This window comes from Bradyrhizobium betae (assembly GCF_050632175.1).
GTDB classification, from domain to species: Bacteria; Pseudomonadota; Alphaproteobacteria; order Rhizobiales; family Xanthobacteraceae; genus Bradyrhizobium; species Bradyrhizobium betae_B.
This window is the reverse complement of the sequence record NZ_CP192576.1, coordinates 1175016-1231204: the sequence shown is the minus strand read 5'-3', so window position 1 is coordinate 1231204 and position 56189 is coordinate 1175016. Positions and strand designations below refer to the sequence as shown.

The following is a 56189-nucleotide window of genomic DNA, read 5'->3' as shown; positions in this document are numbered from 1 at the left end:
CGGTCGCGCCCGCCGGCGGCTGTGGGAACGAGGCCAGGAACCAGATCAGCACCATCATCGAGAAGATCGTGGTGCCGGCGCGGTAGAGAAACATCTTGGCCCGCGTGGTGACGCCGATCGCGATCGATTTAAGCCGCGGCATCTTGTAGTCCGGCAGCTCCAGCATGAACGGCGCCGGCGCATAGTCGCGCAGCATGAAGAACTTGATCAGGAACGAGACGGCAAGCGCGCTGGCGATGCCGGTGGCGTAGAGGCCGAACATCACGAGGCCCTGCAAGTTGATGAAGCCCCAGACGTCCCTCGCCGGAATGAAGGCGGAGATGATCAGCGTGTAGACCGGAATGCGCGCCGAGCAGGTCATCAGCGGCGCGATCAGGATCGTGGTCAGCCGGTCGCGCTTGTTGTCGATCACGCGCGTCGCCATGATGCCGGGAATGGCGCAGGCAAAGCTCGACAACAGCGGAATGAAGGCGCGGCCGTGCAGGCCGGCGCCGCCCATGATGCGGTCCATCAGGAACGCGGCGCGCGCCATGTAGCCGAAATCTTCCAGCAGCAGGATGAACAGGAAGATGATGATGATCTGAGGCAGGAACACGATGACGCTGCCGACGCCCGAGATCACGCCGTTCTGCAGGAAGCTCTGCAGCAGGCCGGCGGGCAGGGTGGCGTGCACCAACTCGCCGAGCGCGTCGAAGCCGGAGTTGAGCAGCTCCATCAGCGGCTGCGCCCAGGCGAACACCGCCTGGAACATCACGAACAGGATCAGCGCGAGCACGATGAGCCCGCCGACGGGGTGCAGCACCACGGCGTCGATCCGCGCGGTCCAGGTGTCGGGCCGGCTTGGCAGGCTGACGCAATCGGCGATGATGCGGTCGGCCTCGCGCTGGGTGGCGCGCAATTCGGCGACGCTGAGCGCACGCCAGCTGTTCTCCTGCGGCTCGGCGGCGAGCTTTGCCGCGATCTCGTCGGTCAGCGCCAGCAGGTCGGCCGTGCCGCCCTTGCGCACCGCGATCGAGGTCACCACGGGCACGCCGAGCTCCCTGGCGAGCCGCTCGACGTCGACAGTGACGCCGCGGCGGGCGGCGATGTCGAACATGTTGAGAACCAGGATCATCGGCCGGCCGGTGCGCTTGAGCTCCAGCAGCAGGCGGATGGTCAGGCGCAGATTGGTGGAGTCGGCCACGCACAAAACGAGGTCGGGCACCGTCTCGCCGGTGGCCTTGCCGAGCACGAAATCGCGGGTGATCTCCTCGTCCGGGCTGCGGCCGCGCGGCGAATAGGTGCCGGGCAGGTCGACCACGGAGACCTGGCGTCCGAGCGGCGTGACGAAGAAGCCTTCCTTGCGCTCGACGGTGACGCCCGGATAGTTCGCGACCTTCTGCCGGCTGCCGGTCAGGGCATTGAACAGCGAAGTCTTGCCGCTGTTTGGCGTGCCGACCAGGGCAAGATGCAGGAGGGGCAGTTCCATGGAATCGAATATCCGGTCGCGTCAGGCGACGATGATGGCCATGGCTTCACGACGGCGGACCGCGATCGTGATGTTGTCGACCCGCACGGCAATCGGGTCGCGCCCGACCAGCCCCTCGTGCAGGACCTCGACCCGGGCCCCCTCGACGAAGCCGAGCTCGATCAGGCGGCTCTCCAGCTCGATCTCGGAGAGAGCCGAACCCGCATCCCCGGCGGAGAGGTGCTGAATGACGCCGGTGTAGCCGCGCTGGGCCAGGCCCAGCGGCATTTGCGAACGCGTATCATTGCTGTCGGTCATGCCCTGTATTTTCAACGCAGGGCATGGAGGTCAAGCTCGCTTCGCGCGCCCAAGCCGCACCTTAGAGTGATTTTAAAGTGCAGACGGCGGGGCGCTCCGGGAAAACGCCCCGGCGGCTACTGGGCCGGGACCTTTTCCTGCTGGATGGCGGCCATGGCGCGGCTCTTGAAGTAGTCGAGGACGAACAGGCGGATCGCCGAGGACAGATTGCCCTGCTGGCGGGCACCGTCGATTTCGCCGACGAGCTCGGACAGCGTCATGTTGCGCAGGCCCGAGATCTCCTTCATGCCGTTCCAGAATGCCTCTTCCAAGCTGACGCTGGTCTTGTGGCCGGCGACGACGATCGATCGCTTCACGACGGGCGACTTCATGATTGATCCTCGTGATCGATCCGGTGCTGGTCCAGGTGCCCCTTCGCCTTGTCCGCGCGCGTCTCCTCCGACGACCGCTCCGCCTTGGTGCGGCCGAACTTCGCCCGATTGGCGTCCGCCTGCTTCGCCGAGGTTTCCCGTTCGGCGCGCTTCCTGAAACGATTCAGGTTGATGACGTTCCCCATGCCGCGTCTCCATCATCCGCTCCTCTTCAGGCTGGACGAAACTTCCAGAAACAAGGCGCCGCGTTGCGCCCCACGAGACTTGATCGCCATTCGCTTGTCCTCGTCAATCGGCCTCTCGGGCCATCAAACGATGAATTGCGCCCCGTCGAGGGCGGATGGACCTGCCTAGCACGCCGTCCCGCCGCGACATTGACGGTAATCAAATCCTACTCCCCGGACCTCATATTTGTGTGCCCTTGGGCTCCGTATCATTACGGAGGGGTATCGGAATTCGGAATCACCCGGGCCGCGTCATTTTCTCCGGCTGCACCAGGCGGTCGAACTCGTCCGCAGAGACGAAGCCGAGACGGAGCGCCTCCTCCTTCAGCGTGGTGCCGTTGGCATGCGCGGTCTTGGCCACCTTGGCGGCGTTGTCGTAACCGATCTTCGGGGCGAGCGCCGTCACCAGCATCAGCGAGCGCTGCATCAGCTCCTTGATGCGCTTCTCGTCGGCGCGGATGCCGCTGACGCAATGCTCGGTGAAGGAGCGCGCGGCATCGGCCATCAGGCGGATTGAGTGCAGCATGTTGTAGGCGAGGACGGGCTTGTAGACGTTGAGCTCGAAATGGCCCTGGCTGCCGGCGACCGTGATGGCGGTGTGGTTGCCGAACACCTGGCAGCACACCATGGTCATCGCCTCGCATTGCGTCGGATTGACCTTGCCCGGCATGATCGAGGAGCCCGGCTCGTTCTCCGGCAGGATCAGCTCGCCGAGGCCCGAGCGCGGGCCAGATCCGAGCAGACGGATGTCGTTGGCGATCTTGAACAGGCCGGTCGCGACCGAGTTGATGGCGCCGTGCGCGAGCACATAGGCGTCGTTCGAGGCCAGCGCCTCGAATTTGTTGGCGGCGCTGATGAACGGGAGTTTGGTGATTCCCGCAACGTGCTTCGCGAACAGCTTTGCAAAGCGTGGTTTTGAATTGAGTCCGGTGCCGACGGCGGTGCCGCCCTGCGCCAGCGGATAGAGCTCCTTCACCGCGACCTTGAGCCGGGCGATGCCGCTTTCGACCTGCGCGGCATAGCCGGAGAACTCCTGGCCGAGCGTCAGGGGCGTCGCGTCCTGGGTGTGGGTGCGGCCGATCTTGACGATCTTGGCGAACTCCTTCTCCTTCTTGCGCAGCGCGCGGAGCAGCCCGCCGAGGGCGGGGACGAGATCGGCGTTGATGCGGCTTGCGGCCGCGATATGCATGGCGGTCGGAAACGAGTCGTTCGACGACTGGCTCATGTTGACGTGATCGTTGGGATGCACCGGCTTCTTGGCGCCGAGCTCGCCGCCGAGCAGCTCGTTGGCGCGGTTGGCGATCACCTCGTTGAGGTTCATGTTGCTCTGCGTGCCCGAGCCGGTCTGCCACACCACGAGCGGAAAATGGTCGTCCAGCTTGCCCTCGATCACCTCGCGGGCGGCGCGGATGATGGCGTTGGCGCGGCGCTGGTCGAGCAGGCCGAGCTCGAGGTTCGACTGTGCGGCGGCGAGCTTGACGATGCCGAGCGCGTGCACGAGCGAGATCGGCATGCGGTCGATGCCGATGCGGAAATTCTGGCGCGAGCGCTCGGTCTGCGCCCCCCAATAGCGATCGGTGGGGACCTCGATCGGACCGAAGCTGTCGGTCTCGATGCGGGTGGCGGGGCGGGCGGTGTTCGAGTTGGTCGGCTTGGAGCGGGCAGCTTTGGCCATGAGCACATCCATTCTGCCGAACGAAACGCCACGGCCTGTTCATGTGCTCTTCTATATAGGCAGTTTGGCCGGGCGCGACGGCTTCGCGCCCAACCTAGATCATTTCTTGCGGAAACGATCGAGCCGCACGACTTCGGCGCCGCCCTGGCTCGGGGCCGCCGGCTCTTCCGTGCCGTCAGCGGCCTCGGTCGCAGGCGCGGGCACCGCCACGGCCGAGGGAGCGGCCGGCAATGTCTCGGGCGCCACTTCGGCGACGTCGGAGGTCTCGAACTGAAGGCCGAATTTCACGGACGGGTCGAGAAAGCTCTTGATGGCGCTGAACGGCACGATCAGCCGTTCCGGAATTCCGCCGAAGGACAAGCCGACCTCGAAGCGGTCCTCGAGCACGGTCAGATCCCAGAACTGGTGCTGAAGAATGATCGTCATCTCTTCGGGGTATTGCGCGAGCAGCCGTGGCGAGATCTTCACGCCGTCGGCCTTCGATACGAAGGTGATGAAGAAATGATGCTCGCCCGGAAGTCCATGGGCCGCGGCATCGGTCAGTACCTTCCGCAGCACGCCGCGCAGCGCGTCGCGGGCCAGCACATCGTATCGGATATGATCGGTCGCCATGGTGGTCCTGTTGCATTCCAGGAGCTGGGCCCTGCCGGCCCGACTCGCCAAGCCGCAATAGTACCGCGCCTGACGGGTCAGCAGGAGTCCCCGCCGGGAAGGAAATAAGAGGTAAGTGGAGGCTTCTGTTGCCAGGTGCCTCCGAACCCCGCCTAACGGAGCTTAACCCGTTAGGACTTCAGAATGGTCTTTCAAACTGCGTTACGCAGCCTGAGCAACCGGAGCAAAGTTGTCGTTGGCAACTATTGCATAGCCCGATAACGGCGGAACAATACCGGGAAAAAGTTCGCCCTTTACGCCCTCGTCGATCCTATTTCGCCCCCGCCAAAACCCGCCTTCCGGCAGGCTGAAGCCCGAAGATCGGTGGGCTTTGGTGGAGGCGCCGGGTACCGCCCCGGGTCCGAATGGTTTATTGCGACGACCGTTTATTTCCATAGCCGGCGAACCGGCACCCCCAATATAGGGGGCAAAGGTTTCAAATGACAGGTGTTTCGAGCGACCACCGCGAGTTCCCTTTGGATAGGTTCCGGATCGCCTTGGCCGCACGGTGACGCACGTTCTAAGCTGCTGAGATGTCCTCGGATTCCTCACCGGTCGCCCAAGAGCCGGACCACCCAGCCGCTCATGCCCCACCGCCCGGCCTCGTCGCGCTGTTCCTGGCCTTTGCCCGGATGTCGCTGGCAGGTTTCGGCGGGGTCCTGGTGTTTGCCCGGCACGCCATTGTCGATCGGCATCGCTGGATGACGGCGGACGAGTTCAACGAGACCTTTGCGCTCTGCCACTTCCTGCCCGGGCCCAACATCGTCAATCTGTCGATGGTGTTCGGGTCGCGGCTGCGCGGGATTGCCGGCGGGGTTGCCGCCTTCACCGGGCTGTTGCTGCCGCCGACGCTGATCATGACCGTGCTCGCCATCGCCTATGCCCGGTTCGGCGACGTGGACGTCTTGCGCCGCATCCTCGCGGGCATCTCCTGCGCGGCGGTCGGCCTCCTCATCGCGGTGGTCTTCCGCATGATGACGCCGCTGTTCAAGCGCATGGATGTCGTCGCGCTCATCCTGATGATCGGCGTATTCGCTGCCATCGGCGTGCTCCGCCTGCCGCTCCAGGCGGTGCTGCTGGTCGCGGTCCCCGTCAGCATCTGCGTGACCTTCCTGATGCGACGGAAGGTAGCAGCATGAACAACCAGAATCCGATCTGGGTGCTGATCTCCACCTTTGGTTTGATGTCGCTGTTCGCGGTCGGCGGCGCCGCGGCGGCCGTCCCCGAGATGCATCGCATCGCGGTCGATGTGCACCACTGGATGACCGAGAAGCAGTTCGCCGACGCCTACGCGATCGCGCAACTCTCGCCAGGTCCAAACGTGCTTATCGTGACGTTAATCGGTTATGCCGTCGCCGGCATCCCCGGAGCGCTGGCGGCAACGCTGGCGATGTGCCTGCCGACGGCGCTGCTTGCCTATTATGTCAGCCGTCTCCTGAACCGGCCGAGCCAGTCGCGCTGGCCCGGGCTGATTCAGGCTGCACTGGTTCCGCTCTCGATCGGATTGATGGCGGCGAGTGCCCTGATCCTGGCCCAGTCGACCGATCGCACAGTTGCTGCACTGCTTCTGACCGCGGCGGTTGCAGTGATCGCCTCCATCTCTCGCATCAATCCGCTCTGGCTTTTGCTGGCCGGGGGCCTGTTGGGTTTTGCTGGCATTGTGTGATGAAAATCGCTAGGCAGTGGAGCGGGCGAGGGGACCAACTTCCAAGCCGATTAGAACAACAGTGCTCGTGACTTAAGAGTCGCGGAGGAGACATGCATGGCCGATACCATGGGCCACTCGGCGACAGCCACCCGAAACACATCGGTGGCGATCAGCTTTTGTCTGCTGGCCGTAGCGCCGCAGATTTTCGAGTTCATCTGGTCGATCGGGACGATTTTCGGGTGGGGCACGGGACGCGGCCCCGCCACCGTCCTGATCAGCCACGCCACCGCGCTGGTCGCAGGCGCCCCCGGGGCGCTGATCGGATCGATCGGCGGTGAAACCAAGAAGGCCTCATCCGATGTGCTGCTGGCGCTCATCTATTCCTATCCGATGTTTGCGGTTGCGATCGCCTCCCTGTTCATGACCATCCGGTCGGCTCAGGACTATGTCGGCGGGATCGTTCTGATGGCGCTTGCCCTGTTCGCGCTGTGGGCCTCCAGCGATCTGCAGGGGATGCGCGGCTTCTCCTTCGGCGCGGGTACGGCGCCCCGGATGTTCGGCGGGCTGCTCGTGGCGCTTGGCGCCGGCATCGCGTTGACGGGACTGCTGACCGACGGACCGGCGATGGCGCATTATTCCTGGCGTGGGCCGCTGTTCGTGATGGCGGCAATCCTCTTCTTCGCGCTGGCGATCCGGCCGCTCGGCGTCGTGGTCTCGGCCTTCGTCAGCTTCATGATCGCGGCGACGGGATCGCACGAGACACGCTGGCTGGAAGCCGTGATCGTCGGTGCCTGCCTGACGCTCGGCTGCGCGCTGCTGTTCCCTTACGTGCTCGGGCTGCCGATGCCGATGTTCCCGCGTTTCCTGGTCCAGTGAGGGCGTAATGGATCTCTTTGCCAACCTCGCTCACGGCTTCGCCGTCGCATTCTCCCCGATCAACCTCCTGATGTGCCTGATCGGTGCCCTCGTCGGCACGCTGGTCGGCGTTCTCCCGGGCATCGGCACCATTGCCACGGTCGCGATGCTGCTGCCGATCACGTTTGGTCTGCCGCCGGTCGGCGCGCTGATCATGCTCGCCGGCATCTATTATGGCGCCCAGTATGGCGGCTCGACCACGTCGATCCTGGTCAACATACCAGGCGAGGCGACCTCGGTCGTCACCGCCATCGACGGCCACCAGATGGCCAAGCAGGGCCGTGCTGGTCCCGCACTGGCGATCGCGGCAATCGGCTCGTTCTTCGCTGGCTGCGTCGCGACCGTGCTCATTGCCGTTCTCGGCGCGCCGCTCACCAAGCTGGCGCTTGCGTTCGGTCCGGCCGAGTATTTCTCGCTGATGGTGCTTGGCCTGATCTTTGCGGTCGTGCTGGCCAAGGGCTCGGTGCTGAAGGCGATCGCGATGATCGTGTTCGGCCTGCTCTTGTCGATGGTCGGCTCGGACATCGAGACCGGTGCTTCGCGAATGGCCTTCAACATTCCGGAGCTTGCCGACGGTCTCGGCTTCGCGACGGTGGCGATGGGCGTGTTCGGCTTTGCCGAGATCATCCGCAATCTCGACGCCGGCGCCGAGATGAATCGCGATCTCGTGCAACAGAAGATCACCGGCCTGATGCCGACCAGGAAGGACCTGAAGGACTCGGCGCCCGCGATCCTGCGCGGCACTGCGCTCGGTTCTATCCTCGGCATTCTGCCGGGCGGCGGCGCGGTGATCGCGTCGTTTGCGGCCTACACGCTCGAGAAGAAGCTCGCCAAGGACCCGTCGCGGTTCGGTCGCGGCGCGATCGAGGGCGTGGCGGGGCCGGAAAGCGCCAACAACGCGGCGGCGCAGACGTCCTTCATTCCGCTGCTGACGCTCGGTATCCCGCCGAACGCGGTGATGGCGCTGATGGTCGGCGCGATGACCATTCACGGCATCGTGCCGGGCCCGCAGGTGATGCAGAAGCAGCCCGACCTCGTCTGGGGCATGATCGCCTCGATGTGGATCGGCAACCTGATGCTGATCATCATCAACCTGCCGCTGGTCGGAATCTGGGTGCGACTGTTGCGCGTACCTTACCGGCTAATGTTCCCCTCGATCGTGATCTTCTGTGCGATCGGCATCTACTCGGTGAACAACGCGCCGGTGGACGTCATTCTCGCAGGCGTGTTCGGTCTGGTCGGCTACTGGCTGATCAAGCACGATTTCGAGCCGGCTCCGCTGCTGCTCGGCATGGTCCTGGGGCCGCTGATGGAAGAGAATCTGCGCCGCGCGCTGCTGATCTCGCGCGGCGACTGGAGCGTGTTCCTGACGCGTCCGCTGTCGGCGGTGCTGCTGGGGATCGCGGCCTTCCTTCTGGTGCTCACGGTGCTGCCCGCGTTGCGTTCCAAGCGCGACGAGGTGTTTACCGAATCCGAGAACTGAGCGCGCCGCGCCTGCGTCGGCGCGCCGCATTCGGAAGTCAGAATCGACTTGTGTGATGTCTTCGTGACATGAAAATGCCGGCCTTTTTGGCCGGCATTTTTTCGTGTCCGGGGGGATCGAGATGACTTCCATTCACACGCTTGCTGCGGGCGCATATGCAGCAGTGCTGGCGTTGCTGTGTTCCTTTGTCTCACCCGCAGAGGCGCAGACCTATCCGACGCGCAGCATCACCATGATCGTGCCGTTTGCGGCCGGCGGTCCGACCGACGTGATCTCGCGCATCGTCACCTCGCATATGGCGCAGACGCTCGGACAGAGCATCATCATCGAGAACGTCGTCGGCGCCGGCGGCACCACCGCGACCACACGTGCCGCCCGTGCAGCCAATGACGGCTATACGCTCATCACCGGGCATATGGGTACACATGCGGCATCGGTGCCGCTCTATCCGAAGCTCGCCTATCATCCCGAAAAGGACTTCGAGCCGATCGCGCTGCTCGCGGGCACGCCGATCCTGATCCTCGCGCGCAAGGACTTTCCGCCGAAGGATCTCAAGGAGTTCGTATCCTACGTGAAGGCCAACGCCGAAAAGGTCAACGCGGCGCATGCCGGAATCGGCTCGGTCTCGCACGCGTCCTGCGAGTTGCTGCATTCCATCCTCGACATCAAGCCGGTCGGCGTGCCCTTCAACGGCACGGGACCCGCGATGAATGCCCTGGTGGCCGGACAGGTCGATTACATGTGCGACCAGATCGTCAACGCCGTGCCACAGATCAACGCCGGCACCATCAAGGGCTATGCGATCGCAACGCCGGAGCGCAATCCGTCGCTGCCGAACGTGCCGACCACGGCCGAAGCCGGCCTGCCGGCATTCCAGGCCCAGGCCTGGAATGCGATGTTCGCGCCGAAGGGAACGTCGCCCGCGGTCATTGCCAGCCTGAACGCCGCAGCCATCAAGGCGCTCGACGACGAGACCGTGAAGAAGCGCCTGATCGAGCTCGGCAGCGTCATCCCGGCGCCCAGGGACCGGACGCCGGAGGCGCTGGCGACCCTCGTCAAGAACGAGATCGCGAAGTGGACCCCGGTGCTCAAGCCGGCGACTTAGCCAGCACTTTCAAACTGGTAGGCGAGGGGCGGGACGCGAGTTCCGCCTCTTGTCGTTTGCCCCGGGAGGGCTCACTTTTTCGGGTATAATCTGTGCCGACAGCGAATCGCCGCTGTCGCAGTGCGGGAGGCGCCGTTAAGTTCGCCGCCTCCCCAAAGGCTCTATGGCACATGCACCAGTATCAGGACCTGCTCGAGCGGATTCTTTCAGACGGCGCCGAGAAGACCGACCGGACCGGCACCGGCACCCTGTCGGTGTTCGGCCATCAGATGCGCTTCAATCTGTCCACCGGCTTCCCGATGCTGACCACCAAGCGGCTGCCGCTGAAGGCGATCGTGCATGAGCTTTTGTGGTTCCTGAAGGGCGACACCAACATCAAATATCTGCGCGACAACGGCGTCACCATCTGGGACGAGTGGGCGGACGCCAACGGCGATCTTGGCCCGGTCTATGGCCATCAATGGCGCTCCTGGCCCGCGCCGGATGGCCGCAGCATCGATCAGATCACGACCGTGATCGACATGATCAAGCGCAATCCAGACTCGCGCCGGCTGATCGTCTCGGCCTGGAATCCGGCCGAGGTCGACAAGATGGCGCTGCCGCCGTGCCACTGCCTGTTCCAGTTCTACGTCGCCAACGGCAAGCTGTCGTGCCAGCTCTACCAGCGCTCCGCCGACGTCTTCCTCGGCGTGCCCTTCAACATCGCCTCGTATGCGCTGCTCACCATGATGGTGGCGCAGGTGACGGGCCTGAAGCCCGGCGATTTCGTCCATTCGTTCGGCGACACCCATCTCTATTCAAATCATCTGGAGCAGGCGAAGCTCCAGCTCACCCGCGCGCCGCGTGCGCTGCCGGTGATGCGGATCAACCCCGACGTGAAGGACATCTTCTCCTTCCGCTTTGAGGATTTCGAGCTCGTCGGCTACGATCCGCATCCGCACATCAAGGCGGAAGTCGCGGTCTGACGCAGATGTCGCTCAATATCCGCCGCGCGCGTCCCGGTGAAGCCGGGCTCGTTCTCGCCTTCATCCGCGAGCTTGCCGAATACGAAAAGCTCTCGCACGAGGTCGATGCGACCGAGGCGATGATCGGTGATGCGCTGTTCGGCGAGAGACCGCAGCTCCATTGTGCCATCGCCGAGTGGAACGGCGAGCCGGTCGGCTTTGCTGTCTGGTTCGTCAATTTCTCCACCTTCAGCGGTCGCCACGGCATCTATCTCGAAGATCTCTACGTGCGGCCGTCCCACCGGGGCAGGGGGCTCGGCAAGGCACTGCTGGTCTATCTTGCCAAGGAATGCGTCGACAACGGCTGGTCGCGCCTGCAATGGGCGGTGCTCGACTGGAACGCGCCGTCGATCGCGTTCTACAAATCGCTCGGCGCCGTCATGATGGACGACTGGACGCTGTGCCGGGTCACCGGTCCTGCGTTGACGCGACTGGCCGGGAGCGCGCCCTGATGGAGATCGTCTTCGTGGTGGCAATCGCGGAGAACGGCATCATCGGCGCCGGCAACGCCATGCCATGGCGACTGAAATCAGACCTGGCGCGCTTCAAGGCGCTGACGATCGGCAAGCCCCTGATCATGGGGCGCAAGACGTTCGAATCCCTGCCCCGTCCGCTCCCGGGCCGCACCAACATCGTCATCACGCGCGATGCGGCTTATCGCGCCGCCGGTGCCATCGTCACGACCTCGGCCGCCGACGCAGGCGCGGTCGCGCGTGGCGATGCCCTGCGGCGTTCGGTCGCCGAGATCGCGGTGATCGGCGGTGCCGAGATCTTCCGGCAATGGCTCGATCGCGCGGACCGCCTCGAAATTACCGAAGTGCATGCGCGGCCCGACGGCGACACGCATTTCGACATCGACAGGGCCGATTGGGATGAGGTCGCGCGCATCCGTCATCCCGCCGGCCCCAACGACAGCGCCGACTACTCCTATGTGACATATCGTCGAAGGCGCGGCCATTAACCGCTTTTGCCAATGTTAACATTGACTTTTCCGGCCCCGAGCTTAGCTCGGAGGACGGCGAGGGCTGCGTTGTAAGGGACCTGCCGGTCCCCTATAAAGCCGGACCGGACAATGCGGGCCGGGGTTAGTTCTAGTCCGGTCTGCCGAGGAGAACGTCGAATGCCGTGGAAGAATCAGGGCGGTGGCCCATGGGGCTCGGGTCCGAAGGGACCATGGGGCACTGGCCCGCAACCGGTCGGGCCGAGGCCGCCGGATCTGGAAGACCTTCTGCGGCGCAGTCAGGATCGCCTCCAGCAGATCATGCCGGGCGGCTATTTCTCCGGCATCGGCATCACGCTGATCATCCTTCTCATCGTGGCATTCTGGCTGCTGTCGGGCTTCTTCCGGGTGCAGTCCGAAGAGCTCGGCGTGGTGTTGCGCTTCGGCAAGCATGTCCGCACGGTGCAGCCCGGCTTGAATTATCATCTGCCCTATCCAATCGAGACCGTGCTGCTGCCGAAGGCGCTGCGCGTCTCCACCATCTCGATCGGCATGACGCTGATCGACGATCCGGCGCGGCGCGGCCGTTCCATCCGTGACGTGCCGGAAGAGAGCCTGATGCTGACCGGCGACGAGAACATCGTCGATGTCGACTTCACCGTGCTCTGGCGTATCAAGCCGGACGGCGTCGGCGACTTCCTCTTCAACATCCAGAATCCCGAAGGCACCGTGAAGGCTGTTGCCGAGAGCGCGATGCGCGAAGTGATCGGCCGTTCGCAGATCCAGCCGATCCTGACCGGCGCACGCAATGTCACCGAACAGGGCGTGCAGGAGTTGATCCAGAAGACCCTGGACAGCTACGGCGCCGGCATCGTCATCAGCCAGGTGCAGATGCAGAAGGTCGATCCTCCGGCGCAGGTGATCGACGCGTTCCGCGACGTCCAGGCGGCGCGCGCCAACCTCGAGCAGTTGCAGAACGAGGCGCAGACCTACGCCAACCAGGTGGTGCCGCAGGCACGCGGACGTGCGGCGCAGATCCTGCAGGCCGCCGAAGGCTACAGGGAGCAGACTGTCGCCGAGGCCAAGGGCCAGAGCTCGCGCTTCCTGAAGGTTTACGAGGAATACAAGAAGGCGCCCGACGTGACGCGTGAACAGAATCTATCTGGAGACGATGGAGCGCGTGCTCGGCGGCGCGGACAAGCTCGTCTATGACGGCGGCCCCTCGGGCCAGGGCGTCGTGCCCTATCTGCCGCTGGGCGAACTGACGACGAAGCGGCCGCCTACCACCGGTCAGCAACCGAGCGGAGGCACCCGATGAGGTCCCCGGTCACAGGTATGGTCACGCTGCTCGGGCTCCTGCTCGTCGTGATCGTCGGCTACATGTCGCTGTTCACGGTGCAGCAGACCGAGCAGACCATCGTGCTGCAGTTCGGCAGGCCCGTCGACGTCGTCACCGACCCCGGCCTGCATTTCAAGGCGCCGTGGAATTCGGTGATCAACATCGACAAGCGGATCCTCGATCTGGAAAATCCGTCGCAGGAGGCGATCGCATCCGACCAGAAGCGGCTCGTGGTCGATGCTTTCGCGCGCTACCGCATCAAGGACGCGTTGCGTTTCTACCAGAGCATCGGTTCGATCCAGGCCGCCAACGTCCAGCTCACGACGCTCCTGAACGCGGCGCTCCGCCGCGTGCTCGGCGAGGTCACCTTCATCAACGTGGTGCGCGACGACCGCGAGAAGCTGATGCAGCGCATCCGCGACCAGCTCGACCGCGAGGCCGGCGGCTACGGCATTCAGGTCGTCGACGTCCGGATCCGGCGCGCCGATCTGCCGGAGCAGAACAGCCAGGCGGTCTACCAGCGCATGAAGACGGAACGCGAGCGCGAGGCCGCCGAGTTCCGCGCGGAAGGCGGCCAGAAGGCCCAGGAGATCCGCTCCAAGGCCGACCGCGAGGCGACCGTGATCGAGGCTGAAGCAAGATCCCAGGCCGAGCAGACTCGCGGTGTCGGCGACGCCGAGCGCAACCGCCTGTTTGCGGAAGCCTACGGCAAGGACGCCGACTTCTTTGCCTTCTACCGGTCGATGACGGCCTATGAGACTGGGTTGAAGTCGAGCGATACCCGCTTCCTGCTCCGTCCGGACTCGGATTTCTTCCGGTTCTTTGGTAACCCCTCCGGCAGGATGCCCACCGCGACGCCGGCCAAGCCATAAGCGCGACAAGGGGCGGCAGGTCTGCCGCCCCTTCGTCCAGACAAGAACGACACAACGGGAGGTTCCCATCCGATGAGGTCCATTGCGTTCGCCGACTTCCTCATCGGCCTAGGCATCCTGTTCGTGCTCGAAGGCTTGATGTTTGCGGCAAGTCCTAACTGGATGCGCAAGGCCATGAAGAGCGCCATCGCCACGCCGGACAATATCCTGCGGGCGGTCGGGATCGGCTCGGCTGTGGCCGGCCTGGTCCTGATCTGGGTGATGCGGCGCCCGATTTAGCCGTCGCGCCAACGCCAAAGTGAAGGCGAGAGGCCGGTTTTCGCCGTATTGTCCGGGTCTTGAGGCCCGTTAAGCTCCGTGCTTGCGCCGTCCCCCGGTTCGAGCGCAGTCTTGAAGTCGAAGGCTTCAACTTGAAGGCTTCAACTCGAAGGCTTGGAGCCGAATCCTTTTCTCTGGAGATGCCAATGACCGCTGCCACCATTGCCCCGACCCGGTTGCGCTTAGGGCTGGCCGCGCTCGCCGTCAGTGCATTCAGCGTGTTCGGCACGCCGGCTCAGGCGCGCGGACCGGAGGGCATCGCCGACGTCGCCGAGAAGGTGATCGACGCGGTCGTCAATATTTCGACCTCGCAGACCGTCGAGGCCAAGGGCAGTGGCAGTAACGCCATGCCGCAACTGCCGCCCGGCTCGCCCTTCGAGGAATTCTTCGACGACTTCTTCAAGAACCGTAGGGGTCCCGGCGGGGGCGGCAAGGGTGGCGACAGTGGCCCACCGAAAAAGACCAACTCGCTCGGAAGCGGCTTTATCATCGACACGTCAGGCGTCGTGGTGACCAATAACCACGTCATTGCGGATGCCGACGAGATCAACGTCATCCTCAACGACGGCACCAAGATCAAGGCCGAGCTGGTCGGCGTCGACAAGAAGACCGACCTTGCCGTGCTGAAGTTCAAGCCGACCAAGCCGCTGGTTGCGGTGAAGTTCGGCGACTCCGACAAGCTGCGTCTCGGCGACTGGGTGGTCGCGATCGGCAATCCGTTCAGCCTCGGCGGTACGGTGACCGCCGGCATCGTCTCGGCCAAGAACCGCGACATCTCCTCCGGCCCGTATGACAGCTACATCCAGACCGACGCCTCCATCAACCGCGGCAATTCCGGTGGCCCGCTGTTCAACCTCGATGGCGATGTGATCGGTGTCAACACGCTGATCATCTCGCCCTCCGGCGGCTCGATCGGCATCGGCTTCGCCGTGCCGTCGAAGACGGTCGCGGGTGTCGTCGACCAGCTCCGTCAGTTCGGCGAGCTGCGCCGCGGCTGGCTCGGCGTGCGCATCCAGAGCGTCACCGACGAGATCGCCGAGAGCCTCAACATCAAGCCGGCGCGCGGCGCGTTGGTTGCCGGCGTGGACGACAAGGGCCCGGCCAAGCCCGCCGGCATCGAGCCGGGCGACGTCGTCGTCAAGTTCGACGGCAAGGACGTCAAGGACCCGAAGGACCTGTCCCGCGTCGTCGCCGACACCGCGGTCGGCAAGGAGGTCGACGTCATCGTCATCCGAAAGGGCAAGGAGGAGACCAAGAAGGTCACGCTCGGCCGCTTGCAGGATCCCGACAAGGTGCAGGCCGCGGTGAAGACCGACGAACCCGCGCCGGAAAAGCCGGTGACGCAGAAGGCGCTAGGCCTTGATCTTGCCGCGCTGAACAAGGACCTGCGCACGCGCTACAAGATCAAGGACAGCGTCAAGGGCGTGGTCGTCACGGGTGTCGACACCAGTTCCGACGCCGCCGAGAAGCGGCTTTCCGCCGGTGACGTCATCGTCGAGGTGGCGCAGGAGGCGGTCTCAAGCGGGGCCGACATCCAGAAGCGGGTCGACCAGCTCAAGAAGGACGGCAAGAAGTCGGTGCTGCTGCTCGTCTCCAACGCCGATGGCGAGCTGCGCTTCGTGGCGCTGAGCGTGCAATAACTTCATCCGTCTTTCCGGGTCTGGTGCTTCGCACCCCGGGAACGACGAAATGAGTCAGGCCTCCACGAACTCGTCGCGCCGATACCCCTGTGCATACAGCAGTGCGGTGAGATCGCCATGATCGATCCGCGCCGCTGCAGCAGCCGCCACCGCCGGCTTGGCGTGATACGCCACGCCGAGCCCCGCGGCCTGGATCATGGCGAGATCATTGGCACCGTCGCCGACGACGACCGAGTCGATGTCGTCGAGATCGAACGATTCCATCAAATCCACCAGCGTCGCCAGCTTGGCCGCGCGGCCCAGGATCGGCTCCTTCACTTCGCCGGTGAACTTGCCGTCGCGCACGACGAGTTCGTTGGCGCGGTTCTCCTGAAACCCGATCCTGGCGGCGACCGCGGTCGTGAACAGCGTGAAGCCGCCGGAGACGAGGCAGGTATAGGCGCCGTGGGCGCGCATGGTCGCGACCAGTTCGCGGCCGCCCGGCGTCAGCGTGATGCGTTCGGCCAGCACCTTGTCGACGACGCTGGCGGGAAGGTCCTTTAGCAGCGCGACGCGTTCGCGCAACGCCGGCTCGAACTCGATTTCGCCGCGCATCGCGCGTTCGGTGATGGCGGCGACATGCGCCTTCAGCCCGGCAAAATCGGCGAGCTCGTCGATGCATTCCTGGCCGATCATGGTGGAATCCATGTCGGCGAGAAAGCTTCTTGCGCCTGAAGCCGACTGGTTGCACGACGATGTCGATCGGCAGATCGCCGCGAAGCTCGCGGAGGCGCTGTTCGATGGCGTGACGCTCGCCTTCGAGGTTACTGTCGGCCCCGAAGGGAATGTCGACCGCGACCCCGTCGAACAGCCAGTGTGCAGGCAGCGCCTTCGGCAGCACGGCGCGGGCGCCGTCGACGACGGTCGAGATCGAGCGCGGGACTATTCGGGTTGCAGATCAGCGTGGCGACGAGGGACATTTGAGGTTTTCGTGAGCGAGGGGCAAGTCGGCAGAAGGCCTATTGGCAAGGCCGTGCTTATCGCAGGCCCGACCGCCAGCGGCAAGTCGGCGCTGGCGCTCGAGCTTGCCCTCAGCGTGGGTGGCGCCGTCATCAATGCCGATTCCATGCAGGTCTATCGCGACCTCCGCGTCATCACGGCGCGTCCCACGCGGGCCGACGAAGCGCTCGTGCCCCATCATCTCTATGGCCATGTCGATGCGGCCGTGAACTTCTCGGCCGGCGCCTGGGTGAGCGACGCGGCGAAAGCGCTCGAAGCGGCGCAAGCTGAAGGCCGGCTGCCGATCTTCATCGGCGGCACCGGGCTCTATTTCAAGGCGCTGACGGCGGGGCTTTCCGTGGTGCCGCCAATCCCTGCGGAAGTACGCGAGGACGTTCGGGCGCGGCTGGAGCGGAACGGCGTCGAGGCGCTGCATGCGGAACTCGCTGCTCGCGACCCAAGGGCGGCCGAGCGATTGAATCTGCGCGACCGCACGCGCATCGCACGTGCGCTCGAGGTGATCGAAGCGACCGGCCGCTCGCTGCTCGATTGGCACCATCAGGGCCAGCCGCCGCTGTTGCCCAAGGACAGTTTTCGCGCCGTGTTTCTCGCCCCCGAGCGCGACGAGCTCTATGCCCGCATCGATGCCCGCTTTGACGCCATGCTGGGTGCGGGCGCGCTGAATGAGGTCGATCGGCTTGCCGCCCGGCATCTCGATCCTCTGTTGCCGGCCATGAAGGCTCATGGCGTGCCGGCCCTGATCCGGCATCTGCGCGGGGAGCTCAGCCTAGAGGACGCCGCCACAATCGGCCGGGCCGACACCCGCCACTATGCCAAGCGGCAATTCACCTGGTTCCGGCACCAATTGCCCGAGTTCGAATGGGTGAAGCCGGAGGAGGCGAGGGGGTGGCTAACGGCGGAGGTGAGCGCTACCCGGGATCCGGGTTGACGTCCTTTTGTGCCCAGGTTCCCGCATTTACCTCTCGCCGAACTCCGGGAACAGCGCTAGACTGCCAAAATCGCGCGGGAACGGCCGCTTTGCCTTGACATCAAGGCTTTGGTCGTTATGTTTCGCGCAACCTTTGGGATGCTGAGCGCCTGCCATGCGTAATATTATTACCAAACTTCTTATCGCCGTCGTACCCAGGCACACCGCCGGGGGTGGCTAGCTGCCATCCACATGACAGGCGGTGTGCAGGGTCCCTCTTCGGGGCCTTTTTATTTCCCGAACCAGACACGAACACGAATGAAGCCGCTGACCACAGCGCATCCGGAGCAAGACAATGAGCGACAAGAGCCACGATCCGAACCAGATGACCGGCGCCGCGATGATCGTCCGCGCGCTCATCGATCATGGCGTGACCGACATTTTCGGCTATCCCGGCGGCGCTGTGCTTCCGATCTACGACGAGATCTTCCAGCAGAGCGAGGTCCAGCACATCCTGGTCCGCCACGAGCAGGGTGCGGGCCACGCCGCCGAGGGCTATGCGCGTTCGACCGGCAAGCCGGGCGTTGCACTGGTGACCTCCGGCCCCGGCGCCACCAACATGGTGACGCCGCTCACCGATGCGCTGATGGACTCGATCCCGCTGGTCTGCATCTCCGGCCAGGTGCCGACGCATTTGATCGGCAACGACGCTTTCCAGGAATGCGACACCGTCGGCATCACGCGCCCCTGCACCAAGCACAATTGGCTAGTGCGCGACGTCAACGATCTCGCCAAGGTGCTGCACGAGGCCTTCTACGTTGCGACCACGGGCCGCCCTGGCCCGGTGCTGGTCGACGTGCCGAAGGACGTGCAGTTCGCGACCGGGACCTATCATCCGCCGCGCAAGTCCGACGTGCACCGCTCCTACGCGCCGCGCGTGAAGGGCGATGCGACGCAGATCCGCAAGGCAGTGGCGCTGCTCGCCAATGCAAAACGTCCCGTGATCTACAGCGGCGGCGGCGTGATCAATTCCGGCCCCGAAGCGACCAAGCTGCTGCGCGAGCTGGTCGAGGTCACCGGCTTCCCGATCACCTCGACGCTGATGGGCCTGGGCGCGTATCCCGCGTCGGGCAAGAACTGGCTCGGCATGCTCGGCATGCACGGCACCTACGAAGCCAACATGACAATGCATGATTGCGACGTCATGCTGTGCGTCGGCGCGCGCTTCGACGACCGCATCACCGGACGCGTCGATGCGTTCTCGCCGAACTCCAAGAAGATCCACATCGATATCGATCCGTCCTCGATCAACAAGAACATCCGTGTCGACGTGCCGATCATCGGCGATTGCGGCAATATCCTCGGCGACATCCTCCAGGTGTTCAAGGCTGAGGCGAAGAAGCCCGAGATCAAGGCGTGGTGGCAGCAGATCGCGCAGTGGCGCGCCCGCAACTCGCTCTATTACAAGAAGAGCAACGACGTCATCCTGCCGCAGCACGCGATCCAGAGCCTGTTCGAGGCGACGCGGGGCAAGGATACCTACATCACGACCGAGGTCGGTCAGCACCAGATGTGGGCGGCGCAGTTCTTCGGCTTCGAGGAGCCGCATCGCTGGATGACGTCTGGCGGTCTCGGCACCATGGGCTACGGCCTGCCGGCCGCGGTCGGCGTGCAGGTGGCCCATCCGGACAGCCTCGTCATCGACATCGCGGGCGATGCCTCGGTGCAGATGACGATCCAGGAGATGTCGACGGCGGTCCAGTACGAGCTGCCGATCAAGATCTTCATCCTGAACAACCAGTACATGGGCATGGTGCGGCAGTGGCAGCAATTGCTCCACGGCAACCGCCTGTCGCATTCCTACTCGGAGGCGCTGCCGGATTTCGTCAAGCTCGCGGAGGCCTATGGCGGCGTCGGCTTCCAGGTGCACAGGCCCTCGGATCTCGACGGCGCGATCCAGGAAATGATCTCGGTCAAGCGTCCGGTGCTGTTCGACTGCCGTGTCGCCGCGCTCGAAAATTGCTTCCCGATGATCCCCTCCGGCAAGGCCCACAACGAGATGCTGTTGCCGGAGCAGGCCAACGACGAGGCCACCGCCAAGGCGTTCGCCGGCGGCAAGGCGCTGGTGTGAGGCCATGTTCGACCTGAACGAGCTCGAGCGCGCACATGCGATCGTGGGGAAGGCGGTGCCTGCGACGCCGGCGCGCGGCTGGCCGCTACTCGCCGAACGCCTCGGCACCGAGGTCGTCGTCAAGCACGAGAACCACACGCCGATCGGCGCCTTCAAGGTGCGCGGCGGGCTGGTCTATCTCGATCGGCTGAAGCGCGAGAGGCCGGACGTCCCGGGCATCATCTCGGCGACCCGCGGCAATCACGGCCAGAGCCTGGCCTTTGCCGCGAGCCGCCACGGCGTGCCTGCGGTGATCTACGTGCCGCGCGGCAATTCGGTCGAGAAGAACCGCGCGATGAAGGCCTTCGGCGCCGAGCTCGTCGAGCATGGCGAGGACTTCCAGGCTGCGCGCGAAGAAGCCGGACGCCACGCGCAGTTCGCGGGGCTGCACATGGTGCCGTCGTTCCACCCCGACCTTGTTCTGGGGGTGGCGACCTACGCGCTCGAGCTGTTTCGCGCTGCGCCGGACCTCGACGTTCTCTACGTGCCGATCGGGCAGGGCTCCGGCATCTGCGGCTGCATCATGGCGCGCGATCTGCTCGGCTTGAAGACCGAGATCGTCGGCGTGCAGTCGACCGAAGCGCCGTCCTACGCACTGTCGTTCGCGGCAGGCCACGTCGTGACGACCGAGTCCAGCAACACGCTCGCAGACGGCATGGCGACGCGCATTCCAGATGCCGAAGCGTTCGCGCTGATCCGCAACGGTGCTTCCCGCATCGTTGAGGTCACCGACGACGAGGTCGCCGCGGCGATCCGCGCCTACTGGACCGATACGCATAACCTCGCCGAAGGCGCAGGTGCAGCCGGGCTCGCCGCGGCGCTTCAGGAAAAGGCAAAACTGTCGGGCAAACGTGTCGGTCTCGTGCTGTCCGGTGGCAATATCGATTTCGATCTGTTCAAGCAATGGGTGGTCGCACGATGACGCGACCGCTCACCAAATACACCGCTGTCATCGTCCGGCTTGACCGGACGATCCAGTACGCCGCGGCCGTCGTGGGAATCTCGGCGCTGGTGATTACTGGATGCCCCGCCTTCGCGGGGCATGACAAGAAAGAATAGAGGTGACGACAATGAACCAGCCCGCATCCGCCTACTTCATCGAAGAGCGCCACGATCCCAACGAGACGCACACGCTTTCGGTGCTCGTGCAGAACGAGCCGGGCGTGCTTGCGCGCGTCATCGGCCTGTTCTCGGGACGTGGCTACAACATCGAGAGCCTCACGGTCTCCGAGACCGAGAGCCAGAAACATCTGTCGCGTATCACAATCGTCACCACGGGCACGCCGATGGTGATCGAGCAGATCAAGCATCAGCTCGATCGCATGATCCCGGTCTACCGCGTCGTCGACATGACGCTGACCAAGCGGTCGATCGAGCGCGAGCTGGCGATGGTGAAGGTGCGCGGGCAGGGCGAGCACCGCGTCGAGGCGCTCAGGCTGGGGGACGCGTTCCGCGCCCGCGTGATCGACGCCACCACCGAAAGCTTTGTGTTCGAGATCACAGGCAATACCGACAAGATCAACCAGTTTATCGACCTGATGCGTCCGCTCGGCCTTGTCGAAGTCTCGCGCACCGGCGTGGCCGCGATCGGTCGCGGGCCTGAAGGGATGTGAACCATGCTGGCGCGCGACTGGTACTATAATGAGCGGAACCGGATGGGCATCGGGCCCACGGTGGCGTCGATTTACGACTCCACGACGATGCCGATCTGCGTGCGCGCGCCGCGCTGAAAATGTTGGGCGTCCAGCGGGGCTGGCGGATTGCCGATATAGGCTGCGGCAACGGCGTGCTGGCGACCGAAGCATCGCTCATGGGTGCGCAGGTCGACGCCATCGACATCTCGCCGGCGATGCTGGCGCTGGCGGAAATCTACGCGCGGGACCGCAAGGCCAAGGTCGCGACCCAGTCGGCTGGCCTGCTCAGCTTCGCCTACCAGCCGGAATCCTACGATCTGATCGTCAGCGAATTCACGCTGCATCACCTGCCGGATTTCTGGAAGGCTGTGGCGATGTCGCGGATCTATCGCGCGCTGAAGCCGGGTGCGATCTTCTATCTGCGTGACATCGTCTACGCCTCGATGCCGGATGCCGTCGAGCGCGACGTCGAGCAATGGGCCGATTGCCAGATCAAGAATCACGATTTCTCGCGCGAGAGTGTGGTGACGCATATGCGCGACGAATATTCCACCTTCGGCTGGGTCATGGAGCGGATGCTGACAGACGTCGGCTTCATGCTGGTCTCGGCCGACTACCACGCGCCGATGCACGGCACTTATCTGCTGCGCAAACCCAATCCTTCGACGTAATGGCCAGCGAGCAGGGCTAGAGCGGAACAACAAGCAGGGCTGCACGACAGAGCAGAACCGGAAACAACAATGAAGCCGGCCGACATCCTCATCGCCCTCATGGTGGCGATCATCTGGGGGCTTGCCTTCGTGGCGAGCCGGATCGCGCTCGACGAGTTTTCGCCGGAGCTGATGACGGCGATGCGCTTCGCCATTGCGGCGGTACCGTGCCTGTTCATTCGCAAGCCCAAGATTGCCTGGTCGCTTCTGATCGCAATCAGCTTCACGCTGTTCCTCGGTCAGTTCCTGAGTCAGGCCTATGGCATCGCCCATGGCGTGCCGGTGGGGCTGACCTCCGTCGTCGTGCAGAGCCAGGCGCTGTTCACCATCGGCTTTGCGGTGATCGCATTCGGCGAGCGGCCGACGCCGGTGCAGACGCTCGGCGTCGTCATCGCCGCGGCGGGTCTGCTGATGATCTGCGGCACCGTCGGATATGATTTCAGCATCGGCGCTTTCGCCGTGCTGATGATTGCTCCCGTGAGCTTTGCCGTCGGCAACGTTCTGCTGCGCGGCGCCCGCGGCGTGCCGATGTTCGATCTGTTTGCCTGGCTTTGCCTTGCCACCGCAGTGCCGCTGTTCGCGCTGGCGCTACTCGTCAACGGGCCGGCTCCGACATGGCAGTCGCTGATCCACATGTCGCCGACAGGCCTCGTCTGCCTGCTGGTGATTGGCGCCCTCTCCACCAGCATCGCCTATTGGCTTTGGGGCCGCCTGCTGCGGGACTATCCCGCGGCCCAGGTTGTGCCGTTCGCGTTGCTGGTGCCGTTCGTCGGCTCGGCCGCGTCCAGCATCGTGTTCGGGGAAAGATTCGGGCCGTTGCGGCTCGCCGGCATGCTGACCGTGGTCGGGGGCATCGCGGTGATGGTGCTGGCGCGGCGCCCGCAGCCGCTGCCAAAGCCTGCTGGTGGGCACGACCTCGACCGTGGTCCAGGCCTTCTTCGGCACCGCACTGCGGCCGGTCCTGACCTCCGAGGGGCTGGTGTGAACCTTCAATATCCTGATGGCGATCCTGCTGCGGGCATCGCTATACCCCGTCTTCATGGATGCATGATGCCGCAGTTTTCCATGCAGAAACGGGTTTCCCAGGGGGCTGAAAATGCTCTAGACAGCCCCCGAAATCCGCAAATTTCACCGTCCGAGACCTGACCAACGGCCGATTCTGGCCATCTGAACGAGGAAACGACCATGCGTGTTTATTACGATCGCGACGCCGACCTGAACCTGATCAAGGGCAAGAAGGTCGTCATCGTCGGCTATGGCAGCCAGGGCCACGCCCATGCGCTCAACCTGAAGGACTCCGGCGTCAAGGATGTGGCCATCGCGCTGCGCAAGGACTCGGGCTCGGTCAAGAAGGCGGAAGCCGCCGGCTTCAAGGTGATGGACGTCGCCGAAGCCGCCAAATGGGGCGACCTCGTCATGATGCTGACGCCGGACGAGCTCCAGGGCGACATCTACCGCGAGCACCTGCACGACAACATGAAGAAGGGCGCCGCCCTGGTGTTCGCGCACGGCCTCAACGTCCACTTCAACCTGCTCGATCCCCGCGCCGACCTCGACGTGCTCATGATCGCGCCGAAGGGCCCCGGCCACACCGTGCGCTCGGAGTATCAGCGCGGCGGCGGAGTGCCCTGCCTGATCGCGATCGCCAAGGATGTTTCGGGCAACGCCCATGACCTCGGCCTGTCCTACGCTTCGGCGGTCGGCGGCGGCCGCGCCGGCATCATCGAGACCACTTTCAAGGAAGAGTGCGAGACCGATCTGTTCGGTGAGCAGGTGGTTCTCTGCGGCGGCCTGGTCGAGCTGATCAAGGGCGGCTACGAGACCCTGGTCGAAGCCGGCTACGCGCCGGAGATGGCCTATTTCGAGTGCCTGCACGAGGTGAAGCTGATCGTCGACCTGATCTATGAAGGCGGCATCGCCAACATGAACTACTCGATCTCCAACACCGCCGAGTATGGCGAATACGTCACCGGCCCGCGCATTGTCACCGCCGAGACCAAGGCCGAGATGAAGCGCGTTCTCGCCGACATCCAGGGCGGCAAGTTCGCCCGCGACTGGATGCTGGAGAACAAGGTCAACCAGACCTCGTTCAAGGCGACCCGCGCCAAGCTCGCCGCGCATCCGATCGAGGAAGTCGGCGCCAAGCTGCGCGACATGATGCCCTGGATCAAGAAGGGCGCGCTGGTCGACAAGAGCAAGAACTGAGCTTTGCGTTCCCCGACGCGCAGCGCATCACGCAAGTGGTGCGCTGCATCGCCGGGACACGAGAGCATCAACACAAGCTTGGCTCGCCAAACCAAATCTTAAGCCTTCGCGACTATATCTGAGCGGGATCGCAAACAGCGGTCTCGCTCTTTTCAGTTGGCGCGAAGCATTGCTGCTTCATTCAAGTTCTTCGCGAGTTGAAGTGCTCTTCGAGCAGCAAGAACTGACACTTAAACCACATTCTTGACCTCGCGTCGTTTCTCGGAGTTTCCCGTAAGCTTCCCGACTCCGAAACGTCAGTGTCTTCAGAGTCGAAGCCTAGGCTCTTCATCCGCGTTCTCAGCATGAGAACGGTCTGGTCGCGCGCGGTTCGCGTGCCGCTTTATCCTGAGAACGAACATCTGCTTGCAGTCTCTCTCGGCAGACCGGCCATGTAAAAATGTCGTCGGTGCGCAGCCTGAGAACCGGGTGGCATTGCACGACATGGCGTCCCCCTACATGATCACTCGGGGAAACTTGAGGGGGAAACGACCATGCGATCTGTCGTCGTCACCGGCGCGTCCACTGGCATTGGCTGGGCCATTGCGAAATTCCTGATCGGGCGCGGCTATCGCGTCTTCGGCAGTGTCCGCAAGCAGGCCGATGCCGACCGGCTCAAGGGTGAGTTCGGTACGAACTTCACGCCGCTTCTGTTCGACGTTACCGATGAGGCTGCTGTGCTGGCGGCGGCGCGCGAGGTCCGCGCTGCGCTGGGCGGCGAGACGCTGGCGGGTCTCGTCAACAATGCCGGCATCGCGGTCGCCGGTCCCGTGCTCGAATTGTCGGCCGACGACTTCCGCCGCCAGATGGACATCAACGTCATCGGCCCGGTGATTGCGACGCAGGCTTTTGGGCCGCTGCTCGGCGCCGACCCGTCACTGAAGGGGCCGAAAGGCCGGATCGTCATGATCAGCTCGGTGGCGGGCAAAAACGGTAATCCGCTGTCGGCGCCTTACTCCACCTCCAAGCACGCCATCGAGGGGCTGTCGGAGAGCCTGCGCCGCGAACTGATGCTGTTCGGCATCGACGTCATCATCGTCGCTCCCGGGGCGGTGAGGACGCCGATCTGGAGCAAGGCCGAGCAGATCGATCTCTCCGTCTACCGGAACTCGCCCTATCTGCCGGCGCTCAACAAGGTCATGGCGTTCATGATGGATCTCGGTGCGAACGGCCTGCCGGCCGAGCGCATCGCCGAAATCGTGTTCGAGGCGCTGACCAGCCCAAAGCCCAAGGTCCGCTACCAGATTACGCCCGACCGCATGCGCCATCTGATTGGTGCCGTGCTGCCGAAGCGGACGCTCGACCGCATCATCGCGAAGCGGCTGGGGTTGCTGCCGCAGGGCTGATCGACGTTCAGCGCGCCACGGCCGCCCGTCCGCGCGGATGGGCCGCCCTCGCGACCGGCCCCAGCGCCACCACAGGGGGAATCCAGGTTGCCGGTTCGCCCAGGGCCGCTTGGCCGGCGGCGCGCGGCCGTTCGTCGTCCACTAACATTAAGCGAAGGTCGGACCGCGACACGCGTTGCTTGTCGGTGACCGTTCAATTACAGTTTTGTGACACGGTGCAGGCTTCCGGCTGCGCCGAACGCCGCAGGCCGGCCCGACGGCTGGGTATTCATCGCGCCGGACCAGCTGTTGCGTGTCGTCGATGGCGTCCGCGCCCAATCCAGGTCCCTCTGCTGCCACCGCCGCGCTGGCGAGCGTCGCCGCGCTCGGAATCTGGCGGCTGCTTGCGGTTGCCGCACCGCATCTGGCGGCGCTCGGCCTGATGTACCAGACCGAGACGGATTTCGGCTCGCGGCTGTCGTTCGCGCTTGCCTGGGGCATCCTCAATTTCCTCTGGATCACGCTGCTGCGGCGGCCCGCATTGTCGGGCGCGCTGTCGCTGACGATGGTCGTGGTGCTGGTGCTGCTGTCGCGGCTCAAGCACGACGTCGTGCAGATGACGGTCAACTTCATCGATCTGATGATGATCGACCGCGACACCGTCGCGTTCCTGTTCACGATCTTCCCGAATCTGCGCTGGTCGGTGATCCTGGCCGGCCTCGTCACGTTGCCGCTGATGTATGCGCTGTGGTGGCTCGATCCGTTCCGCATCCGCAGGCTGCCGGCGCTCGCCTGCAAGCTCGCCTGTCTTGCCGCACTGGTCGGCTATTCGCTTTACCACCCCGACGAGGCCTGGCGCGGCTATTACGACGACGGTTATCTCTCGAAATTCTTCCGCTCCGGTGTCAGCGCGGTCTCCGACTTTGCGCAATACGGCTTCATGGAATCGGCCGCCGCGTCCAACGAACGCCTCAACATGCCGCTGGTCGATTCCTGCCATCCCGCCGGCCGGCGACCGAACATCATCATGATCCATGATGAATCCAGCTTCGACATCCGCGCCGCCCAGGGCATCAAGGTGCCGGCGGGATATGGCGGCCATTTCAAATCCTGGGACGGCAAGCAGCGCGCGTTCCTGGCCGAGAGCAATGGCGGTCCGAGCTGGTTCACCGAGTACAACGTGCTCGCCGGGCTGTCGTCGCGCTCGTTCGGCCGCTTCGCTTACTTCGTGACGCGCATCGCGACTGGCCGCGTCGAGCGCGGCCTGCCGCTGGCGCTGCGCCGCTGCGGCTACGACACCCTGTCGCTCTATCCCGCCTATGGCGGCTTCATGGCCGCGCGCAGCTTTCAGATGACGACCGGCGTCGAACGTTTTCTCGACTCCAAGGATCTTGGCGCGAAGGATGTCGAGCCTGACAGCTTCTTCTACGACAAGGCCCTCAAGCTGATGGGGCAGCAGCCGCCGAACAAGCCGCTGTTCACCTTCGTCTATCTCGGGGCCAATCATTTCCCCTGGGAGACGCGCTTCCGCCCGGACCTGCTGCCGAACTGGCGCGCGCCGGGCAACGTGCCGTCGATCGACGAATATCTGCGCCGGCAGGCGATGAGCGCAGAGCAGTACAGGGCCTTCCTGGCCGGTCTGAAGAAGAATTTTCCGGGAGAACCCTTTCTGATCGTGCGCTATGGCGATCATCAGCCCGAGTTCGCGCCGGCTATCCTCGAGCCCGGGCTCGACGAGGGCGCTCTCGGCAAGAAGCTCGATGCTTACGATCCGCGCCTCTATGCGACCTACTATGCGATCGACGCCGTCAATTTCGAGCCGATGAAGAGCGAGGTCGTGATGGACACGGTCGACGGTCCCTATCTGCCGCTGGTGATCCAGGAAGCCGCCGGCATTCCGCTCGATCCGTCCTTCGCCGAGCAAAAGGAGATCATGCTCCGCTGCAAGGGCATTTTCTACGGCTGCAAGGACGGCGCGGAGGCGCGACGGCTGAACCGGCTGCTTATCAATGCGGGGATGATCCGCGGGCTCTAGCCGGCCTACCGCTTGCCCACCTTCTCCCCCAGCCACTTCGCCACCGCATCCGGTGAGGAATTCGCATCGTTGCCGGCTGCCCGCAAATTGGCCTCGCGCATCGTGGCGATGTCGATCTTGCCGAGAAGCGGATTGAGCGCCGTCTTCAGCCGTTTGTCGCCGGCGCGCTTCGGCGCCAGCAGCAGGATCGCATCGTAGGGCGGGATCGTGTGCCTGGGATCGTCGAGCGCCGTGAGATCGTATTTCGCGATCAGGCCGTCGCTGGTGTAGCCGGCGATCACGTCGACCTCGCCGCTGGCGACTGCCGCATACATGAAGTCCGGTTGCATCTGGCGCTGGGCGCGGAACGAAAGGCCATAGGCCTTTTGCAGCGCCGCCCATTCGGGGCGCGAGAAGAACTCGTAGTCGCCGGCGATCGACAGTTTCGGAGCATGCGCCGCGAGATCGGCGATGGTCCGGATGCCGAGTGCTTCGGCGCGCGTCTTCGGCATCACCAGCGCATAGGCATTCTCGAAGCCGAGTTCGCCGAGCAGGGTGACGTTGTCCTTGGCGAGCGCCGTCTTCAGCTCCGCCAGTAATTCCGCACGCGGTTTGATGTCCGTGCGGTGAAGTTGGTTGGCCCAGAGCGTGCCGGAATAGTCGACATAGAGGTCGATATCTCCCGCCTTCAACGCCTCGAAGATCACGCTCGAGCCGAGACCCGATCTCGAGGTGGAGGGCAGGCCAGCCGCCTGGAGACGATCCCTGAGCAAGGCCGAGAGCACATATTGCTCGGCAAATGTCTTGGCACCGACCACATAGCCTGATGACGAGCGGCCCATCGATGGCACCAGGGTCGCGGCGACCAACGCCGCGATCCCGGCGGCGCCGAGCCCGGTGCGCAAGCGGCTGCGCCGGCGCAGGCCACTCTCGATCAGTCCGAGCAGCTGATCCACGGCGAGCGCGAGCGCGGCCGATGCAAGGCAGCCGAACAGCACGAACACCCAGTTCTGGGTCTGCAATCCCGCAAATATGTAGTTGCCGAGGCTGGTTTGTCCGATCGGTGTCGACAGCGTTGCGGTGCCGATCACCCACACCGCGGCGGTACGGATGCCCGCCATCATCACCGGCAGCGCCAGCGGCAGCTCGACCGTCACGAGGGACTGCCGCGCGGTCATGCCGACTCCTTCCGCGGCTTCGATCAGCGCGGGATCGATGCCGTTCAGCCCGGTGATGCCGTTACGCAGCACCGGCAGCATCGAATAGAGCGCCAGCGCCAATACCGCCGGCAGGAAGCCGAAGGCGGAGAAGGAGACGCCGAACCAGGCGAGCGTCAGCGAAGCCGCCGCGAGCAGCAGCGGATAAAACAGCGCGAGCAGAGCCAACCCGGGTACGGTCTGCACGATGCTGGCAAATGCGAGCAGGATGCTCCGCGGCGCCGGACGGTTGCGGGTCAGGATCGCCAGCGGCAGGCTGACGGCGAGGCCCAGCGCCAGCGCGGCGAGGCTCACCCTCACATGGTTGCCGAGATAGTCGGGCAAATGCGACAGCGCCTCGCCCCAACGCGGATCGGAAAGCAGGCTCATGCCGCACCGCTCTGCGGCAGCAGGGCGTTCAGCCGCTCGACCTGACGCCGCGGCGTGCGCAACAGCTCCAGTACATAGGCGTCGTCGCTTGTCGAGAGCTCCGCCGGCGTACCCTGCGCGAGCATCCTTCCGCCGCGCATCACCGCGATGCGGTCGGCAAGCAGGATCGCCTCGGTCATGTCATGCGTGATCATCACCGTGGTCAGCCCGAGGCTGTGATGCAGGGCCCGATAATCGTCGCCCAGCGCATCACGGGTGAGGGGATCGAGCGCGCCGAACGGCTCGTCCATCAGCACGATGCGTGGTTTTGCCGCGAGCGCCCGTGCCACGCCGACGCGCTGCCGCTGACCGCCCGAGAGTGCTTCGGGCAGACGGTCGCGATGCGCGGTTCGGTCGAGCTGCACGAGCGCCAGCAACTCGTCGATTCGCGCATCGATCTCCGCCGTCGCCACGCCAAGCAGCTTTGGCGTGATCCCGATATTGTCCGCCACGCTCAAATGCGGGAACAGTCCACCGCTCTGGAAGACGTAGCCAATTCGCCGCCGCAGCGCGACCCGATCGACATTCCGCACGTCCTCGCCCTCGACCGTAATGGTGCCGCCGTCAGCGTCGATCAGCCGGTTGGCGAGCCGCAGCAGCGTGGTCTTGCCCGAGCCGGAGCCGCCGACAACGGCCAGAAACTCGCCCTCGGCGATATCGAGCGACACATCGTCGACGGCCTTGAGGTGACCGAAGCTCTTGCTGACATGGGAGTAGCCAATCATCGGCCTGGACGGCATCGGGCGGGGCTCACTTCATTGGCCCGCCCGTCGAGGGAGGGGATGACGAGTCCCATGCGTAGCACGCTTGGCGCCTTGATTGAACTTGGCCGCGCGAGCGGCTATGGCATCGGGCCAAGTTCGGAGGGAATACATGACGACGCCCACAGCGGTGGCGCTGGAAGATGCCAAGGTCGCGTTCCGGCTCGGGGACGGGCGGGTCTACACGGCGGTGGAGAAGGCGCATCTGGCGGTCGCCCAGGGCGAATTCGTCGCCATTGTCGGCCCGACCGGATGTGGAAAATCGACGCTGCTCAACGTCGCGGCCGGGCTGCTGCAGCCGGCGGCGGGCAGTGTCAGGATATTCGACCGGCCGCTCGCGGGGCTGAACCGGGATGCCGGCTACCTGTTCCAGGCCGATGCCTTGTTCCCGTGGAAGACCGCGCTCGACAATGTCGCAATTGGGCTCGATATCATGGGGGCGCCGCGCGCCGAGGCGGTGCAGCGCGCGCAGAAATGGCTCACAGCCGTTGGCCTCGGCGCCTTCGCCAACCGTTATCCGCACATGCTCTCCGGCGGCCAGCGCAAGCGCGTGGCGCTGGCGCAGGTCTTGATCCGCGATCCCAAAATCCTCCTGATGGACGAGCCGTTCGGGCCACTCGATGCGCAGACCCGTCAGGTGATGGGCAATCTGCTGCTCGACCTCTGGAATGCCGACCGCAAGGCGGTGCTGTTCGTTACCCACGATCTCGAAGAGGCGATCGCGCTCGCCGACCGTGTCGTGATCATGTCGGCGGGGCCGTCCTCGCGCATCACCGGCGACTGGCGCGTCGGCTTGCAGCGCCCGCGCGACATCTTCGAGGTGCGGCTCGACAAGGAGTTCCACGCGCTCCACCGCGAGATCTGGAGTGTGCTCAAGGACGAGGTGATGAAGGGCTACGCGCAGTCCACCCAGGCGGAGGCGGTCTGATGTCGCGCGTCACGCTGCTTGCGCTGCAAGTCCTTGTCGCCGTGGTCTGCATCGCGCTGTGGCAATTGCTGTCGACCGTGCCGGTGTTCGGCAAGATCCTGCTGCCGCCGTTCTTCTTCTCCAATCCGGTCGACGTCCTCGCCCAGATCGTCAAATGGTTCTCGTCCGGCGTGATCTGGAAGCATCTCGGCATCACGCTGACGGAATCGATCCTGGCCTTCGTGATCGGATCGGCAGGCGGTGTGCTGGTCGGGTTCTGGTTCGCTCGCCAGCCGCTCGTCGCCGCGGTGTTCGACCCCTACGTCAAGATGGTGAATGCGTTGCCGCGCGTCGTGCTGGCGCCGATCTTCGCGCTTTGGCTCGGCCTCGGCATCTGGTCGAAGGTCGCGCTCGGCGTGACGCTGGTGTTCTTCATCGTGTTCTTTAACGTCTATCAGGGTGTGAAAGAAGTCAGCCGCACCGTGCTCGACAACGGCCGCATGCTCGGCATGAACGAGCGGCAGTTGATGCGGCACGTTTACTGGCCGTCGGCGCTGTCCTGGATGTTCTCCTCGCTGCATACTTCGGTCGGCTTCGCCGTGGTCGGCGCGGTCGTCGGCGAATATCTGGGATCGGCGGCCGGGCTCGGCTACCTCATTCAGCAGGCCGAAGGTGTGTTCGACGTCGCCGGCGTGTTCGCCGGCATGTTCGTGCTGTCGGCCTTTGTCATCCTGATCGATTATGGGGTTACGCTGGTGGAGCGACGCCTGCTGGTGTGGCGGCCAACCGTGGACGGACGCGGCTAGGTAGGCCGCCGCGCCTGACCGCTGACGTTTATGTGATCGACCGGCCGGAATAGAACGCGCGCCCACGCGTCAAACCCCCATGCAACCACCTGCATGGGAGTTCGGGATGCCATCCTCACAGTTCCGCCGCGCGGTAGCGGCGCTCGCAGGCCGGTGCCGATGGCCCAGGCCCGGCCTTGGCACGGCGTTTCTTGCCGCGCGCATTCTGGTCGCGTTTGCGCTCCCTCCGCTCGTTTTCGCGCACGAGTCCCATCCGGCCAGCCCTACGGCCGCGCCAAGCGCGGAGGAGCGGGCATTCCTGGAAGAGAACGATGCGGCGATGACCAAGATGATGAATGACATGGCGGCCAAACCGACCGGCGACATCGATCGCGACTTTGTCGCGATGATGAGCCCGCACCATCAGGGTGCGATCGACATGGCGGTGATCGAGCTGCGATACGGCAAGAACGAGCAGCTTCGACGTATCGCGCAGGAGATCATCGTCGATCAGATGCAGGAGATCGCCGCCATGAAGCTCGCCATCGGCGAGCCTGCGACTGACACCATGCCGGCGCCGACCCAGCCGCAATCGGCTCCCATCGCAACCGTTCATCATCATCCGGGGATGCAGATGGATATGTCCACTGGAATGAAAAAGTAGGAGCCGTAGATGACGACGTTTCGAAGCAATATGATGAAGAGCATTTTCCTGGCCGCCACGATGCTTGCGACGAGTTCGCTCGCTTGGGCAGGGCAGGCGCCGGGCGCGCTGTCCGCCCAGGATGTTCCGATCAGCCACCACGACCGCGTCTACGCTGCGGAGCAGTTCTCGAATACGGTCTCGGTGACCGACCCCGTGGACAACAAGCTGCTTGGCGTGATCCGGCTGGGCGACCCGCAGCCCGGCAATTTCAGTCCGCTCTACAAGGGGCAGGTGCTCGTGCACGGCATGGGCTTCTCGCCCGATCACAAGACGCTGGCCGTGGTGTCGATCGGCTCGAATTCGGTGAGCTTCATTGACACCGCAACCAACGCGGTCAAGCACGTGACCTATGTCGGGCGGTCGCCACACGAGGCGTTCTTTACACCTGATGGCAAGGAGGTCTGGGTTACCGTCCGCGGCGAAAACTACATTTCCGTCATCGATCCGATCAGCTTCAAGGAGACAACCCGGATCACGACGCCGAACGGGCCGGGCATGCAGATTTTCTCGCCCGACGGCAAGTACGGGTACATCTGCTCGTCCTTCAATCCCGAGACTGACGTCGTCTCGGTCGCAGAGCACAAGATCATCGCCAAGGTGAAGCAGGAGAGCCCGTTCTGCCCGAACATCGCGGCGACTCCGGATGGAGACCAGGTGTGGTTTACGCTGAAGGACGTCGGCCGGACACAGGTGTTCAACGCGAGACCACCGTTCAACGCGATCAAGACGATCGACACCGGGCCGATTACCAATCACGTCAACTTCGCACACACCGCCAAGGGTACATTCGCCTATGTCACCATCGGTGGTCTGAACGAAGTGAAGGTGTTCCGCACGGACGACTTTTCCCAAGTTGCCACGATTCCGGTGGGCAATCTGCCGCACGGCGTGTGGCCGTCCGGCGACGGCACCCGGATCTATGTGGGGCTGGAAAACGCCGACGCGCTTGCGGCGATCGATACGGCGACCAACAAGGTGATCGGGAACGTCCCGATCGGCCAGGCGCCGCAGGCGATCGTCTATGTTCCGAATGCTGCGCCTGACCCGGAGGACCGCCAGAACCTGCAGGCGCTCGGCGTGGCTGGTCAGGTCGCTCATCTGGCGCTCGCGTCGAAAGACGGCACAAAGCACGGCAAGGCGCCGACCAGCGTCTCGCTGTTCGATCAGGGCCTGATCCAGATCTTGCAGGCTTCAGTGACGGAACTTCAGCCCAAGCAGAAATATGTGTTGGCGCTTGCGGAACGCAGTGACGGGGGCGGCCCGTTGCAGCCGCTGGCAGCCTTCATGACCAATCCGGCAGGATCCGCTATCGTCAACGCGGCTGGTCCGATCCGGCAGATCGTCGACCAGTCTGCCAGGGCTGCAAGGCGCTATCTGGTGATAGCATCCGGCGACGCGGCGATGCCGGGCGAGGCGGTCCAGATCGAGGCCCAATGACGGCGGTTCGAACGGCAATGGAGAGGTGGCGGAGCGCGTCATGAAGGACATGCTGGTTCAGGTCGAGCCGCTGATCCCCGCGCTTCGCCGCTATGCGCGCGCGCTCATGCGCGAACGCGCGGCCGCCGACGATCTGGTTCAGGATTGCCTGGAGCGCGCCGTCAGTCGCTGGTACCAGCGGCGCGACGGCAGCGTGCGCGCCTGGCTGTTCACCATCCTCCACAACCTGGCCGTCACTCAGTTTCGCCAGGCGACAGCGCGGGGCAGACACATGCCGATCGACGATGCAGGCGAGCGGGAACTGGTCAGCGCGGCGGAGCAGGAGCACAGGCTGATCTATCAGGACGTCCTGCGCAAGCTTGCGAAACTCCCGGAGGAGCAGCGGGCCGTTTTGTTGCTGGTCGCAGTCGAGGATCTCTCTTACGCGGATGCCGCGGAGGTGCTGAACATCCCGATCGGGACCGTGATGTCGCGCCTGTCGCGTGCGCGGGAGAGACTGCAGCAGGAGATGGATGGCGTTGCGGCGGGAAATGTCGTGGCTTTGCGGAGCGTGAAATGAACCAGCGGCCGATCACCGAGGATGATCTCCACGCCTATGTGGACCATGCGCTCGAGCCCGAGCGCCGTGCGGAGGTCGCATCCTATCTGGACGATCATCCGGATGTTGCCGCGCGCGTCGCGGCCTTCGCTACCCAGCGCGAGCAGTTGCGTGGCGCGCTTGCGTCGATCGCCGACGAGCCGTTGCCGGCCGAATTGAACTTGTCGCGCATCATCGAGAGCCGAAAGCGGCATCCCCGGCGAACGTGGGGAGCGATCGCTGCGATGTTCCTCCTCGGTATCGGCGGTCTCGGCGGGTGGACCATGCGCAGCGTGTTGCAGGAGGGCTCGAACGGACTGTCTGCGCTGGCGCAGGAGGCCGCCTATTCCTATGGCGTCTACGCACCGGACCGCGTGCGGCCGGTCGAGATTCGCGCCTCCGAGAGTTCGGAGCTCACGCGATGGGTCTCCAGCCGGTTGAAGCAGCCGGTGAAGGTACCGGACCTCTCTGTCTCGGGCTACAGGCTGATGGGGGGCGCCTGGTTGCGACGTCCCACGGCCCGGCCGCGATGTTCATGTACGATGACGATCGCGGCGACCGCCTCGTCGTGCTGACGCGTCCGATGAGCAACCGCAATCTGGCTACGCCGATGATGCCGCAATCGACCGGCGATGTCGCGGGCTTCGTGTGGGCGGATGGCGGCATGGGCTACACGCTGGTCGGCCAGCTTCCGGGGAGACCCTGAAGCCGATCGCGAACGAGATCCGAAAGCAGGCGCGCCCGATCTAGCGCCTGAATTCACGAAGCGGGCCCGCGCAATGGCGCGAGCCCGAACATTCGCCCCGCGCCGGTTGGGGGTCTCAATCCAGCAGCTTGGTATCGTCCGGCGCCTGCGGCGGCGTCTTGATCGCGATGGCCTTGACCTGGCCGCTGATCGGCTTGGTGCCGCCGTGCGGCGTGCCCTTGGGGATGATGACGAGGTCGCCCGGCTTCACCGTGACTTCCTTGTCGCCGAGCCAGATCGTGCCGGTTCCGTCGAGGATGTACTGGATCTCGTTGGTGTTGGGATGCATATGCTTGGGCACATTGCCGACCTGGATCGAGATGGTGGCGCCGTCGGCGCTCGCGAACATTTTTGAGCGGTAGCCGACTTTGTTGGCCGGCCCGAGCGCGTCGCCCTCCATCTCGCCGGTATGGATGATCTGCGCCGTGACGTTTTCTGCGGCCAGGGCCGGGCGGAGCAACTGGTTGGCGCCGCATCCGGCGGCAAAGGCGGCAGTGATCGACAGTCCGACTGCAAGGCGATTCATGGATGATCCTCCCCATCAATATTGTTGTTGTGGGCTCATGCTATTGCGTTGAGAAGCCGATGGCGAGTCGCACGTAGGCAGTGCTTCTCAAGCCAGTCCGGCTGCTCTATGGTGCCGCCAGCCGAACGGAGGAAACCAATGAAGAACACGATTGCCAGGCTCGCCGGCGCGCTGATCGCGCTAACGCTCACCACAGGATTTGCCGCGGCGCAAAGCAAGGTGACCATCGCAATCGGCGGCGGCTCCTGCCTGTGCTATCTGCCGACGGTGCTGGCCAAGCAGCTCGGCGAGTACGACAAGGCCGGCCTCAATGTGGAGCTGGTGGACCTCAAGGGCGGCTCCGACGCGCTGAAGGCCGTTCTCGGCGGCAGCGCCGATGTGGTCTCCGGCTATTTCGACCATTGCGTCAATCTCGCCGCCAAGAAGCAGGAGCTTCAGGCCTTCGTGGTCTATGACCGCTATCCCGGCCTCGTGCTGGTGGTGTCGCCTGCGCACACCAACGAAATCAAATCGATCAAGGATCTCGCCGGCAAGAAGGTCGGCGTCAGCGCACCCGGCTCCTCCACGGATTTCTTCCTGAAGTACCAGCTGAAGAAGAACGGGCTCGATCCCGCCGGTACCGCCGTGATCGGCGTCGGCTTAGGTGCCACCGCGGTCGCCGCGATGGAGCAGGGCCAGATCGATGCGGCCGTGATGCTCGATCCCTCCGTCACCGTGCTCCAGGGCAGCCACAAGGATCTGCGCATCCTCAGCGACACCCGCACCCAGAAGGACACGCTCGAGACGTTCGGCGGCGAATATCCGGGCGGCGCGCTGTATTCGACCGCGGCATGGGTTGCCAAGCATGAGAAGGAGACGCAGGCGCTCACCAACGCGATCCTCGCCACGCTTGCCTGGATTCACTCGCACTCGCCCGAGGAGATCATGGCGAAGATGCCTGAGGAGACGGTCGGCAAGAACAAGGACCTCTATCTCGCTGCGCTCAAGAACACGATCCCGATGTACTCCGAAACAGGCAAGATGGACCCGAAGGGGGCGGACGCGGTGCTCGCCGTGTTCAGCATCGGCTCGCCGGAGGTGGCCAACGCCAAGATCGACGTCAGCAAGACCTTTACCAACAAGTATGTCGAGCAGGCCAAGAAGACCACGGGCAACGCCAAATAGCTGACGCTATCGCTTGGTAGGCCGGCGTCATGACATCTTTGGTCATTCATCGCGTCACTACGCTTGATCTCGCGGTGCGGCCGATCGTCTGGCCGTTCGCCGAGGAGCGGCGCGCCGAGATCGCGGCGCATTTCGCCGAGAAGCAGCGCGAGCGGCCCAAGATCTGGAACGGCCGCGTCCTGCTCGGGCGCGACGCGGTCTTTACGGACGGCCATCTTGCCGCGACCTATTTCGAAACCGATTTTGCGAGCTTCCTCGCCTGGCGCGACTGGGGCTTTCCCGACAAGGCGGTGTTCAACGGCTTCGGCATGGGCGCGCTGCGCGCCTCCGACGGCGCCTTCATCATGGGCGAGATGGCGCAGCATACCGCCAATGCGGGGCGCATCTATTTCCCTTCTGGCACGCCCGACCTCGACGATGTCAGGGACGGTGCACTCGACATTCCCGGCAGCGTCGTGCGCGAGCTCGGCGAGGAGACCGGCCTGACAGAAGGCGACTATCAGGCCGAGCCTGGATGGCACTGTGTCGTCACCGGGCCGTCGATTGCAATGATGCAGGTGCTCAACTTGCATATGCCGGGTGAGGCCGCCCGGGCCCGGATCGAGGCCAATCTCGCACGCGAGGCCGAGCCCGAGCTGTCGGCCATTCATCTCGTGCGCGGGATGAGCGATCTGACGCCGACCATGCCGCGATTTGTCACGGCCTTTATCGAGCAGCAGTTCGCTTCGCGCTGACGCGCGAGGCTTGACATCGCTGCGCTCAGCCCATGTGATGGGCGAAAAGCAAAAGCAAAAAGAATGCAATGCACAATCGTCCAGGGAGGTTTTGATGCGTCTGCGCATGGCTGCCCGCTTGGTACGTGGGCTGTTGGTCGCGATGTCCGCGACGGGCTTGATGGCTTCGGCCGGGGCCCAAGACAAGGTTCAAGAAAAGAAGATCAAGATCGGCGTTGTCTTCGACCTGACCGGGCCTCTCGCGGGCGGCGGCTCTGAGCTCGGTTACATCGGCGCAAAAATCATCCTCGACCATTTCGCCAAGACCGGCGTCGAGGGTTACAAGATCGAGGCGGTCTACGCCGACGCCCAAAGCAAGCCCGACATCGCCATCAACGAATCCGTTCGCCTGCTCGAGCAGGAGAAGGTCGATATGGTGCTCGGCTTCTTCTCCTCGGCGCAATGCGTTCCGGTGGCGGCCCGGGTCGAGCAGCTCAAGAAGTTCATGTGGATGACGACCTGCATCTCGTCGGCCGTGTTCAACGACAAGGGCTACAAATACGTCTTCCGCCCGCAGGCGAGCGGCGATCAGTTCGGCATGATGACGATGGATTTCATCGCGCAGAACACCAAGGCAAAGTTCGACAAGGAACCGAAGGACCTGCGCGTCGCCATCATCCACGAGGATGGCGCCTATGGCGTCGACGTCTCCAGGGGCAACGAGGCCGGTGCGAAGAAGGCCGGCTTCAACGTCGTGATGAAGGAAGGCTATTCGGCCACCGCGCCGGATCTGTCGGCGCTGGTGACCAAGCTGAAGCGCGCAAAACCCGATGTCATCTTCCACACCGGCTACAATCCGGACATCACCCTGCTGCTGCGTCAGGCCCGCGAGCAGGGCCTGAAGTTCGGTGCGCTGATGGGGCATGGTGCGGGCTACGGCGTTTATGAGAAGTTGAAGGAGGGCATGGGCGCTGACGCCACCTACATCTTCAATACCGATCCGATCTCGATCTGGCTCGCCAACCAGAAGACCATGGATCCGAAGCTTCCGGCCGTGATCAAGATGGTCGGCGAGGAGTTCGACAAGATCAGGCCGGGTGTCGCCATCCGCTCGGCCCATGTCGGCATCGGCGCGTCCAACACCTACGTCTTCATGGCCGATGTGCTGCCGCGCGCCATCAAGAAGTATGGCGGCGTCGATCCCGATGCGCTGCGCAAGGCTGCGCTCGACACCGATATCCCTGAAGGCGGCACCATGCTCGGCTTCGGCGTGAAGTTCTACGGCGAGGGCACGCCGATGGCTGGGCAGAACGAGCGGTCATTCCCGGTCGTGATCCAGTACATCGACGACAAGTCCTCCGTGGTGTGGCCCAAGAGTCAGGCGCAGCGCGAGGCCGTGCTGCCGCTGCCGAAGGGCACCACCTACAGCAACCAGTAGCGCAACACCTAGGACAGGGAGAGCAGGGCGGTGCTGGAAGTCAGCGGGCTGGTGAAGCGCTTCGGTGGCTTCACCGCCGTCAACAGCGTGTCGTTCAGGGTCGATCAGGGCGAGATCCTCGGCCTGATCGGGCCCAACGGCTCGGGCAAGAGCACGATCTTCAACATGCTCTCCGGCACGCTGGCGCCGACCGCAGGCTCGATCCTGTTCGACGGGCGTGAGATCGCAGGCCTTGCGCCGCACCGGATCATCAATAGCGGTGTCGGGCGCACTTTCCAGATTCCGCGGCCGTTCCGCCGTTTGACGATCTTCGAGAATGTCGTGCTCGCCGGCTTCTACGGGCAAGGCCGCCACAGCCGTATCAAGGCGGAAGAGGCGGCCGAGCGTTCGCTTGCGATGGTGGGTCTGCCAACCGATCGTCACGCCAGCGTCGATGGCCTGGGGGCGGCGGGCCTGAAGAAGCTCGAACTGGCGAAGGCACTCGCCACTGCGCCCAAGCTTCTGCTCGCCGACGAGAGCCTCGGCGGCCTCGACGAGGCCGAGATGGGGCAGGCCGCCGACATGCTGCGTAACATTCGCGACGAGCTCGGCATCACCATCATCTGGGTCGAGCACATCATGGGGGTGCTGATGCGCGTCGTCGATCGCGTCATGGTGCTCGATCACGGCGAGAAGATTTCGGAAGGATTGCCGAGCGCGGTCGCGGGTGATCCGCGCGTGATCGAGGTCTATCTCGGCACGGATGCCGAGACCACGCAGGCCGCGGCGGCCGCGGCGCGGCGTCGCGCGGGAGTGCAGTGATGCTGGAGCTCCGCGGCGTCAATGCCGGCTATGGCACGTTCCAGGCGCTGTTCGACGTCAGTCTCGACGTCAGGGCCGGCGAAGCCGTTGGCGTCATCGGTCCCAACGGTGCCGGCAAGACCACCCTGATGCGTGTCATCTCCGGCCTGATCCGGCCCTCGCGCGGCTCGATCAGGATGGAAGACGTCGACGTCGTGGCGACGCCGCCGCACAAGATCGTCAGCCTCGGGATCGCCCACGTGCCGGAGAACCGGCGGCTGTTTCCGCAGCTCTCGGTCGACGACAATCTCAAGATGGGCGCCTTCATGAAAGAGGCGCGCGGCCGCTACGCGGAACGGCTGGAGGTGGTATTCGACCTGTTTCCGCGCCTGAAGGAGCGCCGCCACCAGATGGCCGGTACGATGTCCGGTGGCGAGCAGCAGATGTGCGCGATCGGCCGCGCGCTGATGTCCAATCCGAAACTCCTGCTGCTTGACGAGCCGTCGGCCGGACTGGCGCCGGTCGTGGTGCAGCAGGTGTTCGAACTGGTGAAGCGGATCCGCGCCAGCGGGCTGACGGTGCTGATCGTCGAGCAGAACGTGCAGCAGGTGCTGAAGGTGGTCGACCGCGCCTATCTGATCGAGGCCGGCACGATCCGCGCATCCGGAACGTCGGCCGAGATGCTGGCGAGCGACACCGTCAAGGAAGCGTATCTCGGGGTGTGATGGCATGCAGGGGTTCCTGGACATATTCGATATTTACCTGCTGGAGGCCGTGATCAACGGCATCCTGCTCGGCGGCGTGCTGGCGCTGCTCGCGCTTGGGCTCAACCTGATCTTCGGCGTCATCGACGTGACCTGGATCTGCTACGCCGAGCTCGTCATGATCGGGATGTACACCATGTATTTCCTGGTGCAGTATTATGGCCTCAGCTATTTCGTCGCCGCGCCACTCACGATTCTGCTGGTCGCGATCCTCGGAGCAGCGCTGCATTACCTCGTGATCGCGCCGCTGCTCACCGCGCCGCCGATCAACCAGCTGCTCGCGACGGGCGGGGTGCTGTTCGTGCTCCAGAGCTTTGCCACCGTCGCCTTCGGCATCGACTTTCGCAATCTCGGCATCCGCCTGCCGGTGCTCGCCTTCGGCGAGATGAATTTCAGTTACGCGCGGCTGCTCTCGTTCCTGGCGGCGCTGGTCGGCATGGTCGCGGTCTACCTGTTCATGACGCGGACCTTCACCGGCACCGCGATCCGCGCCATCTCGCAGGACCGGCAGATCATGGCGCTGATGGGCGTCGACACCAGGCGGATCTATCTCATTACGTCCGCGATTGGCGGTGGGCTGGCCGGGCTCGCCGCCTGCCTCCTCGTCCTGCAATACGACGTGCATCCGTTCGTCGGCCTGTCGTTCGGGCCGATCACCTTCCTGATCTGCGTGCTCGGCGGCCTCGGTAATTTCATCGGCGGCTTCATCGCGGCCTTCGTGTTCGCGGAGATCATCTCGCTCGGCGGCCTGTTCTCCGACCTCGAATGGGGCTACGTGCTCGCCTTCGCCTTCTTCATCGTCATGATGTTCATCCGGCCCGCGGGCCTGCTTGCGAGGCGGCGATGACGGGGCAGGGGCGGCTTGCAGCATGGGCGGTCGGGCTGGCGGCGCTGGTCGCGCTGCCCTTCGTCTACCGCGATCCCTATCATCTGCACATCCTTGTGCTGATCCTGATCTGGTCGTTCGCCTATACGTCGTGGTCGATGATGGGGCGGTTCGGCCTGGTCTCGCTCGGCCATGGCGGCTTCATGGGGATCGGAGCCTATGTCACCGCGCTGCTGTGGAATCATCTCGGCTGGTCGCCCTGGATCGGCATTCCCATCGGCATGGTTGCGGCGGGGGCGCTGGCGCTGATCGTCGGTTATCCCTGCTTCCGCTTCCGCATCACCGGGCATTATTTCGTGCTGGTGACGCTGGCGCTGTCCGGCATCGTGCTTCAGGTCATCACGGCCACGCGCGACTATACCGGCGGCTCGCTCGGCTATACGCCGAACCGGGCCTCGGGGAACAAGCTGTTGGCGCTGCAGTTCGACGACAAGATCACCTGGTACCTGATCGCGCTCGGGGTCTGGCTGTTCGGCATCGTGGTGTGGCACTGGGTCGACCGCAGCATGGCGCGCTACGCGCTGGAGGCGATCTCGGAGGACGAGGACGCCGCGGCCGCTGCCGGCGTCGATGTCACCGCGGAGAAGCTGAAGATCACGCTGCTCAGCGCGGTGATGACGGCGCTGGCGGGCGCGGTCTATTGCCAGTACCAGATGTTCATCACGCCCGACACGGTCAGCGGCATCGCGGTGTCGCTCCAGATGGTGTTCGCGGCGATCGTCGGCGGCCTGTTCGTGTCGCTCGGCCCGACCTTCGGCGCCGTCATCACCATCCTGCTGGCGGAGACCCTGCGGATCGGCTTCGGCACCAAGGCGGTCGGCTGGGACAATCTCGTCTATGGGGTGCTGCTCGTCCTTTTCATCATATTCCTTCCCAAGGGTATCCTTGGTAGCTTGCTCGACCGACTGAAGCCGCAACGCAAGGTGCCCCGCACTCATGAACATGAAGCCGTCCAAAAGCAAGAAGCCGTCCAAATCGCTCGCCCAGGAACTTGATCGCTACATCACGCCGTTCCGCTACGACGGCTCGGGCAAGTTCCACCTCAAGGATCACAAGACCAACGCGAAGGGCGACCTCGACAAGGAAAAGGCGCAGGACATCCTCGAGGCCAACAAGGGCCGCCTCGCCGATTTCCAGGAGAGACTCTATGCCCAGGACCGCTGGTCGCTGCTCCTGATCTTCCAGGGCATGGACGCTGCCGGCAAGGACAGCGCGATCAAGGCAATCTTCGACGGCATCAATCCGCAAGGCTGCGACGTCCATGCGTTCAAGCAGCCGACCAGCCACGAGCTCGATCACGATTTCCTCTGGCGTCACGTGGTTGCGCTGCCCGCGCGGGGCCATATCGGCATCTTCAATCGCTCCCACTATGAGGAATGCCTGGTCACGCGCGTGCATCCGGATATCCTCGCCAAGGAGCAGCTGCCGCCCAAGCTGATCACCAAGAACATCTGGCGGGAGCGATTCGAGGACATCACGGCTTTCGAGCGCTACCTGGCGCGCAACGGCACCATCGTCCTGAAGTTCTTCCTCAACGTTTCCAGGGAGGAGCAGCGGCAGCGCTTTCTCGAACGGCTGGAGGTTCCTGCCAAGCAATGGAAGTTCTCCATGGGCGACATCAAGGAGCGCGCGCTGTGGCCGCGCTACCAGGCGGTCTATCAGGACATCGTCCGCCACACCGCGACGTCCCATGCGCCCTGGTATGTCGTGCCCGCCGATCACAAATGGTTCGCGCGTGTCGTGATCGGCTCTGCGATCGTCGCGGCGCTCGACAAGCTCGATCTGCATTTCCCCCGCGCCGACAGGTCGTCTCTGGAGGAGTTCAAGGAGATCCGCAAGGCGCTGGAGAAGGAGGGGAACGGGAAGCGGGAAAAATGAAAAAGCGAAAACAACCCCATGCACAGTAGCCGATGATAGTGGAATCAATGGCTTGATCGTTCGCGTCGGGGTTTTGCGGATTTGGCGAAATTCGGTTGACTCGTCGGGCAAAACAGGGGCATGATGTCATCATCGCAAGGTGACGTGATGCATGGCGGCGCCGTGGATGGTCGCCCAATCCTCGATGCCGTAGGGTGGGCAAAGCGGAGCGTGCCCACGCATTTTTCGTGACGAGAAGTGGTGGGCACGGCGCAAGGGCGCCGTTGCCCTCCCCTGCGATTTCAGCGCAAGCCGCCCCTCAATACCCGCGGCCCCACCAGTAGCAGAAGCGCTCGACATTGGCGGGAAGGCTGGCCTCGTAGTTCGCCCATTTCTCGTATTTCGGCAGCTTCACGTCCTTCATCGCGGTGTCGAAGCACTTGCCCGCGTCGGCCGCCTTCTTCACCACGGCGGAAAGCTCCTCCATGTAGGCAATGTCGTCCTCGATGTCCTTCTTGGTGCCGAAGCGGCCGCCGGCATAGGGATGGCCAGGGATCATCCGCTCCCAGTCGAGCGAGGCGAGCTTCTTCAACGAGGCGATGTATTCCAGCGGCGAGGCGTTGTCGGGAATGTTGCGGAACTGAACGGATTCGATCGGGGCGAAGTCGACGACGAAGACGATCTTCTCCTTCGGCAACCGCATCACCAGCGAGTTGTCGGAATGGTTGCGGCCGACATAGTTCAGCTCCAGCGTAGTGCCGCCGAGCGTGATGGCCTTCTTGTCGTCGACCACCTGGTCCGGCATCACGACATCGGCCAGCAGCGAATTCTGCTTCTTCAATTCGAGCAGGCGTTGCTTGGTCCGCCGGTGGGCGACGAAGGTGGCGCCGAGATCCTTGAACGGCTGGCCGCCGGCGATGTGGTCGTAATGGTGATGGCTGTAGACGACGTATTTGATCGGCTTCTCGGTGACGGCCTTGATCGCGTCGATATAGGGCTTTGCGGGACGCAAATACGAGATCGGATCGGTCGCGATCACACCCTGCGGCGTCACGACGAACATCGACTGATGGCCGCCATAGCGGAAGATGTAGACGTTTTCGGTGCCGTCGACCTTCCTGGTCGAGGTCTGCGGCGGGGTTTGTGCCGCGGCGGATCCAAGTCCGGCGATGAGCGCGATGAGCGCGGTCAGGCAAATCGATATCTTCATGTCGGGCTTTCTGGAAATGATCGAGAACGGGAAAGGTGAGGCGAATATCCTCGTCATCACAAACGCTGCCGGGAAGACTTTATTCCGCTGCATGGAGTCGCAGGGCGCGTCGCGGCGGGATCATTCATGCCGCTGTGCGCAGCGACTGAGGAACCCACGCATCCAAATGTGATCCCTGAGGCGTTGATCGCGCTTGACAGTTTTATGTCACAGGAGGAGCATCTCCTTGGTCGCGAATACGCGACGCGCAACGTCCACCTCAAGAGCAAGGGGAGGTCTATGACTCCACCTCCGCAAATCCAGCCGCGTTAAGTGCGATGGAGCTCGTTCGGACTATCGCATAGCGGCAGAAACCGCGAACGGCACGCCGGGTAAAGGTCTAGTGGGCTGCATCAGTGTGGCATAGCCCCTGCCTACCCGGCGCTGTGCGTTTTGCGCGCCGATCTTCCCTGCTCTGACAGGCCGAGCCCAACAGCCTCGTACGCGACGCGTTCAACACGCACGCGTCTCCACCGGCCGGGTTCCCGATCCTGCGCTGCGGCAAATGCCAAGCAATGGTCGCCTCAACGGCAAACTTCCGACACAGCGCGAGGGCGAATAGCGCCCATCCGACATGACACATGGGCTTCGGCGGCGACGGTTCCGCCGGAGCGCATGTGTTTGTTTTAAGGAATCCTCGTGTCGCATAAGCTTGCCCCCGCGCTTTTCGTCGCCTGTTTCCTGGCAATTTCCTCCATCTGCGGCGTCCACGCCGCGCCGCCTGCGCCGGCCGCCGACAAGACCTCGACATTGTCGCCGGATGAGGCCAGGCGCGCGCTGGAAACGCTGCAGGACGACAAGAAACGCGCGCAAATGATCGAAACGTTGCGAGCTGTCGCGGCTGCGTCGGGCCAGCAGCAGCAGCCGGCGCCGGCGCAGGCATCGCCGATCCCCTTGTGGGCGGACAGTCTCGGCGCGCAGCTTCTGCTCACGGTGTCCGAGGAGATCGGCGAGATTTCGCGGGAGGTCGCGAATGTGGCGCGGACGATCACCCATTTTCCGGCATTCTATTACTGGATCGTGCGCACGGCCAACGACCCCGGCGCCTATAATCTGCTGATCGAGATCGCCTGGAAACTTGGGCTCGTGCTCGGCTGCGGCCTTGCGGCGGAATGGGTGGTCGTCCGGCTGATCCGCCGTCCGGTCATCTTCCTGGAAACACGTGTCCCGCAGACCGTGCATGTGCCGGCGCAGGCACTCGCCGCCGGCGATCCGCCATTGACTGCGGCGGGCGTCGCCGCCCAGCCTGAACATCACCGGCGCCGCGTCAGCCTGGCGCGGGCGTGGCAATCGTTGCTGCGGCTGCCGTTCGTGTTCGGCCGCCTCGTGCTGGAATTGCTTCCCGTGCTCGTCTTCGTCGGCGCGGCCACGGCCCTGCTCGGAACGGAGATCGGCGACCGCGTGATCGTCCGCCTCGTCATCCTCGCAGTCGTCAACGCCTATGCCGTCTCGCGCGGGCTGATCTGTGTCGTCCGCGCGCTGGCCGGACCCTTCGGCCTGATTCCGGTTCGCGCCGAGACTGCGGCCTATATCGAGATCTGGGCACGCCGCATCGTCGGCGTCGGCGTCACCGGCATCGCTTTCGCCAATGTCGCGCTGCTGCTCGGCCTGCATCGCGCCGGCTACGCGGCGTTGCTGCGCATGGTGATGCTGGTGGTGCATCTCCTCGTCGCGGTCATCATCCTGCAATGCCGCCGTCAGGTCGCCGAGGCCATTCGCGCGCCTTCCGGCCGGCAGGGCATTACCGCCCGGATGCGCAATCGCATTGCCGCCGGCTGGCACTATCCCGCCATCGCGCTCGACATCGCGCTGTGGGCGGTCTGGGCGCTCAATATCCGCAACGGCTATTCGCTGCTGCTGCAATATTTCGTCGGTACGATCGCTGTGGTGCTGTTCACGCGCGTCGCCATCATGGTGACGCTGAGCCTGATCGATCGCGGCTTCCGCATCAAGCCGGAGATCCTCCAGCGCTTTCCGGGCCTCGAGATTCGCGCCAACCGCTATTTGCCGCTGCTGCGCAAGATCGTCTCCGGCATCATCGCCTTCATCGGCTTCGTGGCGGTGCTCGAGGTCTGGGGCGTCGACGCCATCGTCTGGTTCTATGGCGGCCAGATCGGCGGCCGGCTGATCTCGGCCGTGGCAACGATCGGCATCGCAGTCGTTATCGCGGCTGCGATCTGGGAAGCGAGCAACGCGCTGCTGGACCGGCAGATCAATACGCTGTCGCGGGACGGGCATTATGCCCGCGCCGCGCGCCTGCGCACGTTCCAGCCGATGCTGCGGACGGCGCTGCTGTGCCTGATTGCCACCATCGTCGGCCTGACCGCGCTGAGCGAGATCGGGGTCAATGTCGCTCCGCTGCTGGCGGGCGCCGGCATCGTCGGCATCGCCATCGGCTTCGGTTCGCAGAAGCTGGTGCAGGATCTCATCACCGGCCTGTTCCTGCTGCTGGAAAACACGGTGCAGGTCGGCGATAGCGTCAGCGTCTCGGGGCTATCAGGCGTCGTCGAGAACGTCTCGATCCGCACCATTCGGCTTCGCGCGGGGGATGGCGCCGTGCACATCGTCCCGTTCAGTGCGGTCACGACCATCACCAATGCCAGCCGCGGCGCCGGCAACGCATCCGTCAGCGTCAATGTCGCCTACAAGGAGGATACCGACCGCGCCGGCCAGATCCTCAAGGACATCGTCGAGGAGATGCGGCGCGAACCGGAATTCCGTAGCCTGATCCGCGGCGACCTCGATCTGTGGGGCGTCGACAAGGTGGACGGCGCCATGGTGTCGATCGTCGGCCAGATCCGCTGCACCGAGGCCGGCCGGTGGCCGGTCCAGCGCGAGTTCAACCGCCGCATGAAGCTGCGCTTCCAGCAGAACGGCATCGAGGTCGCATCCCCGGTCCAGACCATCCTGATGCAGATCGCGCCGCCGGCCGATCATGCGGCCGGCCTGACGCCGCGGCGAGCGGCCGGGTAGCCAGCCGAAAGATTTCCAGCTTGCCTCGACCCGCGCGGCGGCGTTCACTCCGGCTCCAGCCTGCTGACGACATGCGGGCGGCAAACAGGGTGGGGAGAAACGAATGCGGGGGCTGTGGGCCGGATTGCGCCGTCATGCGATCGTCGTTTGCGCGTTGCTCGGATGTATCTGGAGCGCACCCGGCAGCGCCCAGCCGTTCCCGTCGCGCCCCATCACCCTCGTGGTGCCGTTCGCGGCGGGCGGGCCGACCGATACGCTGGCGCGAATTCTCTCCGAACGCATCGCCGCCGAATTGCGCACCACGATCGTGGTCGAGAACGTGGCCGGCGCCTCCGGCACCATCGCCGGCGCCCGTGTCGCGCGTGCGACGCCTGATGGCACCACGATCACGATCGGCCATTGGGGCACGCATGTTCTGAACGGCGCAATCTTCAAGCTGCCCTATGACGTGATCGCCGATTTCGAGCCGGTGGCGACGATCGCGATGGGCACGCAGCTCATCGTCGGCCGGAAGTCGCTCGAGGCCAACACTCTGAAGGAGATGATCGCCTGGTTGAAGGCCAATCCCGGCAAGGCGACCGCCGGCACGGCTGGTGCCGGTACCGGCGCGCATGTCGCCGGCGTCTTCTTCAAGGAGAAAACCGGCACCGATTTCCAGTTCATACCCTATCGCGGCGCCGGGCCCGCCATGATCGATCTCGTCGCGGGCCAGATCGACATCATGTTCGACCAGGCCTCGAACTCGCTGCCGCAATACAAGAACGGGGCGATCAAGGCATTCGCGGTGACCTCGCCGACGAGGCTGGCCTCCGCGCCCGACGTGCCGACCGTGGACGAAGCGGGACTGCCCGGCCTTTATATTTCCTACTGGCACGGCATCTGGGCACCGAAGAATACGCCCAAGGACATCGTCACAAAGCTCAACGCGGCGATCGTCACCGTGCTTGCCGATCCTGCCGTCAAGCAGCGCTTCGGCGAATTGGGGCAGGAGATACCGCCGCCGGACCAGCAGACGCCCGCGGCGCTCGCGGCCTTCCAGAAGGCCGAGACCGAGAAATGGTGGCCGATCGTGAAGGCCGCCGACATCAAGCCCGAGTAGGTTTGCGGCGTTAACCTTTTCTCGTGCGCAATCCGCAGTCTTTCCCGACAATCTCGCTGCGGTGCGAGATCACAATCGATGCCTGCGGTGCTGCGTCCTTGATATAAGGTGAGCGCTGGCCGACAATGTCCGCGGTTCAATGAGAAACTTCCTGGGGGAATTCGTGAATAGACCTGCTCGGGTCAGTGCCCATCCGACATCATCCGACACCGCGCACGGCATGACGCTGCTGCGCGATCCCCTGCTCAACAAGGGCACCGCCTTCACCGAAGCGGAGCGCGCCGCGCTGGGCTTGCGCGGCCTGCTGCCGCCTTGCGTGCTGACGATGGAGACGCAGGTCGAGCGCGTGCTGACCAATCTGCGCATGCTGCCGACGGACCTGGAAAAATTCGTCGCGCTGAACGCATTGCACGACCGCAACGAGGCGCTGTTCTTCCGCGTGGTCGTCGACAATATCGACGAGATCCAGCCAATCATCTACACGCCGACGGTCGGGCTCGCCTGCCAGAAGTTCGGCCTGATCTACCAGCGGCCGCGCGGCATGTTCATCTCTTCGCGGGATCGCGGCCAGATCGCGGACATTCTGAAGAACTGGCCCAATCCTGCAAAGCTCATCGTCGTGACCGACGGCGAGCGCATCCTTGGGCTCGGCGATCTCGGCGCCAACGGCATGGGCATTCCGGTCGGTAAGCTCTCGCTCTATTCGGCCTGCGCCGGCGTGCATCCCGAGCAATGCCTGCCTGTTGTGCTCGACGTCGGCACCAATAACGAAGAACTGCTGGGCGATCCCTATTATCTCGGCTTGCGCCAGCGGCGGCTCACCGGCGAGGCCTATGACAGCTTCGTCGACGAATTCATGGTCGCCGCGCGAAAGACGTTTCCGGGCGTGCTGATCCAGTTCGAGGACTTTGCCAATCATTCGGCGTTCAAGCTGCTGCACAAGTACCGCGACGAGACCTGCGTCTTCAACGACGACATCCAGGGCACGGCGGCGGTGGCGCTCGCCGGCCTGTTCTCGGCGCTGCGCGTCAACGGCGGCAAGCTCAGGGATCAGCGCATCCTGTTCCTTGGCGCCGGCGAGGCCGCGACCGGCATCGCCGATCTCGTCGTGTCCGCCATGATGGCCGAGGGGATCTCCGAAGCGGAAGCGCTCCGGCGCAACTGGCTGGTGGATTCCCGCGGCCTCGTCGTCAGCAGTCGCGAAGGCCTCCATGGCCACAAGCTCCGCTATGCCCATTCCGACCAGGCGCCGATCGCCGATTTCCTCACCGCGATCAAGACGCTGAAGCCGACGGCGATCATCGGCGTCGCCGCGGTCGGCGGCGCCTTCACGCCCGAGGTGCTGAAGACGATGGCCGCGCTCAACGAGCAGCCGATCGTGTTCGCGCTCTCCAACCCGACCTCGAAGGCCGAATGCTCGGCGGAGGATGCCTACCGCTACACCGAGGGCCGCGCGCTGTTCGCCTGCGGCAGCCCCTATGACCCCGTGAAGCTCAACGGCCGCACCTTCGTGCCGCGCCAGGGCAACAACTCCTACATCTTCCCCGGCGTCGGCCTCGGCGTCATCGCCAGCCGCTCGCGGCTGGTGACGGACGAGATGTTCATGGCCGCCGCCCATACGCTCGCCGATTGCGTCGGCAAGGAGGATCTCGCCCAGGGAAGCCTCTATCCGGCGCTCCCTCGCATCCGCGAGGTTTCGGTCCGCATCGCCGCCGCCGTCGCAGACGTGGCCTTCCAGCGCGGGCTGGCGGACGGACCCGCGCCCAACGACGTCAAGGCCCTGGTCCAGTCGCAGATGTACGAGCCGAAATACTGACACGGCGGCCGGCCGAGGCCCGTCTGTCTCAATTCAGGACACGCCACTGTGGTGGAATCGCCACAGGCGGCGCGAAAAGGCCGCGGCCCCAACGCTGCTGTTCTTCAGCCAAGGTTCTGCCCCGATTGCCCACCGAAACTCAGGCGAGTTCGGAGGGCGCATCATGTCTCGCTTTGCACGTGCCGAAACTGCCCGGAGTTCGCTGGCTACGAGCCGGTTGCTGCTCGCGGTCACCGCTGCCGCGTCGCTCGCCGCCTGCGCGCAATCGCCGGTCGGCCGCCAGAAGGCCGATCTTGCCGGAGGCAACCGTCAGGCTGCCGTCGAGAGGCCGCACAGGTTGGCGGCGCTGCACCCGCGGCCGATCAGCCGGGTGCGCGTTCCTGACGGTGACGCAAAGCAAAGCGCCTCGCACGGCGTCGCCAGCTTCTACTCGGACACGGAGACCGCGAGCGGCGAGAAATTCGACAAGAACGAGTTGACCGCGGCGCATCCGTCCTTGCCGTTCGGCACGAAGCTGCGCGTCACCGACGTTTCCTCCGGCCGGTTCGTGACGGTCAGGGTCAACGATCGCGGGCCCTATGTTCGCGGACGCGTCGTCGACATCTCGCCGTCCGCGGCCGAGGCGCTCGGCATGATGGACAAGGGCATCACCAATGTCCGGCTCGACGTCGTGCAATAGAGTGCGTTTCGTCGATGCCAGGACGCTCCGCTTAACCGCCTGTTAGCTGCCCTGAAGCACCATGGGTGTCTGAGCAGATTGGGGCTCTCGGGGAGGCGGCGTTTGAACACGATCCAGTATCTCGAAGATCAGGCCGCACGCGCCGAGCGGCTCGCCAAACGGATCACGGATGCCCTGACGATCGAAAGACTCCTGGCCTTCGCCGGCGAACGCCGCCGCGAGATCGAAATCATCGCCGGCAGTCCCCGGCGCGCATGAGCTCCTAAAGACCCATGGTCTGACTTGCGGTCAGATGTGGCTTTCGACGAAATCGCTGAGATAGTCGGGCAGTGCCACGCCGTCGATATCGCAACGCGCCCGGATCTCGCCGGCGACATCTTGCGAGATATCCTTCGTCCAGTGTTCGAGCGTATTGAACGAGATCACCTTGATCGGATCGTTGAAGCAGCCGGCGACGAGTTCACCGATCGTGGCTTCGAGATCGCTGCGCTCGATGCGAATTTCATTGGCCTTGTCGAGGCGATCAATCACCACGAACAGGGTCTGGTCTGCGCCATAGGGCACGACCGGGGATGGCACGCCAGCTTCAAGCATCTCAGACACTCACGCTTTGGCTTCCGATCTCCGTTAACGGAAACATCCGGACGAAGGTTCCAGCCGAAGTCGGGAAGTATGTGAGAGGCTCGTCGCGAGCGAGCACCGGGCGCCCGTGCGGGCAGTCAGAGAAATTCTCTCAATCGCGCTAGTTCGGTGACGTGCTCGGACGAGAGGATGTCCGTGACCAGCGGCGGCTGCGCAGCGGTGTGGATCTCGTAGAGATGCCTGGTCGTCGCCGGCTTTTCCATGAAGGCCGAAATACACTGGTCGAGCGTGCCCTGGCTGACCTGGTAGGGTTCGCGATCTGGCCGGCGCTGGTTCGCAAGTGAGGGCCATTTATGCAGGGCCGCGAGCGCACCGAAATCGACCTTTGAGTCGTCAACCACGTCCCCCATCGCCACGCCTCACGCAAAAGAACCCCAGCGTGCGAACCTGCACGCAGGGGCTACTCCAATCACTGCATTTCAATGCCACAACCGCCCAACGCGGTGACCGGGATATAGTTCCCGGCCCGCCTCAATCAGCTCGCGGCCGCCGCGATTCTGTGCCCCGGGCTGGGTTGACCCTGGCTGTGCTCGTCATCGCGACTAATCTCCGGCGGAAGCCCGGCGAAGCGCCGCAGGGCCTCGGCCATCTGCTTCCGGCCCGGCGCGCCGGTGATGATCACGTCCACCATGGCGAAGGAGGAGTGGAAATGACCGCGCGCCCTGAGTTGCTCGACCGGCACGCCCGCGGCCGCCATGGCCTCGGCATAGGCGACGCCCTCGTCGCGCAAGGGATCGAACTCGCAGGTGACCACGAAGGCCGGCGGCAACCCTGGAGACCTTGCCACGCAGCGGCGAGGCGCGCGGATCGGTACGGTCGGCCGGCGAGCAGTAGAGATCCCAGAACCAGTACATCAGCGAACGCGTCAGGAAATAGCCGGTCGCATTGTCGTTGTAGGAGGGACGATCGAAGCTGCAGTCGGTGACGGGGCACACCAGCAACTGGCCCGCGATCTGCGGCCCGCCGCGGTCGCGCGCGAGCTGGCAGGTGACGGCGGCGATGTTGCCGCCTGCGCTCCAGCCGGCGACCAGCACCGGGCCCGGCTTGCCACCGAGTTCGGTGGCATGCTCGGCGATCCAGCGCGTCGCCGCATAGCCGTCCTCGGCCGCCGCCGGGAAACGATGCTCCGGCGCGTGGCGGTAGCCGACGCTGACGAACATCATGCCGGTCCGCCGTACCATGTCGCGGCAGAACGGCTCGTCCGACTGCTCGTCGCCGAGCACCCAGCCGCCACCGTGGAAATAGACCACGACCGGATGCGGCCCGGGCGTTGCCGGCTTGTAGACCCGATAGGGCAGCGGGCCGTCGGGGCCCGGCAGGGTGCCGTCGACGATCTCGCCGATCGGCCGTCCGGCGGGTCGGCCCTTGTTGAACTCATTGACGAACGCGCACGCGCCTTGCGCGCCCATCGACTCGATCGGCGGCAGGTTGAGTGATGCCAGCAGGTTCAGCACCAGCCGCACGTCCGGCTGTAGCCGTACGACTTCGCCGTCATTGCATTGCGCGGCGACGTTGGGGCCGGTGAGCCTGAAGCCGAGCATGCCGCGGCTGGTGACCTCGTCGCAGATGCTGCGATAGGGACCGACGCCGCCGGTGTAGGGCATCAGCCCCTGCACCTTGCCGGGCACGTTGGCGCCCGTGTACCAGGTGTTGGCGAGCCGATGCAGCGTCACCATCGCGCAGTCGGCCATGTGCCTGTTCCAGCCGGCCTGCGCCGTCTCGGTCGGCTCGATCGTGGTGAAGCCGGCGTCGCGCAATGCGGCAAGACGATCGACGACCCAGTCGACATGCTGCTCGATCGACACCGCCATGTTCGACAGCACGGACGGGCTGCCGGGGCCGGTGATCATGAAGAAGTTCGGGAAGCCCTCGACCGTGAGCCCGAGATAGGTCTGCGGCCCCTGCGCCCAGACGTCGGTGAGCGACTTGCCGCCACGCCCGGTGATCGGATGCACGGCGCGGATCGCGCCTGTCATGGCGTCGAAGCCGGTCGCGAACACGATGACATCGACGTCGACATTGCGCCTGGACGTCGTGATGCCGCTCGCGGTGATCGCCTTGATCGGCTCCTGGCGCAGATTGACCAGCGTCACGTTCGGCCGGTTGTAGGTGGCGTAGTAATTGGTGTCGAGGCAGGGGCGCTTGGCGCCGAACGGGTGATCGTCCGGCATCAGCGCCGCAGCGGTCTCGGGGTCCTTGACGGCAGCGCGGATCTTCTCGCGGATCAGGTCCTGGACGATCCTGTTGCCGTCGACATCGACCGCCTGGTCGGCCCAGAGCTGCGTCAGGATGTGGACGAGGTCGCCGGCGGCCCAGGCGCGCTCGAACCGCTCTCGACGCTCGGCATCGCTCAATTGCCAGCTCACGACCGTCTGCTGCGGATAGGGCACGCCGGCCATCGACTGGCGCGCCTGCTCGCGATAGGCGGCGCGGTCGCTCTCGAACAGCTCCTTGCGATCGGCAGGCGGCGGGCCGTTATGGGCGGGCAGCGCGAAATTCGGCGTGCGCTGGAACACGGTCAGATGCGCGGCCTGCTCGGCGATGAGCGGGATCGACTGGATCGCCGACGAGCCGGTGCCGATCACGGCGACCCGTTTTCCCGCCAGGTTGACGCCGTCATGCGGCCAGCGGCCGGTGAAATAGACCTCGCCCTTGAAATCCTTGACGCCGTCGATTTCCGGCGGCTTCGGCGCGGAGAGGCAGCCCGTGGCCATGATGTAGTGGCGGCAGGAGACCGGCGGGCCGTTGTCGGTGGTGAGATGCCAGCGCTCGCTCGCCTCGTCCCATCGGGCCTCAAGCACCTTGGTCTTGAAACGGATGTCGCGGCGAAGATCGTAGCGGTCGGCGACGAAGCCGAGATAGCGCAGGATCTCGGGCTGGGCTGCGTATTTCTCCGACCAGGTCCATGCGGTGTCGAGTTCCGGATCGAACGTGTAGCTGTAGTCGATGGTCTGGATATCGCAGCGCGCGCCGGGATAGCGGTTCCAGTACCAGGTGCCGCCGACATCGCCGGCCTCATCGAGCGCGACCGTCGTGAACCCGGCCTTGCGCAGGCGATGCAGAAGATAGAGGCCGGAAAATCCGGCGCCGACCACGGCGACGTCGACCTGTTGGGCTGTTCCACTCGCCGCCATGGACTCACGTGCGGCGACCATTGCGTCAGACATGGCATTCCTCCCGTGCTTTTGTTTTGCCGGCAGGCTAGCGCTGCAGGCTCGGCTTGTCATCAGAACAAGTGCAATCTTCGGTAGTCGTTTTCGGCGTCATCGTGGCGGAGCGAGGGGTGCGTCGATGCACGCATCGCGATGCACAATGGCCGTGATTGCCCGGACTCATCATGCCCGACCCGTCCGTGTATGCTTGCGGCTACAAGCCACGCGTGCCCAAGGCGTCATGACAGAGTTGAGTGAGCGAACCAAAGCGAACATGGACGTTGTCCTGGAAGAGACGTGCCGCCAGCTGCCGCACGGCGGCGATCACGACAGCCGCAGATTCATTGCCGAGCGGCTGATCGAAGCGGCGCAGTCCGGTCACTCGACCCTCGGTGAACTCGGCATCGTCGCGCGCCGCGCGCTGGCGGAGATACTCGGTAAGGGCTAGCTCTGCCGCGGCGCTTGCCTCGCCTCGGGCCGCGGACGTAACCTGCTGGGGAACCTTTCCGCGCATCGAGACCTCCCAGGATGCGGTCGCTGTTTGCATTCCTTGCGGCCTTCTCCCTGCTCTGCCGTGACGGTGCGGCCGTCGCGCAGGCGGTCGGGCAGTTTCCATTCGCATTGACGCGCGAAGGCCAGATGCTCGGCGCCGTCGAGGGCGGGGTGGCGTCCTTCAAGGGACTGGCCTACGCCGCCCCGCCGGTTGGCGCGTTGCGCTGGCGTCCGCCGCAGGCGACGGCCGAGAACTCGGAGATGCGCACCGCCTACGCGTTTGGCGCGCCGTGCCTTCAACCATCGCTGCCTGATACGAGCGAGGATTGCCTGACGCTGAATGTATTCCGTCCCTTCGGGGTCGACGGCCCGCTGCCGGTGATGGTGTTCATCCATGGCGGCGCCTTCGTCAGCGGCACGGCGAACGATCCGGCGTTCGATGGTGCAAGGCTCGCGCAGTCCG

At 64.5% G+C, this 56189-nt stretch carries 50 protein-coding genes, 1 other RNA gene and 7 pseudogenes (2 of these 58 cut by a window edge); 43 read left to right on the top strand and 15 right to left on the bottom strand.

Annotation, left to right across the window (positions count from 1 at the left end):
• From feoB to ssrA, 7 genes are all read right to left on the bottom strand, one after another.
• Nucleotides 1-1468, bottom strand: partial view of a ferrous iron transporter B gene (gene feoB, locus ACQ86E_RS06200; protein WP_431204658.1) — the 5' portion only. It extends 404 nt beyond the left edge of the window; the window shows 1468 of its 1872 coding nt (coding positions 1-1468); its start codon is at nt 1466-1468; its stop codon lies off the left edge, out of view.
• A 21-nt stretch (nt 1469-1489) separates the two neighbouring features.
• Nucleotides 1490-1765, bottom strand: coding sequence for a FeoA family protein (locus ACQ86E_RS06195; RefSeq protein WP_431204657.1), 276 nt, complete (start codon nt 1763-1765; stop codon nt 1490-1492).
• Between the two features lie 116 nt (nt 1766-1881).
• Complete coding sequence (locus tag ACQ86E_RS06190; protein ID WP_092228351.1) at nt 1882-2136, bottom strand: ribbon-helix-helix domain-containing protein; 255 nt, start codon at nt 2134-2136, stop codon at nt 1882-1884.
• Complete coding sequence (locus ACQ86E_RS06185) at nt 2133-2321, bottom strand: DUF4169 family protein (protein WP_431204656.1); 189 nt, start codon at nt 2319-2321, stop codon at nt 2133-2135. Before ACQ86E_RS06185 ends, ACQ86E_RS06190 begins: the two co-directional genes overlap by 4 nt.
• 277 nt (nt 2322-2598) lie before the next feature.
• Complete coding sequence (gene fumC / locus ACQ86E_RS06180; RefSeq protein WP_431204655.1) at nt 2599-4047, bottom strand: class II fumarate hydratase; 1449 nt, start codon at nt 4045-4047, stop codon at nt 2599-2601.
• Between the two features lie 87 nt (nt 4048-4134).
• On the bottom strand, nt 4135-4647 hold the full coding sequence (locus ACQ86E_RS06175) for an SspB family protein (protein WP_431204654.1): 513 nt from the start codon (nt 4645-4647) through the stop codon (nt 4135-4137).
• A gap of 114 nt (nt 4648-4761) precedes the next feature.
• Nucleotides 4762-5136: a transfer-messenger RNA gene (gene ssrA, locus ACQ86E_RS06170) on the bottom strand.
• 83 nt (nt 5137-5219) lie between these two features.
• On the opposite strand from ssrA, the gene ACQ86E_RS06165 reads away from it, so the two are divergent.
• From ACQ86E_RS06165 to ACQ86E_RS06110, 12 genes and pseudogenes are all read left to right on the top strand, one after another.
• Nucleotides 5220-5825 carry a chromate transporter gene (locus ACQ86E_RS06165; protein ID WP_431204653.1) on the top strand — a complete coding sequence of 202 codons (606 nt, stop codon included), beginning with the start codon at nt 5220-5222 and terminating at the stop codon, nt 5823-5825.
• Nucleotides 5822-6352 (top strand): chromate transporter, encoded by a 531-nt coding sequence (locus tag ACQ86E_RS06160; protein WP_431204652.1) that lies wholly within the window; start codon nt 5822-5824, stop codon nt 6350-6352. Before ACQ86E_RS06165 ends, ACQ86E_RS06160 begins: the two co-directional genes overlap by 4 nt.
• 96 nt (nt 6353-6448) lie before the next feature.
• Nucleotides 6449-7210, top strand: a complete 762-nt coding sequence (locus ACQ86E_RS06155) for a tripartite tricarboxylate transporter TctB family protein (RefSeq protein ID WP_431204651.1) — start codon at nt 6449-6451, stop codon at nt 7208-7210.
• Nucleotides 7211-7217: 7 nt separating this feature from the next.
• Nucleotides 7218-8732, top strand: a complete 1515-nt coding sequence (locus ACQ86E_RS06150) for a tripartite tricarboxylate transporter permease (protein ID WP_375313295.1) — start codon at nt 7218-7220, stop codon at nt 8730-8732.
• Between the two features lie 121 nt (nt 8733-8853).
• A complete protein-coding gene (locus ACQ86E_RS06145; RefSeq protein ID WP_431204650.1) occupies nt 8854-9837 on the top strand; it encodes a tripartite tricarboxylate transporter substrate binding protein BugD in 984 nt (327 codons plus the stop codon).
• Nucleotides 9838-10007: 170 nt separating this feature from the next.
• Entirely contained in the window at nt 10008-10802 is a 795-nt protein-coding gene (locus ACQ86E_RS06140) for a thymidylate synthase (RefSeq protein ID WP_431204649.1), read from the top strand.
• A 5-nt stretch (nt 10803-10807) separates the two neighbouring features.
• Nucleotides 10808-11293 carry a GNAT family N-acetyltransferase gene (locus tag ACQ86E_RS06135; RefSeq protein WP_431204648.1) on the top strand — a complete coding sequence of 162 codons (486 nt, stop codon included), beginning with the start codon at nt 10808-10810 and terminating at the stop codon, nt 11291-11293.
• The gene (locus ACQ86E_RS06130; RefSeq protein WP_431204647.1) at nt 11293-11802 is read left to right on the top strand and encodes a dihydrofolate reductase; all 510 of its coding nucleotides are present in this window, start codon (nt 11293-11295) and stop codon (nt 11800-11802) included. The genes ACQ86E_RS06135 and ACQ86E_RS06130 overlap by 1 nt, the downstream gene beginning before the upstream one ends.
• Before the next feature lie 159 nt (nt 11803-11961).
• A pseudogene (hflK, locus tag ACQ86E_RS06125) lies at nt 11962-13099 on the top strand (FtsH protease activity modulator HflK).
• Nucleotides 13096-13992 (top strand): protease modulator HflC, encoded by an 897-nt coding sequence (hflC, locus tag ACQ86E_RS06120; RefSeq protein ID WP_431204646.1) that lies wholly within the window; start codon nt 13096-13098, stop codon nt 13990-13992. The pseudogene hflK and the gene hflC overlap by 4 nt, the downstream one beginning before the upstream one ends.
• A gap of 72 nt (nt 13993-14064) precedes the next feature.
• Nucleotides 14065-14271, top strand: a complete 207-nt coding sequence (locus tag ACQ86E_RS06115; RefSeq protein WP_025038031.1) for a DUF2065 domain-containing protein — start codon at nt 14065-14067, stop codon at nt 14269-14271.
• Nucleotides 14272-14456: 185 nt separating this feature from the next.
• Nucleotides 14457-15950, top strand: coding sequence for a Do family serine endopeptidase (locus tag ACQ86E_RS06110; protein ID WP_431204645.1), 1494 nt, complete (start codon nt 14457-14459; stop codon nt 15948-15950).
• Nucleotides 15951-16004: 54 nt separating this feature from the next.
• Here ACQ86E_RS06110 and serB read toward each other — a convergent pair.
• Nucleotides 16005-16909 (bottom strand): annotated as a pseudogene (gene serB / locus ACQ86E_RS06105) (phosphoserine phosphatase SerB).
• An 11-nt stretch (nt 16910-16920) separates the two neighbouring features.
• On the opposite strand from serB, the gene miaA reads away from it, so the two are divergent.
• The 10 genes and pseudogenes from miaA to ACQ86E_RS06055 all read left to right on the top strand — a co-directional run bounded on the left by miaA (nt 16921) and on the right by ACQ86E_RS06055 (nt 27974).
• The gene (gene miaA, locus ACQ86E_RS06100; protein WP_431204644.1) at nt 16921-17877 is read left to right on the top strand and encodes a tRNA (adenosine(37)-N6)-dimethylallyltransferase MiaA; all 957 of its coding nucleotides are present in this window, start codon (nt 16921-16923) and stop codon (nt 17875-17877) included.
• Nucleotides 17878-18211: 334 nt separating this feature from the next.
• Nucleotides 18212-19987: an acetolactate synthase 3 large subunit gene (locus ACQ86E_RS06095; protein WP_431204643.1), complete on the top strand. Its 1776-nt coding sequence runs from the start codon at nt 18212-18214 to the stop codon at nt 19985-19987.
• Nucleotides 19988-19991: 4 nt separating this feature from the next.
• Complete coding sequence (locus ACQ86E_RS06090; protein WP_431204642.1) at nt 19992-20948, top strand: threonine dehydratase; 957 nt, start codon at nt 19992-19994, stop codon at nt 20946-20948.
• A 148-nt stretch (nt 20949-21096) separates the two neighbouring features.
• Nucleotides 21097-21639 carry an acetolactate synthase small subunit gene (gene ilvN / locus ACQ86E_RS06085; RefSeq protein ID WP_015684382.1) on the top strand — a complete coding sequence of 181 codons (543 nt, stop codon included), beginning with the start codon at nt 21097-21099 and terminating at the stop codon, nt 21637-21639.
• Nucleotides 21640-21642: 3 nt separating this feature from the next.
• Nucleotides 21643-22331 (top strand): annotated as a pseudogene (locus ACQ86E_RS06080) (class I SAM-dependent methyltransferase).
• A gap of 69 nt (nt 22332-22400) precedes the next feature.
• Nucleotides 22401-23273: pseudogene (locus tag ACQ86E_RS06075) on the top strand (EamA family transporter); the annotation flags it as partial.
• Nucleotides 23266-23421 (top strand): annotated as a pseudogene (locus tag ACQ86E_RS06070) (LysE family translocator); the annotation flags it as partial. The pseudogenes ACQ86E_RS06075 and ACQ86E_RS06070, both read left to right, overlap by 8 nt.
• Nucleotides 23422-23555: 134 nt before the next feature.
• A complete protein-coding gene (ilvC, locus tag ACQ86E_RS06065) occupies nt 23556-24575 on the top strand; it encodes a ketol-acid reductoisomerase (RefSeq protein WP_431204641.1) in 1020 nt (339 codons plus the stop codon).
• 533 nt (nt 24576-25108) lie between these two features.
• Nucleotides 25109-25960, top strand: coding sequence for an SDR family oxidoreductase (locus ACQ86E_RS06060; protein WP_431204640.1), 852 nt, complete (start codon nt 25109-25111; stop codon nt 25958-25960).
• A 301-nt stretch (nt 25961-26261) separates the two neighbouring features.
• Complete coding sequence (locus tag ACQ86E_RS06055; protein WP_431204639.1) at nt 26262-27974, top strand: sulfatase-like hydrolase/transferase; 1713 nt, start codon at nt 26262-26264, stop codon at nt 27972-27974.
• Between the two features lie 5 nt (nt 27975-27979).
• Here ACQ86E_RS06055 and ACQ86E_RS06050 read toward each other — a convergent pair whose 3' ends face one another.
• Together ACQ86E_RS06050 and ACQ86E_RS06045 are read right to left on the bottom strand one after the other, a co-directional pair.
• A complete protein-coding gene (locus ACQ86E_RS06050) occupies nt 27980-29539 on the bottom strand; it encodes a glycine betaine ABC transporter substrate-binding protein (protein ID WP_431204638.1) in 1560 nt (519 codons plus the stop codon).
• Nucleotides 29536-30318, bottom strand: coding sequence for an ATP-binding cassette domain-containing protein (locus ACQ86E_RS06045; RefSeq protein WP_431204637.1), 783 nt, complete (start codon nt 30316-30318; stop codon nt 29536-29538). Before ACQ86E_RS06045 ends, ACQ86E_RS06050 begins: the two co-directional genes overlap by 4 nt.
• A gap of 133 nt (nt 30319-30451) precedes the next feature.
• Between ACQ86E_RS06045 and ACQ86E_RS06040 the strand changes: the two genes are divergently transcribed.
• The 6 genes and pseudogenes from ACQ86E_RS06040 to ACQ86E_RS06015 all read left to right on the top strand — a co-directional run bounded on the left by ACQ86E_RS06040 (nt 30452) and on the right by ACQ86E_RS06015 (nt 35501).
• Nucleotides 30452-31267, top strand: coding sequence for an ABC transporter ATP-binding protein (locus tag ACQ86E_RS06040; RefSeq protein ID WP_431204636.1), 816 nt, complete (start codon nt 30452-30454; stop codon nt 31265-31267).
• The gene (locus ACQ86E_RS06035; RefSeq protein ID WP_431204635.1) at nt 31267-32052 is read left to right on the top strand and encodes an ABC transporter permease; all 786 of its coding nucleotides are present in this window, start codon (nt 31267-31269) and stop codon (nt 32050-32052) included. Before ACQ86E_RS06040 ends, ACQ86E_RS06035 begins: the two co-directional genes overlap by 1 nt.
• Before the next feature lie 106 nt (nt 32053-32158).
• The gene (locus ACQ86E_RS06030; protein ID WP_431204634.1) at nt 32159-32695 is read left to right on the top strand and encodes a DUF305 domain-containing protein; all 537 of its coding nucleotides are present in this window, start codon (nt 32159-32161) and stop codon (nt 32693-32695) included.
• A 9-nt stretch (nt 32696-32704) separates the two neighbouring features.
• Complete coding sequence (locus ACQ86E_RS06025; protein WP_431204633.1) at nt 32705-34174, top strand: YncE family protein; 1470 nt, start codon at nt 32705-32707, stop codon at nt 34172-34174.
• Nucleotides 34175-34214: 40 nt separating this feature from the next.
• On the top strand, nt 34215-34733 hold the full coding sequence (locus ACQ86E_RS06020; protein ID WP_431204632.1) for a sigma-70 family RNA polymerase sigma factor: 519 nt from the start codon (nt 34215-34217) through the stop codon (nt 34731-34733).
• Nucleotides 34730-35501, top strand: a pseudogene (locus tag ACQ86E_RS06015) (anti-sigma factor family protein). The gene ACQ86E_RS06020 and the pseudogene ACQ86E_RS06015 overlap by 4 nt, the downstream one beginning before the upstream one ends.
• A 71-nt stretch (nt 35502-35572) precedes the next feature.
• Here the strand turns inward: ACQ86E_RS06015 and ACQ86E_RS06010 are convergent.
• On the bottom strand, nt 35573-36022 hold the full coding sequence (locus ACQ86E_RS06010; protein WP_431204631.1) for a cupin domain-containing protein: 450 nt from the start codon (nt 36020-36022) through the stop codon (nt 35573-35575).
• 138 nt (nt 36023-36160) lie between these two features.
• On the opposite strand from ACQ86E_RS06010, the gene ACQ86E_RS06005 reads away from it, so the two are divergent.
• The 8 genes from ACQ86E_RS06005 (at nt 36161) to ACQ86E_RS05970 (ending at nt 43645) form a co-directional block, all read left to right on the top strand.
• Nucleotides 36161-37186 carry an ABC transporter substrate-binding protein gene (locus ACQ86E_RS06005; RefSeq protein ID WP_431204630.1) on the top strand — a complete coding sequence of 342 codons (1026 nt, stop codon included), beginning with the start codon at nt 36161-36163 and terminating at the stop codon, nt 37184-37186.
• A gap of 29 nt (nt 37187-37215) precedes the next feature.
• Nucleotides 37216-37920 (top strand): NUDIX hydrolase, encoded by a 705-nt coding sequence (locus ACQ86E_RS06000; RefSeq protein WP_431204629.1) that lies wholly within the window; start codon nt 37216-37218, stop codon nt 37918-37920.
• A 94-nt stretch (nt 37921-38014) separates the two neighbouring features.
• A complete protein-coding gene (locus ACQ86E_RS05995) occupies nt 38015-39337 on the top strand; it encodes an ABC transporter substrate-binding protein (protein ID WP_431204628.1) in 1323 nt (440 codons plus the stop codon).
• A gap of 30 nt (nt 39338-39367) precedes the next feature.
• Nucleotides 39368-40138, top strand: a complete 771-nt coding sequence (locus ACQ86E_RS05990; RefSeq protein WP_431204627.1) for an ABC transporter ATP-binding protein — start codon at nt 39368-39370, stop codon at nt 40136-40138.
• Nucleotides 40138-40842, top strand: coding sequence for an ABC transporter ATP-binding protein (locus tag ACQ86E_RS05985; protein ID WP_431204626.1), 705 nt, complete (start codon nt 40138-40140; stop codon nt 40840-40842). Before ACQ86E_RS05990 ends, ACQ86E_RS05985 begins: the two co-directional genes overlap by 1 nt.
• Before the next feature lie 4 nt (nt 40843-40846).
• Nucleotides 40847-41728, top strand: coding sequence for a branched-chain amino acid ABC transporter permease (locus ACQ86E_RS05980; protein ID WP_431204625.1), 882 nt, complete (start codon nt 40847-40849; stop codon nt 41726-41728).
• Nucleotides 41725-42762, top strand: a complete 1038-nt coding sequence (locus tag ACQ86E_RS05975; protein ID WP_431204624.1) for a branched-chain amino acid ABC transporter permease — start codon at nt 41725-41727, stop codon at nt 42760-42762. The genes ACQ86E_RS05980 and ACQ86E_RS05975 overlap by 4 nt, the downstream gene beginning before the upstream one ends.
• The gene (locus ACQ86E_RS05970) at nt 42704-43645 is read left to right on the top strand and encodes a polyphosphate kinase 2 family protein (protein WP_431204623.1); all 942 of its coding nucleotides are present in this window, start codon (nt 42704-42706) and stop codon (nt 43643-43645) included. Before ACQ86E_RS05975 ends, ACQ86E_RS05970 begins: the two co-directional genes overlap by 59 nt.
• 298 nt (nt 43646-43943) lie before the next feature.
• Here the strand turns inward: ACQ86E_RS05970 and ACQ86E_RS05965 are convergent, their stop codons facing one another.
• Nucleotides 43944-44834: an MBL fold metallo-hydrolase gene (locus ACQ86E_RS05965; RefSeq protein WP_431204622.1), complete on the bottom strand. Its 891-nt coding sequence runs from the start codon at nt 44832-44834 to the stop codon at nt 43944-43946.
• A gap of 678 nt (nt 44835-45512) precedes the next feature.
• On the opposite strand from ACQ86E_RS05965, the gene ACQ86E_RS05960 reads away from it, so the two are divergent.
• The 5 genes from ACQ86E_RS05960 to ACQ86E_RS05940 all read left to right on the top strand — a co-directional run bounded on the left by ACQ86E_RS05960 (nt 45513) and on the right by ACQ86E_RS05940 (nt 51698).
• Entirely contained in the window at nt 45513-47846 is a 2334-nt protein-coding gene (locus ACQ86E_RS05960; protein WP_431204621.1) for a mechanosensitive ion channel family protein, read from the top strand.
• A gap of 103 nt (nt 47847-47949) precedes the next feature.
• A complete protein-coding gene (locus tag ACQ86E_RS05955) occupies nt 47950-48945 on the top strand; it encodes a tripartite tricarboxylate transporter substrate-binding protein (protein WP_431204620.1) in 996 nt (331 codons plus the stop codon).
• 163 nt (nt 48946-49108) lie between these two features.
• Nucleotides 49109-50761 (top strand): NAD-dependent malic enzyme, encoded by a 1653-nt coding sequence (locus tag ACQ86E_RS05950; protein ID WP_431204619.1) that lies wholly within the window; start codon nt 49109-49111, stop codon nt 50759-50761.
• A 163-nt stretch (nt 50762-50924) separates the two neighbouring features.
• Nucleotides 50925-51440, top strand: a complete 516-nt coding sequence (locus tag ACQ86E_RS05945; protein WP_431204618.1) for a septal ring lytic transglycosylase RlpA family protein — start codon at nt 50925-50927, stop codon at nt 51438-51440.
• A 102-nt stretch (nt 51441-51542) separates the two neighbouring features.
• Nucleotides 51543-51698: a hypothetical protein gene (locus ACQ86E_RS05940; protein ID WP_431204617.1), complete on the top strand. Its 156-nt coding sequence runs from the start codon at nt 51543-51545 to the stop codon at nt 51696-51698.
• 30 nt (nt 51699-51728) lie between these two features.
• Here ACQ86E_RS05940 and ACQ86E_RS05935 read toward each other — a convergent pair whose 3' ends face one another.
• The 3 genes and pseudogenes from ACQ86E_RS05935 to ACQ86E_RS05925 form a co-directional block, all read right to left on the bottom strand.
• Nucleotides 51729-52034 carry a hypothetical protein gene (locus ACQ86E_RS05935; RefSeq protein WP_431204616.1) on the bottom strand — a complete coding sequence of 102 codons (306 nt, stop codon included), beginning with the start codon at nt 52032-52034 and terminating at the stop codon, nt 51729-51731.
• Nucleotides 52035-52159: 125 nt separating this feature from the next.
• Nucleotides 52160-52432, bottom strand: a complete 273-nt coding sequence (locus tag ACQ86E_RS05930; RefSeq protein WP_431204615.1) for a hypothetical protein — start codon at nt 52430-52432, stop codon at nt 52160-52162.
• A 125-nt stretch (nt 52433-52557) separates the two neighbouring features.
• Nucleotides 52558-55249, bottom strand: a pseudogene (locus ACQ86E_RS05925) (flavin-containing monooxygenase).
• A 259-nt stretch (nt 55250-55508) separates the two neighbouring features.
• Between ACQ86E_RS05925 and ACQ86E_RS05920 the strand changes: the two are divergent.
• Together ACQ86E_RS05920 and ACQ86E_RS05915 are read left to right on the top strand one after the other, a co-directional pair.
• The gene (locus tag ACQ86E_RS05920) at nt 55509-55682 is read left to right on the top strand and encodes a hypothetical protein (protein WP_431204614.1); all 174 of its coding nucleotides are present in this window, start codon (nt 55509-55511) and stop codon (nt 55680-55682) included.
• A gap of 80 nt (nt 55683-55762) precedes the next feature.
• Nucleotides 55763-56189: the 5' portion of a carboxylesterase/lipase family protein gene (locus ACQ86E_RS05915; protein WP_431204613.1), read on the top strand. Its footprint extends 1046 nt past the window's final position; 427 of the gene's 1473 nt are visible here — the first part of the coding sequence; it begins with the start codon at nt 55763-55765; the stop codon falls past the right edge of the window.

Excerpts from the sequence above, each read along its gene's own strand:
- ACQ86E_RS06195 (WP_431204657.1), bottom strand. The coding sequence starts at position 1,765 with ATGACCGACAGCAATGATACGCGTTCGCAAATGCCGCTGGGCCTGGCC.
- ACQ86E_RS06190 (WP_092228351.1), bottom strand. The coding sequence starts at position 2,136 with ATGAAGTCGCCCGTCGTGAAGCGATCGATCGTCGTCGCCGGCCACAAG.
- ACQ86E_RS06185 (WP_431204656.1), bottom strand. The coding sequence starts at position 2,321 with ATGGGGAACGTCATCAACCTGAATCGTTTCAGGAAGCGCGCCGAACGG.
- fumC (WP_431204655.1), bottom strand. The coding sequence starts at position 4,047 with ATGGATGTGCTCATGGCCAAAGCTGCCCGCTCCAAGCCGACCAACTCG.
- ACQ86E_RS06175 (WP_431204654.1), bottom strand. The coding sequence starts at position 4,647 with ATGGCGACCGATCATATCCGATACGATGTGCTGGCCCGCGACGCGCTG.
- ACQ86E_RS06165 (WP_431204653.1), top strand. The coding sequence starts at position 5,220 with ATGTCCTCGGATTCCTCACCGGTCGCCCAAGAGCCGGACCACCCAGCC.
- ACQ86E_RS06160 (WP_431204652.1), top strand. The coding sequence starts at position 5,822 with ATGAACAACCAGAATCCGATCTGGGTGCTGATCTCCACCTTTGGTTTG.
- ACQ86E_RS06155 (WP_431204651.1), top strand. The coding sequence starts at position 6,449 with ATGGCCGATACCATGGGCCACTCGGCGACAGCCACCCGAAACACATCG.
- ACQ86E_RS06150 (WP_375313295.1), top strand. The coding sequence starts at position 7,218 with ATGGATCTCTTTGCCAACCTCGCTCACGGCTTCGCCGTCGCATTCTCC.
- ACQ86E_RS06145 (WP_431204650.1), top strand. The coding sequence starts at position 8,854 with ATGACTTCCATTCACACGCTTGCTGCGGGCGCATATGCAGCAGTGCTG.
- ACQ86E_RS06140 (WP_431204649.1), top strand. The coding sequence starts at position 10,008 with ATGCACCAGTATCAGGACCTGCTCGAGCGGATTCTTTCAGACGGCGCC.
- ACQ86E_RS06135 (WP_431204648.1), top strand. The coding sequence starts at position 10,808 with ATGTCGCTCAATATCCGCCGCGCGCGTCCCGGTGAAGCCGGGCTCGTT.
- ACQ86E_RS06130 (WP_431204647.1), top strand. The coding sequence starts at position 11,293 with ATGGAGATCGTCTTCGTGGTGGCAATCGCGGAGAACGGCATCATCGGC.
- hflC (WP_431204646.1), top strand. The coding sequence starts at position 13,096 with ATGAGGTCCCCGGTCACAGGTATGGTCACGCTGCTCGGGCTCCTGCTC.
- ACQ86E_RS06115 (WP_025038031.1), top strand. The coding sequence starts at position 14,065 with ATGAGGTCCATTGCGTTCGCCGACTTCCTCATCGGCCTAGGCATCCTG.
- ACQ86E_RS06110 (WP_431204645.1), top strand. The coding sequence starts at position 14,457 with ATGACCGCTGCCACCATTGCCCCGACCCGGTTGCGCTTAGGGCTGGCC.
- ACQ86E_RS06095 (WP_431204643.1), top strand. The coding sequence starts at position 18,212 with ATGAGCGACAAGAGCCACGATCCGAACCAGATGACCGGCGCCGCGATG.
- ACQ86E_RS06090 (WP_431204642.1), top strand. The coding sequence starts at position 19,992 with ATGTTCGACCTGAACGAGCTCGAGCGCGCACATGCGATCGTGGGGAAG.
- ilvN (WP_015684382.1), top strand. The coding sequence starts at position 21,097 with ATGAACCAGCCCGCATCCGCCTACTTCATCGAAGAGCGCCACGATCCC.
- ilvC (WP_431204641.1), top strand. The coding sequence starts at position 23,556 with ATGCGTGTTTATTACGATCGCGACGCCGACCTGAACCTGATCAAGGGC.
- ACQ86E_RS06060 (WP_431204640.1), top strand. The coding sequence starts at position 25,109 with ATGCGATCTGTCGTCGTCACCGGCGCGTCCACTGGCATTGGCTGGGCC.
- ACQ86E_RS06055 (WP_431204639.1), top strand. The coding sequence starts at position 26,262 with ATGGCGTCCGCGCCCAATCCAGGTCCCTCTGCTGCCACCGCCGCGCTG.
- ACQ86E_RS06050 (WP_431204638.1), bottom strand. The coding sequence starts at position 29,539 with ATGAGCCTGCTTTCCGATCCGCGTTGGGGCGAGGCGCTGTCGCATTTG.
- ACQ86E_RS06045 (WP_431204637.1), bottom strand. The coding sequence starts at position 30,318 with ATGCCGTCCAGGCCGATGATTGGCTACTCCCATGTCAGCAAGAGCTTC.
- ACQ86E_RS06040 (WP_431204636.1), top strand. The coding sequence starts at position 30,452 with ATGACGACGCCCACAGCGGTGGCGCTGGAAGATGCCAAGGTCGCGTTC.
- ACQ86E_RS06035 (WP_431204635.1), top strand. The coding sequence starts at position 31,267 with ATGTCGCGCGTCACGCTGCTTGCGCTGCAAGTCCTTGTCGCCGTGGTC.
- ACQ86E_RS06030 (WP_431204634.1), top strand. The coding sequence starts at position 32,159 with ATGCCATCCTCACAGTTCCGCCGCGCGGTAGCGGCGCTCGCAGGCCGG.
- ACQ86E_RS06025 (WP_431204633.1), top strand. The coding sequence starts at position 32,705 with ATGACGACGTTTCGAAGCAATATGATGAAGAGCATTTTCCTGGCCGCC.
- ACQ86E_RS06020 (WP_431204632.1), top strand. The coding sequence starts at position 34,215 with ATGAAGGACATGCTGGTTCAGGTCGAGCCGCTGATCCCCGCGCTTCGC.
- ACQ86E_RS06010 (WP_431204631.1), bottom strand. The coding sequence starts at position 36,022 with ATGAATCGCCTTGCAGTCGGACTGTCGATCACTGCCGCCTTTGCCGCC.
- ACQ86E_RS06005 (WP_431204630.1), top strand. The coding sequence starts at position 36,161 with ATGAAGAACACGATTGCCAGGCTCGCCGGCGCGCTGATCGCGCTAACG.
- ACQ86E_RS06000 (WP_431204629.1), top strand. The coding sequence starts at position 37,216 with ATGACATCTTTGGTCATTCATCGCGTCACTACGCTTGATCTCGCGGTG.
- ACQ86E_RS05995 (WP_431204628.1), top strand. The coding sequence starts at position 38,015 with ATGCGTCTGCGCATGGCTGCCCGCTTGGTACGTGGGCTGTTGGTCGCG.
- ACQ86E_RS05985 (WP_431204626.1), top strand. The coding sequence starts at position 40,138 with ATGCTGGAGCTCCGCGGCGTCAATGCCGGCTATGGCACGTTCCAGGCG.
- ACQ86E_RS05980 (WP_431204625.1), top strand. The coding sequence starts at position 40,847 with ATGCAGGGGTTCCTGGACATATTCGATATTTACCTGCTGGAGGCCGTG.
- ACQ86E_RS05975 (WP_431204624.1), top strand. The coding sequence starts at position 41,725 with ATGACGGGGCAGGGGCGGCTTGCAGCATGGGCGGTCGGGCTGGCGGCG.
- ACQ86E_RS05970 (WP_431204623.1), top strand. The coding sequence starts at position 42,704 with ATGAACATGAAGCCGTCCAAAAGCAAGAAGCCGTCCAAATCGCTCGCC.
- ACQ86E_RS05965 (WP_431204622.1), bottom strand. The coding sequence starts at position 44,834 with ATGAAGATATCGATTTGCCTGACCGCGCTCATCGCGCTCATCGCCGGA.
- ACQ86E_RS05955 (WP_431204620.1), top strand. The coding sequence starts at position 47,950 with ATGCGGGGGCTGTGGGCCGGATTGCGCCGTCATGCGATCGTCGTTTGC.
- ACQ86E_RS05945 (WP_431204618.1), top strand. The coding sequence starts at position 50,925 with ATGTCTCGCTTTGCACGTGCCGAAACTGCCCGGAGTTCGCTGGCTACG.
- ACQ86E_RS05935 (WP_431204616.1), bottom strand. The coding sequence starts at position 52,034 with ATGCTTGAAGCTGGCGTGCCATCCCCGGTCGTGCCCTATGGCGCAGAC.
- ACQ86E_RS05930 (WP_431204615.1), bottom strand. The coding sequence starts at position 52,432 with ATGGGGGACGTGGTTGACGACTCAAAGGTCGATTTCGGTGCGCTCGCG.
- ACQ86E_RS05920 (WP_431204614.1), top strand. The coding sequence starts at position 55,509 with ATGGACGTTGTCCTGGAAGAGACGTGCCGCCAGCTGCCGCACGGCGGC.